The following is a 57,180-nucleotide window of genomic DNA, read 5'->3' on the forward strand; positions in this document are numbered from 1 at the left end:
CAATGGGGGATGAGGGGCGGCCAGACTCGCAGGACGACTGGCGCCGCGAGCTGGCGGACGCGTCTTCGTGACGCGGAAGTGGCCCGGCGCGCTGCGGCCAGGCGAAAAAAACGCGGCGCTGCCTCGAAAGGCCAAGACGCCGCGCTAAAACAACACGTGAACCCGGAGTCATCAGCCGGCACTGATGCCTTCTACCTGGCCCACGCGATTCCAACATTCGTGCCTCATACTGCTCACGTACGGCCTGGGCCGTGAACCCGTGCGGGGTCTCTAGTCCCCGCGCAGGCTGCAACGTGATCAACGCAACGACCGGTCCGCCTCGACAAGCCGGCGGGCAGATCGCCCTTATCAGCGGCGATCCTGGCGGATAGCCGCGTGATGCAGGGAGTTTAGGACCTTGGGCAGGTTTCCAGTAATTCTTTGTTGATAGTCTTCTATACATATCCGGTATAGGAAAGCCCCTTCATGCGCACCCTCTAAAATGCCGCCAAAGGACCCGCCCATGCCGATCATGCCCGTTCCCCTCACGCACCGCCTGCGGAAATTGCTGGCGCTGTTTCCTCCCAACTGGTGCCTGGCCATCCTGGTGGCGCTGGACGGATACGCCTTCATGCACCCCGTGCTGCGCGAAGTGCGCGCGCGCGAATATTCGTTCTGGCTCGCCGTCGACAACTGGCATGAGGTCGTGCGGGTCGTCGGTCTGCTGGAGATCCCCCGCCTGGTCCTGGGGGTCGGTCTGCAGGTCATCGCGCTGGGCCTGATCCTGAAGGCCCGCATCGCCTGGGCGTTCTCGCTCGTGCTGCTGATCGGCATCGGCACGTTCGCGATACTGGACGACCACGGCCGCGCCGGCCTGGGCATTTATACGCTGGTCCTCGTCATTGCGCTGGTCGCGTATTGGCGGCGCTTCGACCGCGCCAGCGTCACGGCCGGTTCGCTGTTCGCCGTGGTCAGCATGCTGTCTCTGCTGATCTACGCGGTCTTCGGCACGCTCTACCTGGGCAGTGAATTCAACCCTCCGATCCAGGATGCCGGCACGGCCTTCTATTTCTCCATCGTGTCCATGTCCACCGTGGGCTATGGCGATATCACGCCCCACACGGGCACCGCCCGCCTGTTCACGGCGTCGATTATCATCCTGGGCATCACCATATTCGCCACCTCCATCAGCGCGATCGCCGGGCCTGTCATCGGCGGCAATCTGAAACGGCTGGTCAAAGGCAGGTTTTCCACCGCCATGCGCAAGAACCACATCATCATCGCGGGCGCGACGCCCCTGGCGCTGAGCGTCTACGAAGGGCTGCGCCGCCGCGGCGACGAAGTCACCGTCATCGTGCCCACCGGCGTGCCGCAGGAATACCCCGCGGCTGCCGACCTGATCGAGGGCGACCCATCCAGCGTGGAAGTGCTGCGCAACGCGGGCGTCGCCCGCGCGCGCTATGTGCTGGCGCTGCGCGACGACGACGCCGAGAACGCGTTCATCGTGCTGGCCGCGAAGGAAGCGACGGGCGACACGGGCGCCAAGACAGTAGCGCTGGTCAACACGAGCAAACACCTGGAAAAGATCCGTCGCGTGCAACCCGACCTGGTGTTCTCGGTGCAGTTGCTGGGCGCGGAACTGCTGGCGCGCACGATCAGCGGCGAGCCCATGGACAGCCAGAGCATCACCGACCTGTTCTTCACCAAGGCCGCTCCTGGCGGCAAGGCAGCCTGAGTCCCTCTAGGCGGCGGCGTCCGGCTGCGCGCCCCCGGCGTACCAGCGCACGAACTCCACGGAAGGCATGGGCCGCGCGAAGAAATAACCCTGGACGAAGGCGACTCCGCGCGCCTTCAGGTAGTCGAACTGGTACTGGACCTCCACGCCTTCGGCGACCACCGCCAGCCCCAGGCGGCTCGCCAGGGTAATGATCGCGTCCAGCACCGGCGCCTCTCCTCCCGCCGGTTCGATGGCCTGCACGAAACCCTTGTCGATTTTCAGGTAGTCGACCGGGAATTTCTGCAGATACGAGAGCGAGCAGTGGCCCGTCCCAAAGTCGTCGATGGCGACCCGCAGGCCCTCGGCGCGCAAGGCGTCGATATTGCGCCGCGCCTGGCCGTTGTCCGAGATCAGGCTGTGCTCCGTGATCTCGAGCACGACCAGCGGGCGGCGCGCCGCAACGTTCGCGACGAACGCCTGGATGTCGGCCACCAGCCCGGCGCTGGACAGATGCTCGGCCGCCACGTTCACGCCAATATGGAAGTCCGCAGGCGTGGCCCAGGTCCGCGCATCGCGCTCGATCAGCATCAGCAGGTGGCGGGTTAGGGCGATGATCATGCCGTCCGCTTCGGCCGCCGCGATGAAGACATCCGGGCGCACCGGGCCCGAGCCCGGGCGTTCCCACCGCATCAGCGCCTCGACGCCTTCGCACCGGCCGCTCGCCAGGCTGTATATCGGTTGATAGTGCACATGGAACTCGCCCGCCCGCATGGCCCGGCGCAACTGCTCCTTGAACGATTGCCGATTGGCTTGCAGCCGGTAGGCGCCCAGGGCAAGGCCCGCACCGATCAGCAGCGCTACCGGCAAATACGTCAGCATGGACTGCGACCATGCCTGCACGAGCGCCTCGGCCGGGGCCATGACGTTGACGGTCAGGGCCGCTCCGCCGGGTTCGTCGGCGGTTTCCTGGTACAGAGGCACCACGTGGCTCGCCGGGCGGCCCCAGGACTCGCTGCGGATCGGGGCGCCCTTGCCCACGATGAGTTCCAGCTGAAAGTCGCCCATGGTGGCGACCGCATCCAGCAGGTCCTGCACGTAGCGGCCGTCCACCTCGACAATGCCGCCGTATCCGTCCGGCCGGGACTTGCCCAGCAGGACGGCCGGACGGTCGGGCGCCAGGGGCGTACCCGCGACCGTGCGCGGCCAGCTGTCCGGCGAGATGCGCACGGGCCATCTGCTGAAATCGTCGATCGAGGCGTCCACCTCGCCCAGAGCGGACGAGCAATAGACGCGGCTGTTGCGCGCCAGGGCCAGGGACCGGAAGTAAGGATTGAGCGCGCCCCAGCGTTGCAGGTCGGGCAGCAGGTCGGGGCATGCCCCGGGCGCCAGCGCCGCCACCCGCTCCAGCATGTCCCGGGACTGGGCGAAAATCCTCTCCGCCTGGACCCGCACGATGCGGGCCGCGATCCCGGCTTCCTGCCGCTGGGCATTGTTCGCGTACAGCCACGTCCACCCGGCGCAGACGAGAAGGGGAAGCACCAAGGCCAGCGCCACTGGCAGATAACGCCAGGACGGTGCGCCGACCGTCATTCCCGAAGTAGGCATATCGCCTCGCCGCATAGTTGTCCGTGACTGTCGCAGGCCCAGCCTGGATAGGACACTATGACGCACGCAACGTCAAGAAGGATGAACCGGGCCGGCCGCGGCGGGTGGCGGCCCCGCCGGCGCGGCCGGCGGGCGCAACAGCTCGCAGATCAGCGCCACGTGCGCCAGGCGGCGCTCCGGCAGGTCGATGCGTTCGCCCGCGCCGAGCAGCGCGGACATGACGAGCGTGTGGACGATGGGCGAGAGCAGCAGCCATGGATGGTGCCGCGCCACGCATTCGCCGCAAAGGCCGCGGTCGCGCGCGCGCTCCAGCAGCCTCGCGATGTCGGCCTGGTGGGCCGCCGCCGTGTCGTTGCGCCAGCGCGCGGCCAGATGCGGCACGCGGCCGCTTTCCGCCAGCAACAGGCGCAGGGTGCTGACCATGGCGGGATTGCCCAGGCTGACGTAGAGATGATTGACGATGCGCTCGGCCAGATGGCGCGGCGTCGCGGCTCCGTCCACGACGGCCTCGACGTCCAGCCTCGAAGGACTCAGGTGGCGCGCCAGCAGGGCCTCGAAGACGGCCTCCTTGCTATCGAAATGCGCGTACAGCCCCCCCTTGGACAGCCCGGCGCGCAACGCGATGTCGTCCATCCTGGCGCCGGCGTAGCCGGCTTGCGAGAACTCCTGCAGCGCGGCGTCGAGGATCTGCCCGACCCGCACGGCCTGCGGAAGACGACGGCGCTGCGTGTTCATCCTGCTGTTCCCTCCATGCATGCGATTCATTAAAAACCGACTGGTCAGTCGCTAGCTTGATCCAGGTCAAGGAATGCGCGGGCAAGGCTCGGCACAATACTGGCATGACCTCGGTGTCGGGTCCGTCCCGGAGGCGGCGCCACAAGCCCGCCAATCCCGGAACGGTCCCCGGCGCCCCCTGCGCTGGAGAGACCTCGCATGACACGCCGCCCGCTTCCGGCCACGATCGCCACGCGCCTCGTCCCTGCGGCCCTGCTGACACTGCTGGCCAGCGGCTGCGTTTCGCTGGCGCCCGACTACGAGCGCCCCGCCCTGCCCGTGCCCGCAACGTATGCCGCCGGCCCCGAAACCCCGGCCGCCGCGGCCGCCGCCGATATCGCCTGGCAGGCCTATTTCCCCGACCCGGTGCTGCAAGGGCTCATCGCCACCGCCCTGGACAACAACCGCGACCTGCGCAATGCGCTGCTGCGCGTGGAAGAAGCGCGCGCGCTGTATGGCATTCAGCGCGCAGACCAGTACCCCACGATCGGCGCGCAGGCCGACGGCGCCCGCTCGCGCGTGCCGGGCGACCTGAATCTCACCGGACAGCCGCAGATCTCCAGCCAATACCAGGTCGGGCTGGGCATGGCCAGCTGGGAACTCGACTTCTGGGGCCGCGTGCGCAACCTGAAGGACGCCGCGCTGCAGAACTACCTGGCTTCCGACGCGGCCGCCAGGGCGGCGACGCTGAGCCTGATCGCGGAAGTGGCGGACAGCTACCTGTCGCTGCGCGAACTGGACGAACGTCTGGCGCTGACCCGCGAGACCATCGCCTCGCGCGAGGAGTCCCTGCGCATCTTTCGCCGCCGCTACGAAGTGGGCTCCATCTCCAAGCTGGACCTCACCCAGGTCGAAACGCTGTGGCAGCAGGCCAAGGCGCTGGGCGCGGACCTGGAACAGGCCCGCGCCGAACAGGCCCATGCGCTGGCGCTGCTGCTGGGCGCGCCGCTGGACCTGCCCTCGCTGCCGGCCCGCCTGGACGACAGCGCCGTCATGCGGGATCTGCCCCCGGGCCTGCCGTCCGAGTTGCTGGTCAACCGCCCCGACATCGTCGCGGCCGAACACCGGTTGAAGGCCTCGAACGCCAATATCGGCGCGGCCCGCGCCGCGTTCCTGCCCAGCATCACCCTGACCGGCGCGTTCGGCACCGCCAGCGCCGAGCTGGACGGCCTGTTCGCCGGCGGCAGCCGCGCGTGGAATTTCGCGCCCAGCATCAGCCTGCCGATCTTCGACGCAGGACGCCGCAGCGCGACGGTGGACCTGGCCGAGGCGCGTCGCGACCAGGCGGTGGCCAGCTATGAACAGACGATACAGACGGCCTTCAAGGACGTGTCCGACGCCCTGTCCGCCCGCCGCTGGCTGGCAGAGCAAGTCGAGGTGCTCCGCGCCACGGTGGACGCGCAGAGCGAGCGCGCCCGCCTGGCCCAATTACGCTACGACCACGGCGCGTCGCCCTACCTGGAAGTGCTGGATGCCCAGCGCGACCTGCTTGCCGCCCAGCAAAAGCTTGCGCAGACACGCCGCGCGCTCCTATCCAGCAGGGTGAGGCTGTATGCCGCGCTGGGCGGAGGCACGCAAGCCGCCGCCCCGGCCCAGGCGGCCTCCGGCCTGCGCAACGCCGGCTCCAGATAACCGCGAACCTAGGACTCCCCCATGCGCCTGCCCTCCCGAAAACTGGTCCCCGTCCTGATCGTCCTGGCCGTCGCCGCCGCCGGCTACTATGGCTGGCGGATGCTCTCGGACACCGGTCCGGGCGAGGGTTTCATCAGCGGCAACGGCCGTATCGAAGCCACGGAAATCGACGTCGCCGCCAAATTGGCCGGCCGCGTGCAGGAAGTGCTCGCCGTCGAGGGCGATTTCGTCAGCGCGGGGCAGCCCCTGGCGCGCATGCAGGTGGACACGCTCCAGGCGCAGCGCGAAGAGGCCCGCGCCCAGCACCAGCAGGCCGTCAATGCCGCGGCCAGCGCCCGCGCGCAGGTCGTGCAACGCGAAAGCGACAAGCTGGCCGCCGAGGCCGTCGTGGTGCAGCGGGAAAGCGAGCTGGACGCTTCGCGGCGCCGCCTGGCGCGTTCTGAGGCCCTGTCCAAGGAAGGCGCGTCGTCCATCCAGGAGCTGGACGACGACCGCGCGCGCGTGCGCAGCGCGCAGGCCGCCGTGCATGCCTCGCGCGCCCAGGTGAACGCGGCCCAGGCCGCCATCGACGCCGCGCGCGCCGCCCAGGTCGGCGCCGAATCCGCCGTCACCGCGGCGCAGGCCACCATCGCGCGCATCGAGGCCGACATCGCCGACAGCGAACTGCGCGCCCCCCGCGATGGCCGCGTGCAGTATCGCGTCGCGCAACCGGGGGAGGTCCTGGGCGCGGGCGGCAAGGTGCTGAACATGGTGGACCTGTCCGACGTGTACATGACGTTCTTCCTGCCGGAGCAGGCCGCGGGCCGCGTGGCCATGGGCCAGGACGTGCGCATCATCCTCGACGCCGCGCCGCAGTACGTCATTCCCGCCAAGGTGTCCTTCGTGGCCAGCACCGCGCAATTCACGCCCAAGACGGTGGAAACGGCCAGCGAACGGCAGAAGCTGATGTTCCGCGTCAAGGCCCAGATCAGCCCCGAGCTGCTGCAGCGGCACCTGAAGCAGGTCAAGACCGGCCTGCCGGGCGTGGCCTGGCTCAAGCTGGACGCCGACGCCCAATGGCCCGCCAATCTGGAAGTCAGGGTGCCGTGATGGCCCGCGCGGACACCGCCCCCGTCGTCACGCTGTCGGGCGTGAGCCTGCGCTACGGCGTAACGGTCGCGCTGGACGGCATCACGCTCGACGTTCCCGCCGGCCGCATGGTGGGGCTGATCGGCCCCGACGGCGTGGGCAAGTCCAGCCTGCTGGCCCTGGTGGCCGGCGCCCGCAAGGTGCAGGAAGGCAGGATCGAGGTTCTGGGCGGCGACATGGCCAGCCGCCGGCACCGCGACGCGGTGTGCCCGCGCATCGCCTACATGCCGCAGGGCCTGGGCAAGAACCTGTACCCCACGCTGTCGGTCGAGGAGAACCTGCAGTTCTTCGGACGCCTGTTCGGCCATGACGAGGCCGAACGCCGCCGCCGCATCGACAGCCTGACGCGCAGCACGGGCATGTCGGCGTTCCTGTCGCGGCCCGCCGGCAAGCTTTCCGGCGGCATGAAGCAGAAGCTCGGCCTGTGCTGCGCCCTGATCCACGATCCCGACCTGCTCATCCTCGACGAGCCCACTACCGGCGTCGACCCGCTCGCGCGCGCGCAGTTCTGGGATCTGATCAACCAGATACGCCGCGAACGCCGCGGCATGAGCGTCATCGTGGCCACGGCCTATATGGACGAGGCGCAGCGCTTCGACTGGCTCATCGCCATGGACGAAGGCCGGGTGCTGGCCACCGGCACCCCCGCGGAACTCGAACGGCGCACGGGAGCGGACTCGCTGGAGGCGGCGTTCATCGCGCTGCTGCCCGAGGCCAAGCGGCGCGGCCACAAGCCCGTGGAGATCGTGCCGCTGGAGGTGGGCGACGACGCCGAAATCGCCATCGAGGCGCGCGACCTCACCATGAGATTCGGCGATTTCGTCGCGGTGGACCACGTCAATTTCCGCATCCGCAAAGGCGAGATATTCGGGTTCCTGGGCTCCAACGGCTGCGGCAAGTCCACCACCATGAAAATGCTGACCGGCCTGCTGCCGGCCAGCGAGGGCCAGGCCTGGCTGTTCGGCGCGGAGGTCGATCCGAAGAACATCGATACCCGCCGCCGCGTGGGATACATGTCACAGTCGTTCTCGCTGTATGGCGAACTGACCGTAAGGCAGAACCTGGTACTGCATGCGCGCCTCTTCCACGTGCCGGAATCCGAGATTCCGGCGCGCGTGGACGAGATGGTCTCCCGCTTCGACCTGGGCGAGGTGCTGGACACCTTGCCCGAGAACCTGCCCATGGGCGTGCGCCAGCGCCTGTCGCTGGCGGTGGCCATGGTGCACCGGCCCGAGTTGCTGATCCTGGACGAACCCACGTCGGGCGTGGACCCCGTCGCGCGCGATGCGTTCTGGCGGCTGCTCATCGCGCTGGCGCGCCAGGACCAGGTCACCATTTTCATCTCCACGCACTTCATGAACGAGGCGCAGCGCTGCGACCGCATGTCGCTGATGCACGCGGGCAAGGTCCTGGTCAGCGCCTCGCCCGACGAGATCACCCGCATGCGCGGCGCGAAGACCCTGGAAGAGGCGTTCATCGCCTACCTGATCGACGCCGGCGCGGGCACCGCGCCGGACGAAGAGGCCGGCGGCGAAGCCGCCCCCGCGGATACCGGCGGCTCCGGGCCGTCCGAACGCCATGGTTTCAGCCTGCAGCGCATGTTGAGCTATATGTGGCGCGAATCGCTGGAGCTGCGCCGCGACCCGGTGCGCGCGACGCTGGCGCTTGCCGGATCGCTCCTGCTGATGTTCGTGATGGGATTCGGCATCAGCATGGATGTGGAGGATCTGCGCTACGCGGTCATGGACCGCGACCAGACCGGGCTGAGCCAGAACTACAGCCTGAATCTCGCCGGATCGCGCTACTTCATCGAACATCCGCCCATCCGGGATTACGCCGACATGGACGCGCGCATGCGCAGCGGGGAATTGTCGCTGGCCATCGAAATCCCGCAGGGCTTCGCCCGCGACGTGCAGCGCGGCGCCAGCGCGCAGATCGGCGTCTGGATCGACGGCGCGATGCCCCAACGCGCCGAAACCATCCGCGGCTACGTGATGGGCATGCACCAGGGCTGGCTGATGCAACAGGCGCGCGAACGGCTGGGCGCCAGCGCCACGCTGCCGGTCGGCATCGAAACGCGCTTCCGCTACAACCCCGACGTGCGCAGCCTGCCCGCCATGGTGCCCGCCGTGATTCCCCTGCTGCTGCTCATGATGCCCGCGATGCTGACCGCGCTGGCGGTGGTGCGTGAAAAGGAGCTGGGATCCATCATCAATCTGTATGTCACGCCGGTGACGCGGCTGGAGTTCCTGCTCGGCAAGCAGGCGCCCTACGTGGCGCTGGCCATGCTGAACTTCCTCCTGATGACCCTGCTGGCCGTGACCTTGTTCGGCGTCCCGATCACTGGGAGCTTTCCCACGCTGCTCGTGGCCGCGCTGATCTACAACGTGGTGGCTACCGCGATCGGGCTGCTTGCCTCCACCTTTACCCGCAGCCAGATCGCGGCGCTGTTCTTCACCATGATCGGCACGCTGGTGCCCGCGGTGCAGTTCGCGGGGCTGCTGAACCCCGTCTCGTCGCTGGAGGGCGCCGGGCGGCTGATCGGCCAGATCTATCCCGCCACTCACATGCTCACCATCAGCCGCGGGATATTCAGCAAGGCCCTGGATTTCTCGAACCTGCAAGGCTCGTTCTGGCCCTTGCTGGCCGCGATCCCCATCGTTCTCGGCGCCTCGGCGCTCCTGCTGAAGAAACAGGAGAGCTGACATGCGGCACCTGGCGAACATCTACCGGCTGGGCGTGAAGGAGCTGTGGAGCCTGGCGCGCGATCCGATGATGCTGATCCTGATCTTCGTGTCGTTCACGCTGATGATCTACACGGCGGCCACCGCCGTGCCCGAAACGTTGCACAACGCGCCCATCGCCGTAGTGGACGAAGACGTCTCGCCCCTGTCGGCGCGCATCGTCTCGGCCTTCTATCCGCCGCACTTCACGCCCCCGAACCTGATCACTTCCGCCGAAGCCGACGCCGGCATGGACGCGGGGCGCTACACCTTCTCGGTGGGCATCCCCCCCGATTTCCAGCGCGACGTGCTGGCGGGCCGGCCGGCGGAAATCCAGCTGAACGTGGACGCGACCCGAATGAGCCAGGCATTCACGGGCAGCAGCTACATCCAGCAGATCATCACCGACGAGATCAACGAATTCGCCAGACGCTACCGCGCGCCGACCGAGCTGCCGGTCGAGCTCGCCGTGCGCATGCGCTTCAATCCCAACCTGACGCAGGCATGGTTCGGCGCGCTGATGGAGATCATCAACAACGTCACGATGCTATCCATCATCCTGACGGGCGCGGCGCTGATCCGCGAGCGCGAACATGGCACGATCGAACACCTGCTGGTCATGCCGGTGACGCCCACCGAAATCATGGTCGCCAAGGTCTGGTCGATGGGGCTGGTCGTGTTGGCGTCGGCCGGGCTATCGTTGACTTTCGTGGTGCGCGGCCTATTGCATGTCCCGATCGAAGGATCGGTGGCGCTTTTCCTCGCCGGCGCGGCGTTGCACCTGTTCGCAACGACGTCGATGGGCATCTTCATGGCCACGCTCGCGCGCAGTATGCCGCAGTTCGGCATGCTGCTGGTGCTCGTGCTGCTGCCCCTGCAGATGCTGTCGGGCGGCACCACGCCGCGCGAAAGCATGCCGCAGTTCGTGCAGGACATCATGCTGGCCGCTCCTACCACTCATTTCGTGGAACTCGGCCAGGCCATTCTCTACCGCGGCGCGGGAATCGGTGTCGTATGGCAACCGTTCCTGGCGCTGGCGCTGATAGGTTCGATCCTGTTCGCGTTCTCCCTGGCCCGCTTTCGCAAGACCCTCAGCCAGATGGCGTGAGGCCGTGCATTCGTTGCCCCTTACTACTCTTTAAAAGGACGGATGATGAAGAAAACTACTGCCTCCATGCCCCAGGGCCTCGCGGGCGCCAACGCCGCCTATTGCCAGCGCATGGCCGAGCTTGCGCAAGAAAGCCAGCAGCGCTGGATCGAGCTGGGCCGGCGCCTGGCGGACGATGGCGCCGCGCGGTATCTGTCCACGCTGGGGCCCCTGAAACAATCCGGCTCCTGGCAGGACATCGCGCCCGCGCTGGGCGAAGCCACCCGCAAGCAGTGGCAATGCCAGCTCGAAGCCAGCCAGGCCATCACGCACGCGCTGCTGGAAGAACAGGCCGCGCTGGCCGCCGGCATCAGCGAAGCCATGACGGGCTGGCTGAAGCAGGCCGCGGGCGGCGGCATCGGCCTGGACGCCACTCCCATGGCGCAGATCTGGACCACCCTGTCCAACCAGATGGCGTCCGCATGCTCGGCCATGCGCGAGGCCAGCCAGCCCGGCGGCCGCCACGGCGGCTGAACTTGCGGCCCGCCTCAGGCCTGCGGCGGGCCGAGTTCCTCCAGCAGGAAATCCACGAATGCCCGCAGCTTCGCCACCATGTAGCGGCGCGAGGGATACACCACGTACACATAGGTTTCCACCGGGGCCCAGTCGGCCAGGACGGCTTGCAGGGCCCCGCTGTCCAGGTCGCCCTGCACGTAGATCCGGGGCACCAGGCTGATGCCGAAGCCCGCGCGCAGCGCGTCGCACACGGCCAGGCTGGAACCGACCTTGTAGCGTCCCCGCACCGGCACGCGCTGGACCTGGCCGTCGCGCTGGAAAGTCCATTCGTCCGCATGCCCCGACAGCGTGAATCTCACGCATTCCATGCCGCGCAGCGCGGCGGGCTCCGCTGGCACGCCGTGCCGCTGGAAATAGGCGGGCGCGGCGCAGAGCACGTGCTCCAGCGTCATCAATTTGCGGGCCACCAGGCTGGAATCCTCCAGCCGGTCGCTGCCCCGTATCGCCAGGTCGTAGCCCTCCTTGACGATATCGACGCGGTGGTCCTCCAGGTTCAGGTCCAGGGACAGCCCGGGGTGGCGTTCCAGGAAGCGCGGAATGGCGGCCGACAGCCGGGTCAGGCTGAGCGACATCGGCGCGCTCACGCGCAAGGTGCCGGTCGGCGCCTGGTGCAGCGGGCCCAGCGACATCTCGGCGTCGTGCAGCTCGTCCAGGATGCGGCCGACCTGTTCGTAGTAGCGCGTGCCCGCTTCCGTCAGGCTCATGCGCCGCGTCGTGCGGTTGAGCAGGCGCGCGGCCAGATGGGCCTCCAGTTCGGCGATGTTCTTGCTGACCGCGGCGGGCGACAACCCCATATGCCGCGACGCCGCCGCAAAGCCGCCCTGCTCGACGACCTGCCGGAAAACCTTGAGCGCGGTGAGATGGTCCATGGATTATTTACCGTGAGCGAATTATCTTGCCATCGGAATGCATATTATCGCTTTGAATAGATTCAATTAGCCTGTCATCCATGGAGTGGCCGGCATCGTCCGGCAACCGAAACCCGTTTCCAAAGGCAGGCAAGCCATGAGCCATCCCCTCACCGACGCCCTCGCGGCGCGCAATTCCGCCAACTTTTTCGACCCGGACCTCCCCGTGGACGACGCCCGCATCCGCGCCCTGATCGGCTGGGCCACGCGGGCGCCCACCGCGTTCAATCTGCAGAACTGGCGCTTCATTGCCGTGCGCACCCCGCAAGGCAAGCAGCGCCTGCGGGAGCTGGCCTGGAACCAGCCCAAGGTGAGCGACGCCGCCGTTACCTTCATCGTGCTGGGCGTGCTGCCCCGGGCGGACTCGCTGCCCGAGCGCCTGCGGCCCTCGGTGGAGGCGGGGTTCATGCCGCCCGGCATGGTGCCGGCCTGGGAAGGCGCGGCCAGCCGCCTCTACACGGACGCCCCCCGGACGCAGCGCGACGAGGCGGTGCGCAGCGCCACTTTCGGCGCTTCCGCGCTGATGCTCGCGGGCCAGGCGGAAGGCCTGTCCGCCAGCCCGATGACGGGATTCGATGCGCCCGGCGTGGCGCAGGCGTTCGGCTTGCGCCAGGACGAAGTGCCGGTCATGCTGGTGGCCATGGGCTACGCCCGCGCGGGAAACTGGCCGCAGAAACCGCGCCGGCCGGTGTCCGAGGTCCTGGAACTGGCCTGAACCCCGCGCAAGGAAGCCCGCCATGAACCGCAGCGCAGACCTGCTCCTCACCGCCCTGGCTCCAGCCATCTGGGGCAGCACCTACGTGGTCACCACCCAACTCCTGCCGCAGGGATACCCGCTGACCGTGGCCATGCTGCGCGCCCTGCCGGCGGGTCTCCTGCTGCTTGCCTGCGTGCGCGCCCTGCCGCAAGGCATCTGGTGGCTGCGCGCTTTCGTCCTGGGCGCGCTGAATTTCTCCGTGTTCTGGGCCCTTCTGTTCGTGGCCGCCTACCGCCTGCCGGGCGGGGTCGCGGCGACGCTGGGCGCCATCCAGCCGCTGGTCGTGATCCTGCTTGCCCGCGCGTTGCTGGGCGCTGCCGTGCGCGGCCTGTCGGTCGTGGCGGCCGTCGCCGGCATCGCGGGGGTCGCGCTGCTGGTGCTGACGCCCAGGGCGGCGCTGGACTCCACCGGCATCGCCGCAGGGCTGGCCAGCGCCGCTTCGATGGCGCTGGGCACGGTCCTGAGCCGCCGCTGGCAGCCGCCGGTCTCGGCGCTGGCGTTCACCTCCTGGCAGTTGACGGCGGGAGGGCTGCTGCTGCTGCCGGCCGCCTGGCTGGCGGAACCCTCCCTGCCCGCGCTCACCGCGCCCAACGTGCTCGGGCTCGCGTACCTGGGCCTCATCGGCGCCGCGCTGACCTATGTGCTGTGGTTCCGCGGCATCGCCCGGCTGGAGCCCTCGGTGGTGTCGTCGCTGGGCTTTCTCAGTCCGGTCACGGCGGTGCTGCTGGGCTGGGGCCTGCTCGGGCAGAGCCTGAGCGCGGCTCAGCTTGCGGGCATGGCGATCGTGGTGGCCAGCGTGTGGCTGAGCCAGCGCGCCCAGCGTCCCGCCGCCATGGCGGCGGCTCCCAGGCCGCTGTAGCCCCTGCGGAGCAGGCGCAGCGCCCATCCGCCTGTGCTGCTTTTTTTGTAACTTGGCGGTCTCCCGGCCATCTGGGACATCGCCGCTTTTCCCTATGGCGCGGGCGAAGATTGCAGCGTTCCATCCAAATCTGATCCGCTTTTTTCTCTTGCTTCTGAATCTGTACTGATACCGGTGGAAACCCTAAGGTCATGGCGTAGGACAAACCCGTCAGGAATACCGCCATGGATAGCGACGCGCTATTGCTCGCCCGAATACAGTTCGGCTTCACCATCTCGTTTCACATCATCTTCCCCGCCATCACCATCGGGCTGGCGAGTTACCTCGCCGTGCTGGAAGGGCTGTGGCTGCGCACGCGCAACACCGTCTACCGCGACCTCTACCATTTCTGGACCAAGATCTTCGCCGTCAACTTCGGCATGGGCGTCGTGTCCGGCCTGGTGATGGCTTATCAGTTCGGCACCAACTGGAGCTTCTTTTCCGACTTCGCGGGCAGCGTGACCGGGCCCCTGCTGGCCTATGAGGTATTGACCGCCTTCTTCCTGGAGGCCGGCTTCCTGGGCGTAATGCTGTTCGGCTGGTCGCGCGTGGGGCCGGGCCTGCACTTCTTCTCGACCGTCATGGTCGCGCTCGGCACGCTGGTGTCGGCGACCTGGATCCTGGCCTCCAATAGCTGGATGCAGACGCCCGCCGGCTACGAAATCCTGGACGGACGGGTCGTGCCCACCGACTGGCTGGCGGTGATCTTCAACCCCTCGTTCCCCTACCGCCTCGCCCACATGGGCATCGCCGCTTTCCTGGCCACCGCCCTGATGGTGGGTTCGTCGGGCGCCTGGCACCTGCTGCGCGGCGACCGCAGTCCGGCCGTGAAGAAGATGTTCGCGATGGCCATGGGCATGCTGCTGCTTGTCGCGCCCCTGCAAGCGGTGGTGGGCGACTTCCATGGGCTGAACACGCTAAAGCACCAGCCGGCCAAGATCGCTGCCATCGAAGGGCATTGGAAGAACGAGCCCGGTGCCGGCGTGCCGCTGACGCTGTTCGGCATCCCCGACATGGAGCTCGAGGAAACCCGCTACGCGCTGAACGTTCCGCGCCTGGGCAGCCTGATCCTCACGCACAGCTGGGACGGCCAGTTCCCCGGCCTCAAGTCCTATCCGCCGGAAGACCGCCCCAACGCGACGGCCGTGTTCTGGTCGTTCCGCGTCATGGCCGGGCTGGGCATGCTGATGATCGCGTTGGCCGCCTGGGCGCTGTGGGCGCGCTGGCGCGGCCGGCTGTACGAGGCGCGCTGGCTGCACCGCTACGCCCTGTGGATGGGTCCGTCCGGGCTGATCGCCATCCTGGCGGGCTGGTACGTCACGGAGATCGGACGCCAGCCATGGGTGGTGTATGGCGTGATGCGCACGGCCGACGCGGCCACGCCCCACGGCCTGGGCGAGCTGACGCTGACCCTGGCGCTCTTCGTGGCGGTGTACCTGCTGGTGTTCGGGGCGGGCGTGTCGTACATGCTGCGGCTGATCCGCATGGGGCCCAGCCCCGCCCCCGGCCATTCGCCGCTGTCGGGCGGGCCGGGAGAACCGCGCCAGCCGTCCCGGCCGCTGTCGGCCGCCTCCACCCTGGCGGGCATGCGGCCCGCGCAACGCAAGCATTCGGGAGTCTGACGCCATGGGCATCGACCTTGCACTGGCATGGGCCGTCATCATCCTCTTCGGCGTCATGATGTACGTGATCATGGACGGCTTCGATCTGGGCATCGGCATTCTCTTCCCGCTGATCTCCGACCGCGCGGAACGCGACGTGATGGTCAACACGGTGGCCCCCGTGTGGGACGGCAACGAAACCTGGCTGGTGCTGGGCGGGGCCGGCCTGATGGCGGCCTTCCCGCTGGCCTACTCCGTGATCCTGCACGCGCTGCATCTGCCGCTGGTCTTCATGCTGCTGGGCCTGATCTTCCGCGGCGTGGCGTTCGAATTCCGCTTCAAGGCGGACGAGCGCCATCGCCCCATGTGGGACCGCGCCTTCGTCGCCGGCTCCGTCTGCGCCACCTTCTTCCAGGGCGTCACGCTGGGCGCGTACATCGAAGGCATCCGGGTAGCGGGCCGCGCCTATGACGGCGGGCCCTGGGACTGGATCAGCCCCTTCTCCCTGTTCACGGGCGCGGGACTGGTCGTGGCCTACGCCCTGCTGGGCTGCACCTGGCTCATCATGAAGACCGAAGGGCGCCTGCACCGCCAGATGTGCGCCATCGCGCGTCCGCTCACGCTGGCGCTGCTGGCGGTGATCGCCGCGCTCAGCCTCTGGACGCCGCTCGCTCAGCCGCAGATCGCGCAGCGTTGGTTCAGCCTGCCCAATATGTTCTGGTTCCTTCCCGTGCCCGTGCTGGTGGCGGCCGCCGGCTTCGATCTGATGCGCCGCGTGCGCGGCATGCCGGGCGCCGGCCCCTTCGTCCTCTCGCTGGCTCTCGTGTTCCTGGGCTACAGCGGGCTGGGCATCAGCATCTGGCCCGCCATCATTCCGCCCGACGTATCCATCTGGACCGCATCGGCGCCGCCGCAAAGCCAGGGCTTCGCGCTGGTGGGCGCCCTGGCGATCATTCCGGTCATTCTCATGTACACGGCCTGGTCATACTACGTGTTCCGGGGCAAGGTGCGCACCGGCGAGGAGTTCCACTGATGAACGGTTCCGCTTCCCCCCTGCCCTCGTGGCGCAGCCGGCTGCTCTGGCTGGCGATAATCTGGGCATGCAGCGTGGCGGCGCTGGGCGCGGCCGCCTATGCGCTGCGCCTGATCATGAGATCCATCGGCATGTCCGCCTGAACCGCTCACAAGAACGGACCCTCCCATGAAGCGCTATGAACGGCTGACAGAAGAAATCACCGCCTCGATCCGCTCGGGCCTGCTGCAAGCGGGCGACCGCCTGCCTTCGGTCCGGCAGACCAGCGCCAGCCGCGGCGTGAGCCCGTCGACGGTATTCAAGGCCTACTACCTGCTGGAAGCGCGCGGGCTGATCCGCGCCCGCGACCGCTCCGGCTACTACGTGCAGCGCGCGCCGCATGCCTCCTTGCCGGAGCCGGACGGCCTGTCGAACGCCAGCGCCGGCCGCCATCCGGTGGACGTCAGCGACAACGTGCTGCAGGTGCTCAATGCCACTCTGCGGCGCGACATGCTGCCATTCGGATCCGCCTTTCCCAGCCCCTCGCTGCTGCCTTATGGCCGGCTGGCGAAGTTCATGGCGGCCACGGTCCAGCGCCTGGATCCTTGGGGCTCGATCGACGACCTGAGCCCGGGCGACCCGGCGCTGCGGCGCGCCATCGCGCTGCGCTACCTGGCCGACGGCCTGTCCGTGCCGGTGGACGACATCATCATCACGAACGGCGCGCTGGACGCGCTGAATCTCAGCCTGGCGGCCGTGACCCGGCCTGGCGACGCGGTGATCGTGGAATCCCCCACGTTCTACGCGGCCCTGCAATCGCTGGAGCGCAACCGCCTGCACGCCATCGAAGTGGCCACTCACCCGCGTGAGGGCATAGACCTGCAGGCGCTGGAAGAAGCCATCCTGCGCCACAGGCCGAAAGCCTGCTGGCTCATGACCACGTTCCAGAATCCCTTGGGCAGCCTGATGCCGGACGACAAGAAGGAGGCCTTGGTGCGGCTCCTGTCGCAGCATGGCGTGGCGCTGATCGAGGACGACGTCTACGGCGAACTGTATTTCGGCGAAAACCGGCCCCGCCCCGCCAAGGCCTACGACCGGGAAGGCATCGTGATGCACTGCTCGTCGTTCTCCAAGACCCTGGCGCCCGGGTACCGCGTGGGCTGGGTCGCGGCCGGCCGCTATACGCGCCAGATCATGCGCAATAAGCTCACCACCAGCCTGGCCACTGCGGCGCCCACGCAGGCGGCCATCGCCGCCTATCTGGAAAAAGGCGGCTTCGACCGGCACCTGCGGCAGTTCCGCCAAACCCTGGCCCTGCAGCAGGGCGAGCTGCTCCAGGCCGTCGCCCGCTACTTCCCGAAGGGCACGCGGGCCACCCGGCCTGCGGGAGGGTATTTTGTGTGGGTGGAACTGCCCGCACACATCGACACGCTGAAGGTGCACCGCGCCGCGCTCGGGCACGGCATCAGCATCGCGCCGGGCCCGCTGTTTTCGGCCTCCGGCGCATTCGGCAATTTCCTGCGCCTGAACGGCGGACATCCCTGGAGCCCGGACATGGAGCAGGGCATGGCGACGCTGGGCAAGCTGCTGGCCGGCGGCTGAACCGCGGGCGGCGCTCAGCGTTGTCTCGCGGCCTTCAGCTCGCGGCGCAGGGACTCCGCGTCCGGCCGCAGGGGCAGCGCCAGCCGGCCCTGGCGGTCGATCGCGCCCCAGTCGCCGCCCACCACCATCGAATGCTCGCCTTCCGGCACGATGACGCAGCGGGTGCAGACGGCCGCCAGGCCGCCGCTGAAGGGTTCTGCCCAGGCATAGGACGTGGCCAGCGCAAGGTTCAATCGCCTGTCGTAGTACGCCATGCCTTCCGGACGGCGTCCGCGCGCAAGGCCTTCCTCGAATTCGTCCGGGCCGTTGTCGTACGTCAGGACGGACACCGAGCGGCCATCCGGCCGCACCCAGCGCCAACCGCTGGGAAGGCCGGCGGGCGCCAGCCCGTCGCCGCCGAACTGCATCCGGCGCAGGTATTCGGGATTGAAGACGATGGCGCCGCCCTCTTCACGGGCGCAATGCTCCACGCGCTCGAACACGCCGTCGGCGGTCTTGTCCGCGTAGAAGCACCATAGATCGAAGGCGGAGGCGTTGCCTGTCGCCAGGGCCAGCGTCGTGAGAAGGGCGGAGATCAGCATGCGGCCATTCTAAGACAGGCCGGCGCCCGCCTCTCAGTTCGCCGTGGCGCCCGAATCCTTCACGGCCTTGGCCCAGGCCGCGATTTCCTTCTGGATGAAAGAGCCGAAGGCGGTGGTGTTCAGGTTGGATGCCTGGGCGCCCTCCTCCATCAGCCGCTGCTTGACGGCCGGGGCGGCCAGCGCGCCGCTGAAGGCGTCGTTCAGCCGGGCGACGACCGCGTCGGGCGTGCCCGCGGGCGCGACGATGCCGTGCCACGACACCGCCTGGAAGCCCGGCAGCCCCGATTCCGCCATGGTGGGGATGTCGGGCATGGCCGGCGAGCGCTGCGGCGAGGTCACCGCCAGCGCGCGCAGCGTGCCTGCCTTCACGTGAGGCAGCACGCCGGGAATGGTGGTGAACATGAAATCGATCTGGCCGCCGATCAGGTCGGTGATGGCCGGGCTGCCGCCCTTGTACGGCACGTGCGTGAATTCCAGCTTGGCCGCGCTCTTGAACATCTCGCCGGCCAGATGGCCGGGCGTGCCCGCGCCCGCCGAGCCCATGTTGGTCCGGTCTCCCTGGGACCGTATGTATGTGATCAGCTCCTGCACGTTTCCGGCCTGCACCTGCTTGCCGATCACCAGCACGTTGGGTACGGTGGCCAGCAGCGTGACGGGGGTGAAGTCCTTCACCGCATCGTACGAAATGCGCGAGTACAGGGAGGGGTTGATACCGTGGGTGCTGGCGGTGGCCAGCAGCAGCGTGTAGCCGTCGGGCGCGGACGTCGCCACCTGCTTGGCCGCGATGGTGCCGTTGGCGCCCCCCTTGTTGTCGATGACGATGGTCTGGCCCAGCGTCTTGGCGGCCTCGGCGGCGACGGTGCGCGCCAGGATGTCCGAGGTGCCACCGGCCGAGTGCGGCACGACCAGCGTAATGGGCTTCGCGGGAAAGGATTGCGCCTGGGCGGCCGGCAGCGCCGGCAGCAGACAGGCGGCCAGCGCGGCGCGCGCCAGCAAGGGAGTGCGGAACATTGAAGTCTCCAGGTTTGTTGTCGCTTGCGGCGCCGTGCAAGGCGGCGCCCGCCTCAGGCCGGCATGCGGCCGTTCAATCCGAGCCCAGTTGCAGCTTGTTGGGCTGGCGTTTCTCGATGGACCACTTCAGCAGCGCGGCGGAGCGATAGATGCCGTGGGCGAACTTGCCGTAGGGCAAGGTCAGGAACAGCGCCATCACCACGCCCAGGTGAATCGCCAGCAGCAGCGCCATCGCGCCGCCGTCGCGGCCGGCCAGCAGCGCCAGGCCGGTGGCGCTGGTCAGGAACAGCAGCGCGATGAAGCCCCGATCCATCGGCTTCTGCGCGGCATCGCCCTGCAGCGGGTGGCGCTTTACGTTCAGCCACAGCAGCCCGGCCGGGCCGATCAGCAGCCCGATGCCGCCCGCGGTGCCCAGCAGCACCGGCGCGCTGAGGAAGGGATACGGCGCCTGCTGTCCCAGCAGGTAGTGGTACAGCGTGGCCACGCTGGTGGCCGCGAAGCACAGCATGAAGCCGTAGAAGGTGAAGTGGTGGAAGCGCCGACGCCAGAGCGTGAAGGCGTCGTCCGCGTTATTGCAGCCCTTGCCGTGCCCGCCATCCAGATAGCGCAGGCGCAGCGCGTCGTGCGCGGCCTCGGCCACCGCCGCGCCGGACGCCGCCCCCGGGCTGACGTTGCGCCAGAAACGCGCCACGCCGACGCCCAGGGCCAGCACGGCAAAGCCGAACACCACGCCGAACATCAGCGCCAGCGTGTTGTGCGGGAACACGGCGTAGAAGTTGCCGCCCATCGGCTCGTGGAACAGCCCGCCCGCCATCACCACCGCCAGGACCAGGAACAGCGCCAGTCCGGCCGCGGTGGCCAGGGACAGGGCCAGGCCATTGCGCTTGTACAGCGCCCCCAGGGCGGCAGGCCAGGCGTAGTCGGTATAGGTCTGTACCCGCACACGGGCCATGGCCTGCGGCACGTTCACCGCGAACTCGTGCGGCGGCGCGTACTGGCAGGCATGCAGACAGGCGCCGCAGTTGTGGCAGAGGTTGGCCAGGTAATTGATGTCGGCCTTGCCGAATTCCAGCCGCCGGGTCATGGCGGGGAAGACCGCGCAGAACCCTTCGCAGTACCGGCAGGCATTGCAGATCTGCATGACGCGCGCGACTTCGGATTCGTCGTCCGTCAAGGCGCCGGCCTGCGGCTTGGCGTTCCTGCCGTGCCATTGGATGGTCTGCTCGGCCATGGCCGGCTTCGATTCGGAAAAGGACTGCGCCTCGCGGGCCAGGGCTTCAAGCGGCTTCATGGAATGCTCCCGCGGAGTGCTGGCGGCGCGCGGCGGCAGCCGCCCGGGTGCCGGCGATGCGGCCGAAGGCCGTGCCGATGGACATGCCCACCCCGGCCGTATAGCCCTTGCCCAGCACGTTGCCGGCCATCATTTCGCCGGCGACGAACAGGTTGTCGCTGGGCACGTCGTTGAAACGGACCGCGGCGGTATCGTCCACCTTCAGGCCCAGATAGGTAAAGGTGATGCCGGGTCGCAAGGCGTAGCCGTAGAAAGGCGCGGTGTCGATTGGGCGCGCCCAGTGCGTCTTCGCGGGCGTCAGCCCTTCGGTATGGCAATCGTCCAGCGCGGTATGGTCGAACTTGCCCACGCGACAGGACGCGTTGTACTGCTGGATGGTCTGCTCGAAAGCGGCCGGATCCAGGCCCAGCTTCTCCGCCAGTTCCGGCAAGGTATCGGCCTTCACGCCCGGGAACACCGGCGGCATGAAGCGGCCGACCGCCTTGGCATCGATGATGGAATAGGCGATCTGCCCCGGCTGCATGGCGGTCAGGCGTCCCCAGATGGCGTAGCGCTTGGGCCAGAAATCCTCGCCCTCATCGTAGAAGCGCTGGGCGTCCCGATTGACCACCACGCCCAGCGACACGCAATCGATGCGCGTGCAGATGCCGCCGTCGTACAAGGGCGCGCGGGCGTCGATGGCCACGCAATGGGATTGGGACGGGTCGCCGATGCCGTCCGCGCCGGCGTCGAGCATGAACTTCAGGAGCACGCCCATGTTGAAGCGCGTGCCCCGGATCAGGAAGTTGTCGGCCGGCCACTCGCCGCGCTCGTTCTGGCCCCAGGCCTCCCTCAGCCATTCACGGTTGGACTCGAAGCCCCCCGCGGCCAGCACACAGGCGCGCGCCTCGATACGCTCGCCGCCGATGCGGGCCGCCACGAAGCGCCCGCCGTCCAGCTCCAGCGAATCGACCGGGGCGTTGTAGCGGACCTGCACGCCCAGCGCCTCGGCGCTGCGGTAATAGGCATTGACCAGCGCCTTGCCTCCCCCCATGAAGAAGGCGTTGGTGCGGGCCACGTGCAACGCGCCGGACAGCGGCGGCTGGAAGTTCACGCCATGGCGGCGCATCCAGTCGCGACAGGTGGAGGATTCCCGGATGACCAGGCGCGCCAGGTGCTCGTTGGTCAGCCCGCCCGTCACCTTCAGCAGGTCCTGCCAGTATTCCTCTTCGGGGTAGGCGTCGACCAGCACGTCCTGCGGCGCGTCGTGCATGCAGCGCAGATTGCGCGTGTGCTGCGAATTGCCGCCGCGCCATTCGCGCGGCGCCGCTTCCAGCAGCAGCACGCTGGCGCCGGCTTCGCGCGCCATCAGGGCCGCGCACAACGCCGCGTTGCCCCCTCCTATCACCAAGACGTCGACCATGCCATTGTTCCCAATTCAAGGAACGGACTGTATCGGGCCCGGCGGCCCGCCGATATCAGCCAGGCGTCAACAGGTCTTCATGAATCGTGAAGAGCCACGACCGCCCATTTGCCTTCGCGCACCAGCGCGCGCGAAACCTCGGCCAGCACCAGGCGGGCCGCCAGCGCGGCCGGCGACAGTTCGTCCTCCGACAGGCTGGCCAGCAGATTGGGGCGGAACAGGTGCGCATCGTCGATCCTCGCCATGTGCAACTGGCCGGGCGCGATGCGCGCCATGGCGGAACTGGGCTGGATGGTGGCGCCCTGCCCCAACTGCACTACGTCCATCAGCACCGGCAGGCCGTCCACCTCCACGGCCACCAGGGGCGTCCGCCCCGACTGCAGGAAGGCGTTGTTCAGCAGCGCCCGCAGACCGTGGCGACCGCTGGGCAGCACCAGCGGCAGATGCGCGATGGCGTCGATATGTGTCGTTTCGCCCGCGGGCAGGCCGGGCATGTCCGGTCGGGCCAGCAGGAACAGCGGTTCGTCCAGCAGCGGCACGACGCTCCAGCGGCGCGCGGATTCCGCCTGGAACACGATCGCCAGGTCCAGCTGGCGGCCGTTGAGCATGTCGCTGAGGTGGCCGGACAGGGCTTCCACGAGGTGCAAGCGGATGTCCGGGTAGCGTTCGCGCATGGCCTGCACGAACGGCGCCCCCAGGATCGCGGCCGTGGTGGACGGCAGGCCCACGCTGACATGCCCGGCCAGGCGCGCCTGCTGCGCCGCCTGCACGGCGTCGTCGGCGTGGCGCAGCGCCAATTGCGCCTGCCGGAAGAACGCCAGGCCCGCATCCGTCGGCACCACGCCGCTGGCGCTGCGCTGCAGGAGCCGGGTGGAGAGTTCGCCCTCCAGCCGGCTGATCTGCTGGCTGAGCGCGGAGGTCACCATGCCGATGGACTGCGCCGCGCGGCCGATGCTGCCCGCCTCGACGACGCGGACAAAATAGCGGAGCTGGCGCAGTTCCATGGATGCGGGACCTGTTCTGACGGGTAGCGGCTGGGCCTAGCCCGGGATGGCCAGGCCCTTGACCACGGCCGGCCGCGCGACGAACGCCTCCAGCACGCGGGCGACGTTCTTGAACCGTGAGAATCCCACCAGCTCGCCCGCGCCATAAAAGCCCACCAGGTTGCGTACCCAGGGCAGGATGGCGATGTCGGCGATGGTGTATTGGTCGCCCATCACCCAGTCGCGCCCCTCCAGCCGCTGGTCCAGCACGCCCAGGAGGCGCTTGGATTCGTCCACGTAGCGGTCGCGCGGGCGCTTGTCCTCGTAATCCTTGCCGGCGAACTTATGGAAGAAGCCGAGTTGGCCGAACATCGGACCGATGCCGCCCATCTGGAACATCACCCACTGCAGCGTTTCGTACCGGCCGGCCGTGTCCGCCGGGATGAACTGCCCGGCCTTGCCGGCCAGGTAAACCAGGATGGCCCCGGACTCGAACAGGCCCAGCGGCTTGCCGTCGGGCCCGTTGGGGTCCAGGATGGCCGGAATCTTGTTGTTGGGGCTGAGCGACAGGAATTCCGGCGAGAACTGGTCCTTGGAATCGAAGCTGACGCGGTGCGCCTCGTACGGCAGGCCGGTCTCTTCCAGCATGATGGATGCCTTCACGCCATTGGGCGTGGGCAGCGAATACAGCTGGATGCGGTCGGGATGCCGGGCGGGCCATTTCTGGGTAATGGCAAAGGAACTGAGGTCGGCCATGCGGAATTCTCCGAGGGAGGCGGGGGAAGTGGCGGTAATCCTAGCGCAAAACCCTGTCCGCGGGCGACCGGGAAGCGGGCCCCTAGCGCAGATCCTCGGGGTTCATGGAAGCATCCCGGACGAACCTGTCGCCGGGTTCAGGCTGAAGCGCGGCCTCGATCTCCGGCGGAAATGCCGGAATCGTGCTCGTCCGCATGACCGCCCAGCGCAGCGCCGCATGCACATAATTGAATGGCGCCATGAGCAGATACATGAAGGCGGGGCTTTGCGCGTCGTTGGCGAAAATGCGCTCTTTGCAGAACGCGAAACTCTCGCGCCTGCCGTCCACCGGCATGCAGAACAACACCGCAGCCAGCACGGCCTGCGGCCCCTCCTCCATGTAACGGCGCAGGAATTCCCAGTGGGAATGCGCGTTTTCGATGCGGCTGGTGACGATGCAGAATGCAAACGTTTCCTTGACCGTGACCCCGTCGTCTTCCAGGATCAGGCCCCGGATGTCCCAATTGAGCCAGCCGAAGGCCCCCCTTCCCCGGCCCAGGGTGAAAAAGATCTTGTCCCAGGGCGCCGTCAGAACGCTCCCGTCCAGCCGGAACACGTGTACCAGCCGATGCTTGCGGTCCAGCACGATGGGATAGTGGGTCCAGCGGAACATCTCCTTGCATGCCACCCAGGCGCTCGCGGCAGCCAGCGCCGCGCTCATCCCCATGCTGATGAAGACGGCCTCCCAGAGCCCGTTCTCATTGGGCAGCTCGCCCACCACCAGAATCCAGGCCAGCATCAGGATGCCGCCCACGCCGAAGGCCACGCCTATCGATCCCAACATGGCCACGAAACCCCGCCAGCCATACCACCGGTCCACCGAAACCAGGCAATTGGAATTCATTTTCACGACACAGAGCTGAGCCAGCAACGGAACGTCCAGACGTTTTTTCTGAAGCAGGCGGTGTATGCGGTCGAACTCATCCAGCGGCCGACCGTTGGGGAACCTGGACATAAAGCCGGTGTAATCCATCAACGCTCCGAAACGCCGGGCGCGGCGCGCCCATGCTGACGACTGAATTGCGCCATGCCCGCCCGGCTCGCCGACACCGCTGCGGCGCCGAGCCCGCCCCCGATCTGACCCAATACGACGTCACGCGTACGGCGAGACCGCTTCAGATCGCCGATATGCCCGCGCAATGTCTGGAGGGTAGTTTTCATCATCAGAACCTGAAATAGCGCAACCCCATGACCGGCGCTTGTTCCGCGCCTGCTACTTCCAACTTTGCCGCTGTTGATGCCGCTCGGCCGCACGCTGGTACTTGGCGTCGTCCTGGGCGAACTCGCCCATGAACGTCGGCTCCGGCAGGCGGTACGGATCGTCGGGGTCAATGGCGCAGCCCGCTTCCACTTCCGGTGGCCAAACCGGCTTGCGGCAGCTCTTGAAGGTCAGCCAACGGCTCAACGTAAGCAGGCCGTAGATCGGGAACAGCAGGAATCTGAACTTGTACAGGCCGGTGCCCAACGCATGGCAAACCCACATGTAGCAATTGAGCCACGTCCCCTGCGGCGACAGGGTGATGACGCGATCCTGAGGGTGGTCGAAGGCATTCTCCGGCCCTTCCTCCATATATCGGCGGATTAGCTCCCATTCTCCGCGAACGCGGTTTTCGTGCCACCAATAATGGCCCACGGTAAATGTCTGCGTCACCTGATCGTCTTTTAGGACATGGCAACGCAGATCGCGAAGCTCCCTGTTCTGGCTACCGCGCCCAATGTGAAAAAAAACGGAGGCGTCGCCCCAAGGGACGGTAACCGTGCCGCCAGCCCCTTCATGCACGAAAAAATGCACCTGCCGTGTCTTGCGGTTAAAGCGCACCGGATAGTACGTATAGGCGAACAGATCGTTGCGCAGATGGATACGCCAGAAAAAATATGCAAGCCCGGAAGTCAGGACGGTGAGGAAGGCCGTTGCCAGAACATACTCATTGAGGGTGTAGCCCCCCGCGGCATATCGTCCGTAGGACACAATGGCGAGGATCGCATTGAACAGCACGAAGCCGATGGCCGCCACACCAGACACCAACGTGGCGGCCATGCCCTTGACCTTGAACGTGCGGTTCACGAACTCCAGGAACGTCGAATTGAATCGAATCATTCCCAGCTCGTCGTCAGGCACGACAGGCTGAGCGGCCTTGTACGCCAGGTGCTGTTGCCGTTCTTCTGGCTCCAATGGGCGATTGAGCCTGAACGTCGGATACCACCCTGTCAGCATGTCAGCTTGCCTTTCCAAAGGTTCCCATGTCGTCGACCGCTCCCATCAGACTCGTCGCAAAGTAACGACTGTGCCACAACTGCGTCTGCCACCGATCTTCCTGCACTATTTCTGGAGGTTCATTTCCATCGTCAGTATCTGAAATAGCGCAAGCCGTAGTCCCGGCCATCACCCGGCTTTCGCTTCCTTTTGGATATCGCGCGCAGATTCAGCTTGCTAGGGTTATTCCACCCGAAACCCCGAAAAACCACTTCAGCGAATCGGGCGAACCCTTCCGTCTTGCGTCCGGCAAGCCATGTAAAAAAAACGCTGACACCCAACAGGCCGGGTAGCATGTAGCCAAAGTAACCGGCATACGCCGAAGCTTGTCCACTCCAGCTAAAGTTACCCCGGTTCACTGCCTGGATTAGATCGAAGATTAGTATGACGATGAACGTGAAACCCATAATTGCAGCCCAAACGCGAAAGGTCGAAAAATAATGCGACCATCGCCCCTCAAAGCAGTGGGGATAGACCGCGACCAAACCATCCGACTCGCGACGAACTCCCAGCGCTGACCACGGACCAGTCTCCGAAGGCTCCGCCACGACCTCAACCTCGTCTCCGTTGCTGAAGGGAAACTTCCAGAACCAACCGCGCAACGGCTTCCCGTCCAGCACGAACTCAACATAGTCGGCCGTTTCCGTGGTGTCCAAGGTGGCGATCGAGATAGCCGCACCGCCCATCCCCGCCAAGCTTGCCGACACTGCCGCCGGCCCGACCCCACCGCCAATCTGGCTCATCACGAAGTCACGCGTACGACAAGACCGCTTCAGCTCCCCGATATGTCCACTCAACTTCCGGAAGTTTGTTTCCATCATCAATATCGGAAATAGCGCACGCCGTAGTCGCGACCGTCACCCTCTCGACGCTGACGCCTGGATGTCTGGCGCAGATTGATTCGACTGGCATTAGCCCAGCCGAACCCGTTGAAAATATTCTCCGCAATCCTCGCGAATCCTTCGGTCTTGCGTCCACCTCGCCAGGCAAGGAACCCGAAGACAAGCACAACGATCGGCAACGACTGCGTTAGATAAAACACGTAGGCCGAAAGCTGCTCCTCCACGCTGAACGTTCCCTCGAATATCGAAAAGACAGCGTCCAACACCATCAGGAACAGGAAGATCGAACCAATTACGACACCCCAGAACCTAAATGTGGAAACGTAATGCGCCCAACGTCCTTCGAAGCAGTGGGGATAGACCGCCACCAAGGCGTCGGCTTGACGCCGCGCGCCATAAGCCGTCCATCCATCTTCGGAACGCTCCGCCACCACCTCCACCTCATCTCCCTCTTGGAAAGGAAAGCTCCAAAACCAACCTCGAACGGACTCTCCATTCAGCGAGAACTCGACGAAATCAGCTTTTTCATTGCTATCAATAGAGGCTATTGAAATAGCTGCGCCACCCATGCCCGCCAAACTAGCCGACACTGCAGACGCCTCGACTCCACCTCCAATCTGGCTCATCACGAAATCACGGCTACGCCGCGACCGCGTCAGCCCCTCGATCTTCCCGCACAGTTTGTGGAGGTTCGTTTTCATCATCAGAATCTGAAATAGCGCATTCCGTAGTCGCGGCCACAGCCCGGCTTTCGCATCGAACCCTTGCACACGTGTCGACCTCGCGCACACGGCCTGAGGTCGCCGGCGTCCTGGCAAGCCATGACCGGCGCTCGTTCCGCGCCTGCTACTTCCAACTTTGCCGCTGTTGATGCCGCTCGGCCGCACGCTGGTACTTGGCGTCGTCCTGGGCGAACTCGCCCATGAACGCCGGCTCCGGCAGGCGGTAGGGATCGTCGGGTTCAGTGGCGCAGCTCGCCTCCACTTCCGGCGGCCAGACCGGCTTGCGGCAGCTCTTGAACGTCAGCCAACGACTCAATGTAAGCAGGCCGTAGATCGGGAACAGCAGGAACCTGACCTTGTACAGGCCGGTGCCCAACGCATGGCAAACCCACATGTAGCAGTTGAGCCACGACCCCTGCGGCGACAGGGTGATGACGCGATCCTGGGGGTGGTCGAAGGCATTCTCCGGCCCATCTTCCATATATCGGCGGATAAGCTCCCACTCTCCACGCACATGATTTTCGTGCCGCCAATAATGGCCCACGGTAAACGTGTGCGTCACCAGATCGTCTTTTAGAACGTGGCAGCGTAGATCGCGGAGCTCCTTGTCCTGACTACCGCGCCCAATGTGGAAGAATGTACTCGGACGTCCCCATGGAACCGTTACCGTACCGCCCGGACCATTGTGCACAAAAAAATGAATGCACTGTGCCTTTCGGTTGAATCTGACGGGATTAAATTTATAGGCACATAGATCGAACCGAAGAAAAATCATCCAGAAGAATGCCGATGCGCCAACGGCCACGCCTCCAAGAATCAAGAAGACTGCTGCCTTTTCCAGCATGCTTCCTGGGGTCCGCCAAAAATTGAAAACGAACAGCACGAACAACGCTAACAGGAATAGAGAGATTGAACTCAGAACGAGTGTGGCCGCCATCCCCTTTATTCTGAAACGCCGATCCACGAACTCTACAAAAGTGGAGTTAAACCGTATCATCGCTATCGCATCATCAGGTTCGAGCAACTGAGGGACCTCATAAGAAAGGTGCGCCTGCTTTTCTTCCTGTTCCAACGGACGATTGCACTTAAATGAGGGATACGTACCCGTCAGCATGTCAACTTGCCTTTCCAATAGATCCCATGTCGTTAATCTGAGTTTCCAAATCTGGAAACACACCAGATGAATTTCGACCAAAATGCAGCGTTTTATTGAGCCACCGTTCGATCTCGTCCGGCTTAAACCAAGACAATACGATCGTCACTATTGCGACCACGAGCAGAATAAAGATTGCGGCTGGCACGGCAACGCAGAACATCAGCATGCCGGCGGCAGCTATTGACGCTCCGCCCGCCGCCACCATCAGCCCCCCATAGGTAAGGTTGAGACTAGCGTCGTTCCAGCCTTCCGAGATTAATACGGATCCCGAGACCAACCCCGCTGCACCAGTCAGCCAGCGTCCTCCAGCAGCCAAAACCGCCGCGCGAGTTTCAGCCCGAAACATTAGGGGGCCCATCGCTTTTGCCAAATTTTGCGACAACCAAGGCAGTTTCCTGCCCAGCGCCCCGATCGTTTCGGCAGCACCACCCAGCAAGGCGGCCAAGCCAGCCCTCAGATTCCACAGCTTTAACTTTTGCGCCGTCGGCGCCGCCTTCTCATATTCGCTGATCAGACTCTTCAGACTAGCTGCGGCAAAGATCATCCCGACGACGCCAGTCCCGAACTCCAGATGGTTCAATTTTCCAACGCTCTGGTACATCAACCGGTCAAACTCGTGGGAACTCAATGCGCGGGTAATCGCCTCATTTCGTACCCCCCTGAACATCGGGTCGTTGATGTTCAATGCCTTCACCAAGCCCAATTCCTCCGTATCGGCCAATACCACCATATTGAAGGCGAACCCCTTGGCAGGGGTGCCGCCCCGGCGAAGCGCCTCGCGCGCAGGGCTACGCGCTCCTTCCGGCGGCCAGATGCCCGCCTTCGCAGCAACCGCCGCCGCGACCGCTCGGGTAGCCGCCTTGGGCGTAGCGTAGGCGCGCAGGTCCACGACCTGCAAATTCGGACTGTCCGCCTTCACCAAGGCCGACAGCAGGCTCATCTGCATCTTGTGGGACAACAGCATCGTACTCTTGGCCCCCAGAAGGTCGGCCGCCTTGCCCACCAATCCGGCCACTGGCGCCGCCATCTTTTCCATGAATTTGGCCAAGCCCGCAAACGCCCCCACCAGCTTTCCGCTGGCCCCGTTCTCGAGGGCCTTGCTGAACGCGGTGTACAGCGTGCTGGATACGCCAAGCCAATCCGGCGCGCTGCCATCCATCTTCGCGGCCGCGTTCTTCCATTGCGCCACCGCCTCATCCAGGTTCCAGGCGAAGGCCCGCATGATGATGGACTTCTCGTCCGCAGGGTCGTCGTTCATCAGGCACTTGGTCACGTAGTCGAATACCTGCGTGCGCGCCAGTGATTCCCCCAGGATTGCAGCCACCGCCTCCTGGTATTGGATCCCGTCGCCCGCGTTCTTGGGATCGAAATTGCAGATCATGTGCTGCTTGAATTCTGACGCCTCCAGCCATGCCACGTAAGCCACGTCCAGCGGCCTGATGGCCTGCTTCCCGATTACCTCCAGTTCCTGGGGATAGGTCGTGGAAAGATACTGCTCATACTCGCACTTGCCGCCGCTTGCGCGCTTCAATTGCTTTTCGTATTTTTCCCAGGCCTCGCTCCCTAGCCGCAGCACTTCCGCCTCGTCCTCCACCTGGAACCAGGCGTCGTCCCACTCTTCCACTGGCCGGATGAACTGCTGAGTGTGCGCGCGGCCGAATAGGTTCTGTATGACCGAACTCTGGATCATCGCCCGTTCCTTGCGTGCGAACTCCTCGCTGAGCACCGCGCCATTTGCCACGGCCTCCCGCAATGCCGTGATGGAGACAGCCGTCGTGTGCTTTTCCTTGCGATCAGGCTCCTCCGCCCAGGTCAGCAATTGGCCCAGCACGAGCTGGTTCAGATCTGCCGCCATTCCGATCGGATCGTCCAGGGCCACCATGGCCGGCGCGACCCTCACCATGTCTTCGGGCGTGGTCTGCCCCGCCGCGGAACGCACCGCCACCCGCAACGCGTCCACCTGCGCCTTATTGAAACCCACCAGGCTCGTCAGGCTGTGTTCGAACGGCAGGTTCCCCGGATAGACGCTCACCGTCGCCATCGTGGGCGGCTCCGCGCCGATGCCCGGAACGGAATAACCGGCGGCCAGATGGAGGTCCGCAACTTGCTCCAGCCCCTGGTACAGCCCGCAAAGATGATTCTGTGCCTGGTTCGAGTTGTTCGCCCAGGCCGCCAGGTCGACCTGGCGCATGTGTCTGGCGCGAAACGTCGGCGACTTGTGCTTTTCCCAGGTCTCCGCAGTCCACGCCACCGCCGAATATGCCATCCAGAACTCGCCGAGCTGCTCCGGGAACTGGCCGTCCGGCACGATGATGAATCTGCCCGTCTGTTCCCGCTGCATGCGCGCGCAGGGCTCGGCGTTCGCCAGCATCGGCGGCGTGCCATGCATGTCGTAGGCGACCAGATGGGCATCGTCGCTCACCACATAGCCCGTCCATTCGTCGCGCTTGGCATGATAGGTGTACAGATACCCCGCGCGCAGCATCCGCAATGTGTAATGTGCCCGCTCCGCCGGCAATGGGATGTTCGCCGCCGAGAAGCCTTCCGGCAGTTCGGGCGCGGCCACGGCGGGGTTCACTTCGTCCGCGCGGGCCACGTTGTAGCGCACGGGCAATAGGGGAAGCCCCCGCTGGTCGCAGATGGGGCATTTCTTAGAGGGATCGCAGGCCACCGCCCTTCTCCTGGTCGCCTTCCGGCGCTCGCGCAGCGTCGGACTCGCCCGTCCGCTGCCATTGATTCAAGTCCAGCCCGGCGCAGGCGCCCACATAGCTCAGCCCGCCCGCGGCGGCCGCGCGCAGGCGGCTGCCCAGTTCGGGATGCTGATGGATGCCGTCGCCAAAGCGCAACGCCTGCTCCACGAACAACAGGCAATCCGGCTCGTATTCCAAGCCCCAGACCTCATAGGCCAACGCCAGGAGGCGCAGCACCTCCTGAGGCGGAATATCCCGTCCTGGCAACCGCCGCGCCAGCTGGGACAGCGCGCGGTTCATCACGCCGACCCGCGTAAGACCGGTCCACTGCGCGTCATCCAGGCGCAGCCAGGTCCGCCTGGCGGGACCGCTGCGTTCGTGGCGATGCCATTTACCCGGCGGGGCCTGCCACGACCAGGCATCGATCGGCCCCATCAGGTCGTTCAATTGCCCGTCGTCCAGCAACCAGGGCAAATGGCGGAACACGGACGGGTCGTACCAGCGAAACAACGCTTGGCCGCCGTCCGGGCTGTTCATCAGCAACTGCGCGCTCAGGTGCTTCGCGATGCGCTCCCCTTCTGCCGGGGACGCCAGCAATGCGCTGAAGAAGACCCGGCCAGGGTTGGCCTCCTGCCAGTCCTGCGCAAGCGCCAGCGCGTCGACCCGCTCCCGAGGCTCCATCGATCGCAGATTCAGCAGACATGGCAGCAAATGCGGCTTGTCGCTCAATGCCTTGGGCACGACGGGCAATACTTGCCAATGCGCATAAGCCGATGCTTCGACCTGCACGGGGTTGATCAACGCATAATCGTGGGAAAGAAAGAACCGATGATCCATTGCACGCGGGCCTCAACCTACGGGAACAATGGCGTCGCCATCGGCGTTGCTCATCTTGAAGTCGCACAGTTTCAGGTCGCCCTTGGGCAGCGGCGCAACGGTGTCGGCCATTTCTGGCCCTACCCAACTGTGCAAGCCGGCCTTCAATTCCACCTTACCCGGCGCGTGCAACTGGATGCCGCCGCCCTCAACCCGTAAGTAGGCCCCGCCCGCCGTAGCCAGCAGGCGTTGCTTGGCCTCGACCAGCACGCTGGCGTCGGCCGAGGCCACGGTCACGGCCTTCTCGGCCGAAAGCGTCATCTTGGCGTCCTGGCTGTGCAGCCGCAGCTTGCCGCCTGCCGCGTGCAGGCGCAGGCCCTGGTCCTTGACCGCTCGGCTGCCCGACGGGGCCAGCCCGAGCGTGAACAGCACCGCGCCGCCGGCCACGCCGAGCGCGACGTTGGCGCTGCTGGCCCAGTTCACATCCGGCGCCACCTGCGCGAACGTGTTGCCCGCCATTAAGAACGCATCCGCGGCCGTGTACTGGCCGATCCCGCTGGGCGCGCTGACCTGGATATGGGGCTCGCTATACGCCGTCACCGCCACTCGGACCCCGCCCCCACCGGGTCCCTCCTGCGTCGCCTCCACCACGTCCAGGATATGCTTGAGCGCTTCCTGCGCCGGCAAGGCTTCGGGATCCCCCTCCAGCACGGCCTTTTGCTTGACTGCCGCGTCCGCCAGGTCCTGGGCGGACTCCATGGCGCTTTCGATCTGCTTGGCGGCCTCCGCGCTGTCCAGCAGCGCGCCGTCGGCGTTTTCGCGCAGATCGGCGCTGATCAGCAGCCCCGATCCCGCGCGCACCGCCACCGCTTCCTTGGTGGACAGTTCCGCGCCATGGCCCAGGTCGTCCAGCCGCTCGTTGTCGCGCTGCTGCTTGATGTGCCCCAGGTTCAAGCGCGCGTCCGCCTGCGTGGTGGACGCCGTCAGCCGGGACTGGCCCGGCGTGTCGTCCTGCACCAGCTGGTTGTAGCCGCCGGTGCCCGCGCCGCTGCTCGACAGCGCCTGCGTCTTGAAGCCGGACATCACGACGTTGTGCGCATGGCCTTCGTTGCCACCCGCGAACCACGCCGGCGCGTTGCCGGTCGCGTTGGCGCCTCCGGCCTGCACCTGGTTGTGCGAGGCGTCCTCGGCCCCTTCTCCGTTGTAGAGCGCGCCCACCACGACGGGCCGGTCGATATCGCCATGCAGGAACTCCACCAGCACCTCCTGCCCCACCCGCGGCACGAAATGGCCGCCCCAGTCGCCTCCTGCGACAGGCTCCGCCACGCGGACCCAGGTGCCCAGTTCGTCCTTGGCCGGCGCGTTCTCGTCGCCCGAGGGGTGCGCGAGGCGGCTGCTGGAGGCCTTGCCGCGCTGCCAGTGGAATTGCACCTTGATGCGATGGTCGCGATCCGTATGCACCGGATCCTCGGCCCCCACGACCAGCGCGGTCTGCGCGCCGAAGACGGTGGGACGCGGATGCAGCCGCGCGCCGTGGCCGTCTTGCGTCGCCGGGCGGAATTCGGTGTCGATGCCGATGCAGGTAAAGGTGTTCTTGTAGAAGTCCGCGTTGTCTTGCGTTTCGCTCACCGCGCGCCCCAGGTCGGCATCGAGGTTATTGCGGGCCTGGTGCGTCATCGCGATCACGACATACGCGGACGGCCCGCCCTGCCGATAGTGGCCGGTCAGCTCGAAACGCTGCCCCGGCGCCAGCGTGCGCACGGTGCCCGCCCCTTCGTAGCTCTCCTGGCGCACGCGGATGGCGGCCAGGGCATTATGCGCCAGCCGTTCGCCCTGCGCGCTGTCCTCGTACGCGTACTGTCCGGGGTAATCGTTGCTCGCCAACTCCATGCCTTGCGCCCCGCCCGCATCGGCCTGCGCGGCGACCGGCCGCGCCTGGGCGCTGCGATAGTCCCAGCTGGCCATGCGCACGGCATTGGTCTGCCAGCGCTTGCGCTGGCTCCATTGCTGGATGCTGTCTTCGGTTTCCGTTACGTCCGCCCGCGCAAAACGCACGCTGGCCTGCGCGCCCGGCTTGAACGCGCCGTTGTGGTCGGCGATGACCAGCGTGTGGCCGTCCGCCTCGTGCTCGACCCAGTAGAACAGGCCCTCTTCCGCGAGCAGGCGTTCGACGAAGGCGTAATCGGTTTCGCGGTACTGGATGGTCAGGCTGCGCTTGGGGTAGCCCGACCTGTCCTTCACGTCCCAGCGCCACTGCGGCGCAAGCGTCCCCTGGCCCTTGTAGTCGCCGAAGATGCTTTCGACGATGTCGAACACCGTCTTGTCCTGGTAGGCGAAGCTGTCGCGCCGGGCGCGCAGAAACGCCAGCCAGGGCTCCACCGTCAGGGCGTAGCGCGCCATGCCGCCGTTGGCGCCGCGGAACTCCGCCGCCGTCACATGGCCGTGCCAGAGGCGCGGCTGCTCGCGGTCCAGCGCCGTCTGCAGGCGCAGCGCCACCGGCTGCCCCAACAGCGACTTCAACGGAATGTGGGCATCGCTGGACAGCGCCGTGATTTCCAGCCGGCACGCGCCCCCGCTCAATTGTTCGTGCGCAGCCAGCGTCTCCGCCACGAGGCGGTTCTCGCCCAGCGGCGTGGTCAGGTTCAGCAGGCGGTTGGCCTGCTCGACGCCTGCGGTCGGCAGGCTGGAAAGTCCGGGAGAATCCTGGGGCATGGCAACGGCTCCCGGCTCAGGTCAGGCGGTAACGGAAATCGCCATTCTTGGCGGCCGTGACGCGGATCCGGGCGATCGCCTCGCCCTGCGCCATCCGGCTGAGCACCTGCTCGGCGATCTGCGGCAGCAGCGTTCCGTTCAGGATGTGATCGACGTTGCGCGCCCCGGTATCCACCTCGGTGCAGCGCGCCAGCACGGCCTCGACCAGCGCTTCGTCCCAGTCGAACACCGCGCGGTGGTTGGCCTGCACCCGTTCGGCAATGCGGCCCAGCTTCAGGCCGATGATGCGCGCCAGGGCGTCGTCGTCCACCGGGTAGTAGGGGATGGTCTTCATGCGGCCCAGGAAGGCGGGCTTGAAGGCCTTGTACAGCTGCGGCGCGAGCAGCTCCTGCAAGGCCTCGGGGTCGGGCCGTTCCTCGGCGCTCTTGTTCAGGCAGGCCTGCATGATGGCCGGCGACCCGACATTGGAGGTCAGGATGATCAGCGTATTGCGGAAGTCGATCTCGCGCCCTTCGGCATCGTCCATCACGCCCTTGTCGAACACCTGGAAGAACAGTTCAAGCACGTCCGGATGGGCTTTTTCGATTTCGTCCAGCAACACAACGCTGTAGGGCTGGCGGCGCACCGCCTCGGTCAGCACACCGCCTTCGCCGTAGCCCACATAGCCCGGCGGCGAGCCCTTCAGGCCCGATACGCTGTGGGCTTCCTGATATTCGCTCATGTTGATGGTGACCAGCTTGCGCTCGCCGCCGTACAGCACGTCCGCCACGGCCAGCGCGGTCTCGGTCTTGCCCACGCCCGAGGGGCCGATGAACAGGAACACGCCCTTGGGCTTGTTCGGATCCTCCAGGCCCGCGCGCGCCGTGCGCACGCGCTCGGCGATGGCATGCAGCGCGTGGTCCTGGCCGATGACGCGCTCGGCCAGCAGGGGCTGCAGTTCCAGCACCGTGCGGATTTCGTCGTTGACCATGCGGCCCAGCGGAATGCCGGTCCAGGCGGACACGATCTCGGCGATGACCTGCGCGTCCACGAAGGCCGGCACCAGCGGCGCCTCGCCCTGCAAGGCGCGCAGCTGCTGCTGCAGTTCAGCCAGTTGAGCCTGCCCGGGCGTGGCGGCGGGCTCGGCCGCCTTGCCCGAGCGGCGCTTGCCGGTGGACTCGGGCGCAGCATCTGCGCCCGCGGCCTCCAGTTCCTCGCGCAGCGCGTGGATCTGCCGGACCAGTTCGCTTTCCTGCGCCAGCCGAGCTTCCGCATCCGTCAGCGCGGCGCGCGTGGCGTCCATTTCCTGGTCCAGTTCGCGCAGGCGCACGGACTGCGCCGCTCCCGCCGCCGCTTCGCGGCGCAGCGCGGCGCGCTCGGTTTCCAGGCGCGCCAGACGATGACGCGCATCGTCGATCAGCGCCGGTGTGGCGCTGCGGCCCAGGGCCACGCGCGCGCAGGCGGTATCGAGCACGCTGACGGCCTTGTCCGGCAGCTGGCGGCCGCTGATGTAGCGGTGCGACAGGCGCGCCGCCGCCACGATGGCCTCGTCCAGGACGCGCACGCCAAAATGCCGTTCCATCAGCGGCGCCATGCCGCGCAGCATGCTGGCGGCCAGTTCCTCGCTGGGCTCCTCCACCTTCACCACCTGGAAACGCCGCGCCAGCGCCGCGTCCTTCTCGAAGTACTTCTTGTATTCGCTCCAGGTGGTAGCGGCGATGGTGCGCAGTTCGCCGCGCGCCAGCGCCGGCTTGAGCAGATTGGCCGCGTCGTTCTGGCCCGCCTGTCCGCCCGCGCCGATCATGGTGTGGGCCTCATCGATGAACAGGATGATGGGCGTGGAGCTTTGCTTGACCTCGTCGATGACGTTCTTCAGGCGGTTCTCGAATTCCCCCTTGACGCTCGCGCCGGCCTGCAACAGGCCCATGTCCAGCGTGCGCAGGGCCACGCCGGCAAGCGCCGGCGGCACGTCGCCCGCCACGATGCGCAGCGCCAGCCCCTCGACGACCGCCGTCTTGCCCACGCCCGCCTCGCCGGTCAGGATGGGATTGTTCTGCCGCCGGCGCGTGAGGATGTCGATCATCTGGCGGATCTCGGCGTCGCGGCCGATGACCGGGTCGATCTTGCCTTCGCGGGCCCTTTCCGTGAGGTTGGCCGTGTACTGGTCCAGCGCCGGCGTCTTGGACAGGCCGGAGGCCGGCGCGGCGCCGCTTTGCTCGGCGGCGCCCTCGGCGCCGTCGCCCAGGGAAACGGATTGGCCGGCCTCCTCCGATCCCGCCGTCAGCGCGGCGAAATCGTGCTTCAGCTCCTCCAGCCGGAACGATTCGAACAGATGCGAGCCGCGCCGCGCCAGCTGCGCCAGGTCGGGCTCCGTCAACAGCGCAAGCAGCAAATGGCCCGAGCGGATACGCGTGGTCTGCGTGTCGAGCGAGGCGATCAGCCAGGCATGCTCGAACAGGCGCGGCAAATGCGGCGAAAACACCGGCGTGCGCGTATTGCCATTCTTGAATCCCCGGATTTCCGCGTTCAGGTCGGCTTCCAGCGTGGACGCGTCGATTCCGCTGCGGCGGGCCACGATGCTGAAATCGCTGGCGGGCTTTTCCAGCAGGGCAAGGAACAGATGCTCCAGGTCCACCTCGTAGTGTCCTTGCGCCATGCACAGGCTGGCGGCGCGCTCGGCGGCCTGGCGGCAGGTCTGGTTCAGTTTCCCGATCAGGGTTTTCAAGGGTGTGGCCATGTTCTAGGTGGTTTTGTTTCTAGTGAATGGTGTGCAGTTCATAGCTGGCGTCGTCGCGATCCGACGCCACCGGTTCGGTGCAGAGGAAAGAGTTCCAGCCCAGGCGCGCGCCCTCGCCATCCCCGCCCAGGACGCTGCCGGAGACGTCGGCCTTGTCCATGACCAGCCGCACCTCGTACTCGAAGCTCATCCCGCCGAACATCGTCAGCAGCTTTGCCAGCGCCTGGGCGCGGGCCCCCCCAGGCAGGAAGTCGGTGAACGCGGCCTTGGACAGCGGGCCGATCCACAACCGGATGCGCATGTCGCGCTGCCAGATGCGGTCCCCGGCCATGGCGGAAACACCCAGCACCGCGCCCGGCATGCCGAGCTGGGTGCGGTGTTCGGGCGGCACGTGGTACCAGCGGCCGACGAACTGCTCGACCCGCATATCCACCTGGAAGTAGTCGCACAGCACCCGCTGCAGATAGGCCGCCGACACCGGTCGCTGGCGCGCCGCGGAGGCGTAATGGGCGAGCGACTCGTCGAACACCTGCCCCTGGCCCGAATGCAGCCGGTCGCGCAGGGCCGCGTGGCCCAGTCCGCCCAGCGCCAGCAGGAGCGGCAGGTAGTGATGGTCCTGCTCGGTTTCGTGGCGCAGCGGCATGCGGTATTTTTTCCATGCCGCATAGAACAGCGCCGCCGCGCGGTTCGAGAAAATATCGAAAAATGCGCGCGCGCCGCGATCGCGCTTGGCGCTTTCGCGGTGGCTCAGTATCTCGGAATAATGCAGCGGCAAGGCGCCCTGCGCGCCCAGCAGGCCAAAGAAGGCCGGCTCGATCTCGACCCGTCCCAGCTTGCCGGAGGCCAGCGCGGCCAGCCGCGATTGCGCATCGTCCAGCGCCTGCCCGTCCTTGTCGTACGCCGTCAGCCCGGCGATCTCGCTGGCGGGAAAGCCCAGCGAGGACGAATTCAGGAAGCGCAGGTGCGCCGGCACGGCATTCTTGGCGCGCGTGCCTTCCTGCCGCGCAAACCACAGCTCCAGCACCCGCACGGCCTGGAAGAACTTGAAGCGCTGCGGCTCGGCCAGCAGCGATTCGATTACGCTAGGATCGCGTCGCCGTTGCATGGAGGGCACCGTAGTATTTCTTCCGCGCCGCGGCGCGACAGCACCACCAACTGCACGAAGCTGTTGGCATGCACGTAAAGGCTGAAAAAGCGGTTGATGACCGCCACGAAGGCATGCAGGCTGGTGCCGACGAAGTTGTCTTCATTGATCGTCAGCCGGATTTCGATGCCGCGCACGAAGGTGGCGAACGGCTCGCCCGGCATCCAGTGCGTGGCAGGCTTGTAGTCCAGCCCCACCAGCCCTTCTATCTGGCGCGCCGCCACCGCGGCGTGCGACAGGTCATACAGGCGCAGCGTTTCCTTCAGGGCGGGCAGGCCGCTTTGCACCAGGGACAGATGGTTCAGCGCCAGATGCGAAATCAGGCGCCAATGCGCCGCGCGGCCCTGCTGGAAGCGGTGCGTATGCGTCGGGCGCCGCAGCATGCGGATTTCGCGCGCAACCGATCCGCCCTCCAGGAACAGGTCCCCGCCGGGCTGGCCCACGGCCAGGTGCGAGGGGAGATCCCGGTTGGTGCAGGTCAATTCCAGGCTCAGCGTCTCGGTCTGCGGCACCGAAGGATCGAAGTCGATGTCGACGATGGACATTTCCATCTCGTAGCCCGGGCTGCGCTCGGCCACCATGGAATCCCGCCGCGCCGTCCAGTAGTGGCTGGCTCCCTCCGGCGTCTCGCCGTGATGCAGGGAATAGAAGGGGCGGAATTCGACGATGGAGTCGCCCTGGGCGTTCTGGCGCACCTGGCGCACGCGGTCGATGGAATAGACCTCGTAGCCGTAGGCGCGCCGCGCGTCGGCCACCACCGGGTAGGAAGCCGCGGCGTGCGTGACGCGGATCGGGTCGGCGCGCTGGGGAAACAGGTTCACCACCGGCGTGCAGCCCAGCCGGAAGTTGTCCGCGGACGCGGACTCCAGCAGCCGCGCCGTATTGGAGTCGGCGCGCAGCCCCCTCACCGGCAGGTGCAGGGTGAATTCGCGGACCGGCCCTACCGCGCGCCGCAGCGCCGCCAGGTCGATGTCCACGAAATTGAATTTCTCGGAAAAGACGAAGTACTCCGCCAGCAGGCGGTAGGCCGGGTGCGAACTGGCGGGAAAATCGATCAGGGCGTCCTCGTCGTCCAGGCCCGCTTGCGCCAGCGGCACCTCCGGCAGCCGATGCCAGCGGCCGGGCTGCGTCTCGACATAGGCCGCGGCGGTGCGCAGGAACACGCAGTCGCGCAGCGCCGCGACGAACGACGGCTCGCCATGCAGATAGACGCGCAGCTTGTCCACGGCCAGCGTGGAGAAATTCTGCGTTTCGGCCAGGCAGGCCAGGGTCAGCGACAGGCGGCCCGTCACGCCCGGCGGCAGGGAAGTGGAGGACGGCGCGTTGGCGGTCGAGGCAAAGCCCGCCTGGCGGATCGCCACGGGCGCCAGCGTGACCTCGTAGGCCGTGCGGAAACGGCACGCCACGCCGCGCACGGCATGCGATTTCAGCTCCGTGCCGCGCGGCAGGCGCACCGGCGCGGTCAGCTGGGCGGCCACGCCGCCCATGTCGAACTGCGCCACCGAGCACGAGGGGAACGGGCGCAGGTAGTGCGGGTACATCACCTCGAACAGCGCTTCCGTGAATTCCGGGTAGTCGTCGTCGAGCTTCTTGTTGATGCGCGCGCCCAGCAGGGCGAACGACTCGATCATCCGCTCCACGTGCGGATCTTCGCAGGTCTCGCCCGACAGACCGAGCCGCGCGGCGATCTTGGGATAGCGCTGCGCGAAATCGCGCGACGAACTGCGCAGGAACCCCAGTTCGCGTTCGTAATAAGGCAGCAGTTCTTCCATCTTTCCCTTCTCCGCCGGCGGCATGGCGCCGGCGCCCGCGTTTGTTGTTCGTTCAGGCGGCGGCTGCGGTCTTGGCCCAGCCCTTGCTCACCGAGTACTGCAAAGTAGATGGCTGCAACGTTGCATCGAATGTCACCGGTTCATGCGCCGGACCCACGTCCAGCATCGCGGTGATCGCGAAATACAGCACCGACGTGGCACGGCTGTCCACTTGCAGCATGACCCGCACGTGCGTCAGCCGCGGCTCATGGCGCGCGATCGCCTGTTCCAGCGACCGGCAGATGAATTCGCGGTCGTAGTGGCTGGCCAGGCTCAGGCCGGAAAAATCCGACAACCCGTAGGTGAGGATGGACCGCTGGCAATTCGGATATCGCTTGAGCGATTCCTCGGTGAAGACCATGCGCGTATTGAGCAGGGCCTCGATGTCGCGAGCAACGGTTTCCTTGATTTCCTCTACCGACAGACGCCGCAGGGCGTGCGGTGTTTTCCCGTCGCCGTCGAACAGTTTGTCGAACAGGCTGGGTTCGAATCCTTTCATCACGGACCTCATTCAGGAAAGGCGGCGGCCCGGATCGAGCCGCGGCCTTTACCCTCTACGCGGTCACGTTCAGACCGAATACGTCTTGTCGTTCTTGGTGAGGCTCCATGCGCCCTGGGCGTTGCCGCCCTGATTGCCGCCCACCTTCTGCTGCGTGTACTTCCACTGGACCGCGGCGTACTTCAGCGAGAACGATTCGTGCGGCAGGCCTTCGCTGACGACTTCGGGGGCCACGCGCGAAATGATCACGTACTTGAGCTTGATTTCCAGGTACTTGACGCGGTTGCCCTCGCCGTCGGCGCGCAGGAAATCGATGGTGACTTCGTCGAACGTCGTGCCGCCGGAGGCGTGCTGATACAGCAGCGGGCTGACCACGTCCAGGTCCTTGGTGAAGACCATCTCGCCATGCTCGGTGCGTTCGGCGGTATGGCCGCCGGAGGTCGAGGCGGTAGCCGAGCGCGGCTGGATGATTTCATGGCGCCACGAACCGACTTCGATCCAGTCAGGGTGATCCTTGTCCTGGGACTCGCCCTTGAGCGCAGGATTGCCGAATTTGACGTAGATGTCCTTCATTAATAGCCTCTCCAGTAAAAAAAGCGTCGAATCTAACGGTCTTTACGACTTCTGGGCCTGCGCGGGAAGCTCCGCGACCAGACGCAGGGAAATCGAAAGCTCGTCGAGCTGAAAGTGAGGCCGCAAAAACGCCACGGCCCTGAACACCCCGGGACGGCCCGGTACTTCGGCGACTTGCACCGATGCCTCCCGCAAGGGGAACTGCGCCTTCTGCTCCTGGCTCGCGTTGTCGTCCAGCAGCACGTACTGCGAGACCCAGCGGTTCAGGAAGCTCTCGACGGATTGCGCGGAGGCAAAGCTGCCGATCTTGTCCCGCATCATGGCCTTCAGGTAATGGGCCACGCGCGACACCGAAAAAATGTATTGCAGCTGCGCCGACAGCACAGCGTTCGCGTTGGCGCTGTCGGTGTTGTATTTCTTGGCCTTCTGCACGGACTGCGCGCCGAAGAAGGCGGCGTAGTCGGAGTTCTTGCAGTGCACCAGCGGAATCAGGCCAAGGTCGCTCAGTTCCTTCTCGCGGCGGTCGGTGATGGCAATTTCCGTGGGACACTTCAGCGCGATCTCGCCGTCGTCCGTCTTGAAGGTGTGCGTGGGCAGGTTCTCCACCAGGCCGCCGCCCTCCACGCCGCGGATCGCCGCGCACCAGCCGAAATCGGCGAACGCGGCCGTCAAGCGCGCGCCGAAGGCCCAGGCGGCGTTGCACCACAGATACTTCGCGTGATCGGTGCCGTCCACTTCCTCGACGAAGTTGAAGCCCTCCACCGAGGTGCCCTCCTTCGGGTCATAGGGCAGGCGCCCCAGGAAGCGCGGCATGGTCAGGCCCACGTAGCGCGAATCCTCGGAATCGCGGAAGCTGCGCCACTTGGTGTATTCGACGGTATCGAAGACCTTCGCCAGATCGCGCGGGCGGCCCAGGTCGGCAAAACTGTCCAGTCCGAGCAGCTCGGGCGAGGCCGAGGCGATGAAGGGCGCGTGCGAGGCCGCGGCCACGTGCGACATCTGCTCGATGAAGTACATGTCCTCGGGCTGGCGCGTAATCTCGAAATTGCCCAGCAGCGCGCCGAAGGGCGAACCGCCGAAGGTGCCGAACTCTTCCTCGTAGACCTTCTTGAACATCAGGCTCTGGTCGAAGTCGATGGCGGTCTGGAAGTCGCGCACCAGGTCGCGCTTGGTGACGTTGAGCACCTTGATCTTCAGCATCGGGCCGGTATTGCTTTCCTGGCACAGGTAGTGCAGGCCGCGCCAGGTGCTTTCGAGCTTCTGGAATTCGGCGCCATGCATGACCTCGCTCAACTGGGCGGAGATCAGGCGGTCCAATTCGGCCACGCGGGCGTCCAGCATGGCGGACAGGTTGTCCGACACCACGACGGTGCCCTTCATGACTTCACGCGCCAGTTCTCCGATCAGATCCTTGGCGCGGTCATGCTCGGCGGTGGACTTGGCCACCCGGCTCTGCTCGACGATCTGGTCCAGCAGGCCCGAATCGGTCTCGGCGGCCGGGGCGGAAACGTTCTGCGCGGCGGCGGAATTACTCATTGCTGCCTCCCTTGCCATTCTTGCCGGCTTCGCTGGTCAGTTGCTGCAGTTTTTCCGTGCTGCTGAGCACTTCGCCCAGCAGGTCTTCGAGCTTGTCGTTGCCCGCCAGCTTGTTGCGCAGGTCGGCGAGCTTGGTGCGGATATCCAGCAGTTCTTTCAGCGGTTCGATCTGCTGCACCACGGCTTCGGGCCGGAAGTCTTCCACCGAGCGGAACTTCAGGTCCACGCCAAAGGTGCCGCCTTCGTCGGTCAGGCGGTTCTTCACGCGATAGGCGGCGCGGGGTTCCAGGCCACGCATCACGTCATCGAAATTGTCCACGTCAATATTGACGAACTTGCGGTCCTTCAGGCGGGGAAGCTCGGCTTCCGACTGCGCGCTGAAATCGCCCACCACGCCCACGACGAAGGGAAGCTCTTTCTGTTCGATCGCATCGCCCTTCTCGACGTCATAGGTCAGCTGGACGCGCGGCGGACGTACCTTCTGGAGTCTTTTCTGAACGCTTTCTTTCTTAGCCATGGGGGCTCCAAGCGAAGTGCATAGTGACGGGCTGGCAGCCCGGTCAGGGTTTGAGGAGATTGCCGAAGGGATCCGGCGCGCGGCCGGCGGGAGCGGCGGCGGATCCTGGCGGGGGGGCGGCCGGCGAACCTGCGGCGGGCGCAGCGGCGGCAGGCCTGGCCGCCTGCGCGCCGGCTGGCGTTGCGGCGGCGGCAGGCGCGGCGGCAGGCGTTGCGGCGGCCGGCGTTACCGCGGCCGGCGCCGTGCCCTGCGTATCGTTACGGCGCGGCGGGCGCGGACGCGGCGGCTTGCGGCCTTCCGGGAACAGCACGTCCTGGCCCAGGGTTTCACGCATGGCGGCCGCCAGCGCCACCGCGTCGGTGCGGGCATTGCCGGCGAGCAGCGCGTCGGCGCGCAGGTCGGCCAGCGACTGCATCGCCACGCGCAGGCCGCCTACCGCGCGCACGGTCTTGGCCGTGAAGTCCTCGGGATCGCGGTTCAGGGCCTCGTCGGCCGCAACGATAGCCTCGCCGTACTTCTGTTCGTCGAAGCGGATCTTGGCGATGTAGGACCACGGCCCGCCGCGGGACGGATTGAGCTGCGCGATCTCTTCGAATTCGGCCACGGCCTGGTCGTTGCCTTTCGTTGCCAGCGTCTCGGTGGCGTGAGTCATCGATTGCTTGTATTCGGCATCCGTGGGCGGCTTGGACGATGTTGCGCAGCCCGCGAGGACGGCCAGCATTCCGCTTATGAGGAGAACCCGGGAAATGTGCATTTTTTGGCTTGTAGGTGGGTGTAACCAAGGCCGCGTATTTCAACAACCTTTTGTTAGCACAGCACTACAGTGCATTACTTCATGTAACTCACCTCGAAATTTCGCCCATCGTGCAGCGATCTATATGTTGTCGCAGCCTTCCGGTATAAAGAGCCATGTCAAAACATCTCTATTTTTCTCGGCGCATGGCAGCGATCGCCCTGATCGCGGCAACCCCCGTCATCAGTGGCTGTGCAGCGGTTTCGGCGATCGGAGCAGTGGCAGGAATGACTGGCGGCGTAATGGATATGGCGGGCCTGAAAAAGGACCCGAATGCGCCTGTCGATGTGAAATTGGCGATACACGCCGGAGAAAATCTGAACGCGAGCAGCGGCCAGCCCATGGCTGTCGTTACGAAAATATACTATTTGAAGAACGCCGAGGCATTTCAGCGCGCGCCGCTCACGCAATTAGTTGATACTGACGGCGAAAAGTCGGCGCTGGGCGACAGCATCATCGCCTCGCGCGAGGTCACCCTGACACCGGGGCAGCGTTACGAAAACCTGGAAAAGGTGCCGAAGAACGCCGCCTATATCGCCGTTGCGGGTCTGTTTTACGCACCCGCGCCACAGCGCTGGAAGTACGTGTTCGAAGTGGAAACCGCGGAAGACACCGGCATCGTCATGGGCGCCCATGCCTGCGCGATGACGGTCGTTACCGGCAAGATCACCTTGCCGCCGGGCGTGCCCAGCTTCGACCCGGCCCGGCTGGGATCGGTGCAGTGTCCAGGCTGAACGCGCGATCCGCGCCGCCCCGCCGTCATGAACCGCCGTCTCTCTACTATGAACAAGAGCCAGAAAACGTGAGCCATTCAGCGAAGATCCTATGGGGAGAGGGGCTATTCCTGCGGCCCCAGCACTTTCAACGCCAAGACGCCTACCACGAAGCCCGCCTCGCCGAAATGAGCCGCGCGCTGCACCCCTATTCCTGGGGGCTGCGCGCCGCCCGCTTCGACGCCGCCGCGCTGGCCAACGGCATGCTGCGCGCCACCGAGCTGTCGGCGATCTTCCCCGACGGGGAAATCTACAACGCGCCCCACAACGACGACCTGCCGCCCGCCGTGGCGCTGGACGGGCTGGACGGCGCGAGCGAAGCGGTCTTTTACCTGGCGCTGCACCCCATGAAGGACATTGGCGGCAACTACCGCGATGCCCAGCAAGGCCAGGGCTTCGATGCCCGCTACGCGCACCAGGACAGCCCCGCCCCCGACCTCTACACCAACGCCAGCACAGCCGACCTCGCCTTCCTGCGCAAGAACGTGCGCCTGCTGTCCGAGCACGAGCCGCGCGACGCGCTCCTGACGATACCCGTCGCGCGCGTACGCCGCACGTCCAGCGCCGGCTACGAGCTGGATACCAGCTTCATCGCGCCCAGCCTCACGGTGCAGGCCTGCGGCGCGCTCTTCGAGCAGCTGCGCCGCCTGCTGGACGCGCTGCAGGCCAAGGTCAATGCGCTGTACGGCTTTCACCGCGAGCCCAACAAGAACATCATCGAGTTCCGCTCGGGCGACGTGGCCTCCTTCTGGCTGCTGCATACCGCCAACGAAGCCTATTCGGCGCTCTCGCACCTGTTCCACAACCCGCAGCTCCACCCGGAGCGCCTGTTCCAGGAAATGCTGCGCCTGGCCGGCGCGCTGATGACCTTCTCCAAGGTGCACACGCTGGCGGACCTGCCCGTCTACCGACACGAGCAGCCCGGCGCGGCCTTCGCGCAGCTGGACGGCATCCTGCGAGACCTGCTCGACACCGTCATCTCCACCCGCTACTTCTCCATCGTGCTGGAAGAGCTGCGTCCGTCGTTCCACGTCGGCCGCCTGGACTCCGACAAGCTGGACGAGACCACTGCGCTCTACCTGTCGGTATCGGCCGCCACGCCGGCCAGCGAACTGGCCGAGACCGTGCCGCTGCGCTTCAAGGTCGGCGCGCCCGACGACGTGGAAAAGCTGGTCCTGTCGGCCATGCCGGGCGTGCAGCTGGTGTACACGCCGCAAGTGCCGCCGGCCGTACCCGTCAAGCCGGGCGCCTGCTATTTCACCCTGCAGACGCGCGGCTCGCTCTACGACCGCATGCTGCAAGCCCGCAGCATCGCCATCTACGCGCCTTCCGGCATTCCGGAACTGAAGCTGGACCTGATCGCCGTCACCCGCTAACCGACGCCAACCGAAAGAGCCCGCCATGACTGCCGACGCGCCCTCTTTGATGCCCGGAGCCTCGCTCCCTCCCCGAGCCGCCGAGTTCTACGGCTCGCGCCCCGCGAAGTCGCTGCTGGACCTGCTGTACGACGGCTTCCTGATGCTGTTCCTGCTCAAGAGCGGCCAGGAGCCCGCCAGCGCCGCGTCATTTTCGGCGCGCGTACAGCAGTTCCTGGCGGACTTCGAACGCAGCGCCAAGAGAATGGACATCCCGGCCGAGGACGTCTACGCGACCAAATACGCCTTCTGCGCGGCAGTGGACGAAACCGTGCTGAACTCGGGCTTCTCCATCCGGGATGCATGGATGCTGCAGCCGCTGCAACTGACCCTGTTCGGAGAACAGCTGGCCGGCGAGAACTTCTTCGCCCGCCTCGAAGACCTGCGCGCCCAGGGCGCGCCGCGGCTCCAGTCGCTGGAAGTGTTCTACATGTGCCTGCTGCTGGGCTTCCAGGGCAAATACATGATCGAGGGCCAGGAGAAGCTCGGCTACCTGACGGCGCGCCTGGGCGACGAGATCGCGCTGCTGCGCGGCAAGCGCGCGGGCTTCGCGCCGCACTGGCCGCTGCCCGACAAGATCGCCCATACCCTGAAGCGCGACGTGCCGCTGTGGAGCATCGGCGCCATGTTCGCGCTGCTCGGCCTGCTGGCGTACCTGGGCATGAGCCATTTCCTGAACGCCGACATGCAAACCGCCATGGCGCCCTATCACGACATCGTCAAGCTGGGCCCGCGCGCCGCCCACCTGACCATCTCGCTTCCCTGAAGGCCCACTCACACCGCCACGTCCCATGATCGATCGCTCCTCCACGCCTGCGGGCTTCAGCAGCCTGGATGCCGCCTCGCTGTCCCAGAACGCCCGCCTGCTGCAAGTGCGCACGCCGCTGGGCGACGCGCTTACCGTCGAACGCATGCAACTGCGCGAAGGCGTGTCCGAACTGTTCGCCCTGACCCTGGACTGCCTGGCGTCGTCGGCGGAGCTGGACGTGGAGCCGCTGCTGGGCAAGGAAATCAGCGTCGGCCTGCTGCTGGCGGACGGCAGCAGGCGCCTCTGGCACGCGGTGGTGGAAGGCGTGGACTCCCTGGGCGCCGATGGCGGGCTGGCGCGCTACCGCCTGCACGCCGCGCCCTGGCTGGCCACGCTGCGCCTGCGCCGCGACAGCTTCCTCTACCAGGACAAGCCGGTCACCGACATCCTGAGCGAAGTGTTCGCCGATTATCCGCTGGCTTCCTTCGCGTTCGACATCACCGAGCCGCCGGCGCCGCGCCCGGTGCGCACCCAATACCGCGAAACCGACCTGGCTTTCGTGCTGCGCCTGATGGCCGAGGCGGGCCTGAGCTTTCGCTTCGACCATCAGCAGGGCGAACAGCAGGACGGCGCCTCAGGAGGCGCGCAGCATCGCCTGGTGGTGTTCGACGCGGGCGCCGCGCATCCCGCCAATCCCGCCGCCACGCTGCGCTTCCACCGCAGCGACGCCACGGAAACCGAAGACAGCGTCACGCGCTTCGGCGCCGCTCGCGCCATCCAGCCCAATGCCGTCACGCGCGCGGCCTGGAACGACCGCGCGCTGCTCGCGCATGGCGCGCACGCCCAGTCCGGCCTGGATGCGGGTTCGGTGCCGCCGCTGGAGGACTATGACTACGACGGCCACGGCCGCTATATGGACGACGCCGGCGCCGAGCAACGGGCCGCGCGCAGCCTGCTGGCCCACGAGGCGCGCATGGTGCGCTTCGACGGCGGCGGCACGGCGCGCCAGATGTCGCCTGGCCATGACTTCACGCTGACCCAACACGACCGCTACGCGGCAGGCTCGGGCCAGGCGGTCGACGAACTGGGCGGCAACCGGTACACGCTGCTGCACGTGCTGCACGAGGCCGCCAACAACCTGGGCAGCCAGGCGGCCCAAGTGCTGGGCGCGGCCGACCTGGAACACGGCGCCTACCGCAACACCTTCAGCGCCCAACCCGCGGCGGCCGCGCTGCTGCCCCCCTGGATCGCCAAGCCGACCGCCCCCGAAGGCCTCGTCGCCGTGGTGGTGACGGCGCAAGACGAAGCCATTTCGTCCGGGCGCGACCTGCGCATCAAGGTGCAGTTTCCGTGGCAGCGCGGACGCCGCCCCCTGCCGGGCGGCCTGCCCCACCGCAGCCACGGCGACGACGAAGGCAATGCGCCGGGCGACGACAGCTCCGGCACGTGGCTGCGCGTGGCCGGCGCCCAGGCCGGTCCCAACTGGGGCGCGCACCATCTGCCGCGCCAGGGCACCGAAGTCGTCGTGGAATTCCTGGACGGCGACATCGACCAGCCCGTGGTCGTGGCGCAGCTCTACAACGATTCCGATCTGCCGCCCTGGTCGGCCGGCGTGGACGCCGAGGCCAACCACCCCGGCACGCTAAGCGGCTGGCACAGCCGAGGCCTGGACGGCGAAGGCCACAGCCAATGGCTGTTCGACGACACTTCGGAACAGGTGCGCACGCGCCTGTCCAGCTCGGCCGCTGCCTCGCAGCTGGGCCTGGGCCATCTGGTCCAGCAGGCGGCGGACGAATCCAGCCGCGGCGATTGGCGCGGCACGGGTTTCGAGCTGCGTTCGGACGCCTGGACCGTGGTGCGCTCGGGGCAGGGCATGCTGCTGTCGGCCAATGCGCGGCCAAACGCGGCCTCCACCCAGGCCGACGCGAAAGAGGCGGTGGCCCAGATGCGCGGCGCGCAGCACGCCGCGCAGCGCATCAACACCGCCGCCGCGCAGCGCCAGGCGCGCGAACTGGCGGCCACCGGCCAGTTCGATGCGCAGATCAAGGCCTTCGACCCCACGGCCGACGGCCGCTATCCCAGCAGCGTGGGCGGCCAGCAGGCCGTCAAGGCCAGCGGCGGCGAACGCACCGGCACCGAACCGGTTGAACGCATCGACGGCGCGCGCATGCTGGTCGACGCGCCCTCCTCCCTCAACCTGTCCACGCCCGCGTCGGCCATCCTGCACGCGAGCGAGAATCTGCACGTCACCGCGCAGGAAGACGGCCACGTCGCCGCCCGCCATACCTTCGCCAGCGCTTCGGGCAAGTCGACCAGCCTGTTCGTGCAGGATGGCGGCCTGCGCGCCATCGCGGCCAACGCGCCGGTCTCCCTGCACGCGCACACCGACATGCTGGAGATGCTTGCGGGCCAGGACGTCACCATCACGTCGACCACGGATAGCATCGAAATCCTGGCGAACGAACGCATCACTTTGCAGGCCGCGAACGGCAGCATCGTGCTGGACGGCGGCGACATCCTGTTCAAGGGGCCGGGCATGTTCTCGGTCAAGGGGGCCTCGCACAGCCTGATCGGCCCCGGCAGCGATGCAGCCGCGCTGCCCGCGCTGCCGTCGACCCAGGTGGGCGACCCCATGATCGTGAGCGCCGAACTGGTGCACCGGGCCAAGGCGCAGGCGCTGGCCAGCCTGCAAGCCGGGGCGGCCCAGGCCAGCCATGCCACCGCCGGCGCAAGCGGGGCGGCAACCGGCCCGGATATCGCCGCAACGGGCGCCGCTGCGGGCGGCGCCACGGCGGCCGAGCCGGGCCTGGCCGGCCGCGCATCCGCGCTGGCGGGCCAGGCTGGCAATCTGGCCAGCAGCGCCGCGCAAACAATCAAGAGCGCGTCCTCCGCCGTCACCGGCGCCATCGACAACGCCCGGCAAACCGGCGCCGACCTGATGAATGGCGCGGTGCAGAAGGCCGGCGAACTGGCGCGCTCGGCCGCCAACGCCGTCACGCCGTCGCTAATGGGCGGGCCCGGAGCGGGCCTGGCCGGCGCGGCCGGAAACGCAGCTGGCGCCAGCGCAGGCACGGCCGTTTCCGCGGCGGCGGATACCGCCGTCGGCGCAGCCGCCGCGAACGCCTCCGGGGCCACGGCCTCAGGCATGGCGGCCAGCGCCGCCACCGCCGCCTCCTCCGCGGCGGGCACTGCCGCGGGGTCTGCCGCCCAGGGCGCGGCCTCGGGGCTGCTGAGCGCCACGGCCGCGGGCGGCGCTTCCGCCTTGTCGGGCGCGAAGGACATGCTTGCGGCCGCCGGCGACGCTGCCGGCAAGATCGGCGAATTCGTGAACCCCGCCATGGCGCAGGCCCTGACGGGAGACGGCGACCGGGGGTCGGCGATCGGCGCGGCGGTCAACGGCCTGCTGGGATCGACCCGGGCCGGACAATACGGGCTGCCGGCGGTCGCCAGCGCCATCATGCGCGCGCCCAGCCTGGACGCTTCCGCCTTGCCCGCCGTGGCAAGCGCGGTCCTGCAGTCTCCAGCCGTGAGCGGCTCGGGGCTGCCAGCGGTCGCCGCCACCGTGATGCGCACGCCGGGCTTCAGCCCGGACATGCTGCCCTCGTCCGTGACCAGGATCCTGCAGACGGCGGGCGTGCTGCCGCGCTCGGGAACGCCGCCCTTCGCGCCACCGGGCACGCCCGGAGCCGCCGCCCAAGGCGCGGCAGGCGCGCAGGATGCCGGCGAGGCCGCCGTCTCCAATGCGCTGACCACCTACCGCGGCCAGACGGGCGCGCACCTGCAGTTCGTGAACTTCACCGAAGAAGACGGGTTCTGGAACGACGGCACCGTCCTCATCAGCGAGGACCGGCAGACCGCCAAGCCCAAGATCCGCGTCAAATTCAGCAAGGCCGCCGTCCACAAGTTCAGCATCAAGGTGATCGCGGGCAAGAACAACATCGCCTACTCGCAAGCCGAAAAGGGCCGTCACGCCCCCTACCGCGACCCGAACGGCAAGACGTTCCAATACCAGACCGATCCCGACGGCACCAAGGTCGTGAACGATATCGCGCTGCCGGCCGCCGGGCTCAATACCTATACCTTCGAGGTCCGGGACGCGCGGAACCAGCGCATCGCCACCGAAACGGTGGAGACGGCCCGCCGGCTCTACATCCAGGAACTGGTGCTGCCCGGCCCCGACCCCATGGCGCGCGCGCAGGACAACAGCGCGGCGGTCGCCGAGTACCGCCGCCATGGCATCGATGTCGCGCATCTGCCGGTGCGGCAGGGCGCGGGAAATCCGAACTATGACGTAGACCAGGCCGACGCCGACCTGCTCCAGCGCCAGGCGAGAGCGATCTACGATCAATCCGAAGGGCCGGACCACGAGCCCTACACGATCGTCGTCTGCCACGTGGAACGCCTGGCCTTCAAGGCGCCCCAGCACACCATCTACCGGGACGCCTACGCGGGCCCGGGCGAACGCAAGGTCTATGTGCCGCTGGTGGGCGGCGACGGCGCCTCCCATTTCCTCTGGTACGGCATCGACAACGACCCGTGGTTCCTGAGCGCCACCTACGAATACACGGACGCCTCGGGCCAGGTCCGGCGCATCCCCATTCCGCCCGATCGCGTCTTCCCGGTGCCTCAAGACCAGGGCAAGCCCCTGGAATGCCCGGGCGTGGGCGTGATCGTCGATGGCCTGACGCCGACGCGGACGCTGGGCAAGATCCACCTCAACGTGCAATTGATGGACTCGGCAGCCACCGGCGTGGCATTTCCGGGCACCAATCTGCTATGCGTCGCGGCCCGCACCCCCTGGGATCCTGCGGACCCCGCAGGCCGCCAGCAGACGCTGGTGCATGAGATCGGCCACCTGATCTATATGGTGGCCAGCGGGCCGGCGTGGGCGCAGGCGAACGGCTACGAGGACGACGACTCGCACCTGGACGCCTCGCCCTACTTCTACTCGTCCCACGGCCGCCATTGCCACTTCGGCCTGGCCAAGCTGGCCAACGTCGAAGACTATGCCTACGAATCGGGCTCCTGCGTCATGTTCGGCATCAGCGGGGCCCCCATACGCTTCTGCCCGACCTGCGCCAAGGCCGTGCGCAAAGTGGACCTCTCCAATGGCTGGCCTTCCTTCTAACCGCGCGCCGCGCTGGCGCCCGCTGCTGGCCGCGCTATGCGCGGCCGCCGGCCTCATGCTCGCGCCCGCGCCCTCCGGCGCCTCGCCGCCCTCGCCCATGACTACCGACTGGATCGATCCCCCCGCCTTCGCGACCGCCCCCGTGGGCACGACCCGCGAACACGCCTGCATGCCTGCCAACCGGGCCGACAGCGACCCCCAGCTGCACCTGGCCGGCCCTCGGCGCGTCACCCTCCAGGCCGCCGACAAGCTGGTCGTGCCGGTCTGCGCGCGGGGCATCATCCCCGTCACCACCAACATGCCGCCACCTGCCGTCGTCGCGACGGACAAGGCCACCGGCAAGGTCTATCGCGGCATCGCCTATCAGCGCAAGCGGCCGCAACCGCGCGGCATGGATATCGATATCGCGCCAGGCTCGGTTCCACCGCGGGATATACCGATCGAGCCCGGCGTCAGCGTCGGGACGCAGTTCAGCACCGACGTGGCCGCGGCCGCCGGGCTGCCGAAGCAGGAAGCCGTCTACGAGGTTTACGTGGAAGCCAACGGCCTGCGCTCGAACGCCGTCACGATCGAGGTGCGGGCCGCGCAATAGCTGCCGCCCTTCAGCCCGGCCCGGCGCTGCCGGGCCGGAACATGCGCAGCACGCGATCCCGGATCGATCGCCCATAGGCCCAGCACCACACCGCCAGGGCCAGCATGGCGACCAGCAGATAGGCGCGGTGCTCCACGGGCACGGGATTAAGGGCCGACAAGGTCAAGAAGGGCTCGAAGCCCATGAAATCGCTGGCGGCGAGCGTGCTGAAGAACAGGGCCAGGACCGGCCCCGTGAAATGCGGGCGCTCGCCCCGCGTGTCCTTATCCGCCCATGCGAACCAATGGATGAAGCGAATCAGCTGAATCGCCACCGCGCATAGCGGGACGACGACGGCGAGCAGCAGGACGATAAGGGCGACGGCGACTTGAGGAGGAAGCATGGCGGCATTTTAGCGGCTGCCGCCTGCGGTCCCTATCGCCTCCACGGCCCTGGCGAAATCTCCCGGCTTGCGTCCCGGCCTGGCCAGCACCGCCGCGATCTCCGGATCGGCATCGAAATTCGATGCCACCGTGAAATACAGGTACATGTATTGCCGCATGTCCTGCTTATCCTCAATGCGGTACTTGATCCAGGCTGTCTTGGCCACCTTGGCTAAGACACGCGCGACTTCGTATATGTCCCGATAATTCTGCAGGGCATCCCGATGCTGTGCATACAGCCAGCGGGTGCTATCGACGATGGGAATGCGAACCTGCCCCAGCAGCTTGCGGCTGAGCGCCATTTCCATGTGCTCATCCGGATAGATGTGCAGTTCGAGATACAGCGGACCGTCTCCGGCCGGGATGGCCGAAGCAGGGAAATGCACCGGCGTTTCCTTGTCGAAAACCTGCTCGTCGTACTTGCCATCGTGCATGTGCTTGATGGCTTCTTCCCCGTCCACGCCGCTCCATCGCACCTTGAAATCGGTGCCTTTCAGCTTGTAGCAGCAGGTCACCGAGCCCTCCCCGCCCCCCACGCCAATCGAACCCGTTGAAGCCGAGTTTCCCTCGGAGTCCGTAATCTCGATACTGTCCAGGTCCCAGGGCGTGTAGTTGTACGTGATGAAGGACAAGCCTCGATAGCTGGGCTCGCCATTGCAGCCCGCCAGCATTCCCAGGCACGTCAGTGCGAGGATCAGGCGCTTATGCATTTTCCCATCGGTCCATTGCAGTCATTGGTTCGACACCCAGTCGCCGCTGTTCCAGACCGATTCCGGCGCGTCCGCGGGCTCCGGCATTTCTGTTTCCGTCGCATAGCGGGCCTCCACTCGATCCGCTGCGGTAAAGCGCAACAGCAGCACGGCGGCGTTGCCTGGGCGCGGCACCTTCAATTCGACGCTGTGCGGATAACGCGCTTCGTTGTCATTCATCGGCCCCCATACCACCTGGACGGGCTTATTCCGGCTGTCCGGCCCATAGAAGCAAGCGCCCGAAAGGGGCCCGGCGGGCGCCCCTGAGGCTCTCGCGACCCGATCGCCCGGGAACGCGCCGGACGAATCTTCCAGGCGATAGCCGATATCGGCGTCCGTGTCGTTGCGGGCTTCGCAGAGCAAAACCGGCGGCATGAGCGCGGCATGCGCCCAACGGTAGACAGGAGGGCCAACGACAAGCGCAACGCCTGCCACCGCCAAGGCCAGTACCGCCCAGCGCCAGCTGTGTTTCGGCTTCATGCCGCATTCCTCCGATCAGATCCGGCGCCCAGGGGTTCGATGTCGTTCCCCTTGGCGCTAGGGACGAACCGGCACGAAGGTGCCCAGCTTGGCGTTCAACTGGTCGATCCGGGCCGCCGACTCGGTATCGCTCTTCAGTTTCGCCTCTTCGCTCTTGAAATCGGTCTTGCCGAAGATGTCCTTATCGCGCACCCGGAAATACATAGACGTGCTGGCGAGCAGGTGGTCGGGCCAGCTGCTCAGCATGGCGTCGTGCACGAGAAAATCGAACAGCGCCATGACCTTGGGAGGCAGAGGATTCGTTCCCGTGCTCGCCTCGCGCCAGACCTCGAGCAAGCGCCGCTGCGTCGCGCGCTTGGCCTTCATGTCGGCGAAAGGATCTTTCGGCTTGTCCTCTTCCGTCAATTCGCCGCCGTGTCGCTTTATCATTTCGTTGCGCAGATTCTGGGGGTGCCGGGGGTTATCGATGCCCAGCTCCCAGCTATCCATGACGCTCGCATGGCTGGGAAAGGCGCGCCGGTATTCCTCCTTGCGCCGCTCGGTCTCGGCATCCTGCCGTTCCGCCTTTTCGAGTTCACGGTATTCTTCTTCGAGGCGCTGCCATAGCGGCTTGAAGCGCTGCGGCGGCAGTTCGCCGCGGCTGGCGACCGCGCGGTTCCAGCGCTCTTCCCTTAGCGCTCTCAGTTCATCCAGGCGAGCCGTGTTCTCCGGTTTCTTCCTATCCTCCTCAGACAGGGCCAGGACGCGGCGGTACTCTTCGTCGTAGGCCTGCTCAGGCGTGAAGAAATCCCGATCCTGTATCCATTTTTCGGCCGGATCCGACAATTCCGCCTTGAAGACCGGATCCTGGTAGCGCACCGCGAGCCAGCGCAGGAAGACCTCCATGTGCGGCATGAAGTCGACGCCAGGCTGGTACTTCACGACGCCGCGATAGGCCTCGACGAGATCGGTGATGTAATAGCTTTGCCCTCCGTCCCTGATCTGGGAGCCTAACGAAAACTTGTCGTAAGTCTGCGGACGCTTGGCACGCAACTGCTCCATGCTGTAGATGCCCACGCCATTCGACAATGCGGCATTCAGCATGTCCCGTAGCGGCACCCGCGACAGTTCCGTGCGCGAGCCCAGCGAACCCTCGGGGCTGACGCCCATCACGTCGCCGCTGGATCCCGGGTACAGGTATTGTTCCCCCCGGGTCTTCTCCAGGCTGTCCAGGCGCTGATTCGCACGCAGTTCGTGCGCGGCGGCGAAATGCATGCATTTCGCCACGGCGCCAGGCACGGTCAGCGTACGGTCCTTGTGCGTTTGCTTGATAAGGTCCGTAAATGGCAAGAACCCGAGGAAGGTGCTTTCGTCCATGATGGACGACACCGAATCCAGCAGGCCCAGGAAGCGTATCTGGATCTCGGCGCCGCGCGCGCCGTTCTGCCCCGGAAACACCAGGTCCTTGTCGTGGCGGCGGCGGTACTTCTTGACGACGTCGTTGACGAACTGACGGGCCATGACGCCGCCCCGGTCGCCGCCGAACACCGAAATTTCGATCCGCCGCACATTGTTCATATCGGCGCTTACCGCTTCGTGGGCCGCTTTGAGCTGGCGCAGCGCCGCGTCCACGCGCCTGTCCACGCCCGTGCCCATGAGATAGGCCACGGTCTCGTTGTCGCGTATGATGGGAACGCCTTCCAGCGCGGTGGATTTGACGATTTCCTTGCCCGCCGTCCACGCGGCCTTCAGCGGATTATTCTTGAAGCCGCGCCAGAATCCCCGGACGGTCCCTTTTGCGCGGTTGGCCATGCGTTCCGGGTCCCACGCATTCCAGATCCGCACAACCTTGTCGGGCAGGGTCTTGACGTCTTTCACGACGTCCTTGTAGGCCTTTACCATAGGCTGGAAAGAACCTTCCTTGATCGCTTTCTGCACCGCGCCTTGCGCTCGTTTCAAGGCGTCATGCTCAGGGATCTCATCGACCCGCGTAATATTCTTGGCCGCGTTTTTGGCGTTCTTGACCGTCTCGCTAAGTACCTTCTTGCCGG

48 protein-coding genes (2 of these 48 only partly in view) are annotated in these 57,180 nt (G+C 66.5%); 19 read left to right on the top strand and 29 right to left on the bottom strand.

Annotation, left to right across the window (positions count from 1 at the left end; all coding sequences use genetic code 11):
* Positions 1-71, top strand: the 3' portion of a protein-coding gene (locus ACN6PJ_RS04505; protein WP_427994701.1) for a response regulator transcription factor. 739 nt of this gene lie to the left of the window's left edge; 71 of the gene's 810 nt are visible here — the last part of the coding sequence; its start codon lies beyond the left edge, outside the window; its stop codon occupies positions 69-71.
* A 431-nt stretch (positions 72-502) separates the two neighbouring features.
* Positions 503-1,714 carry a voltage-gated potassium channel protein gene (gene kch, locus ACN6PJ_RS04510; RefSeq protein WP_427994702.1) on the top strand — a complete coding sequence of 404 codons (1,212 nt, stop codon included), beginning with the start codon at positions 503-505 and terminating at the stop codon, positions 1,712-1,714.
* A gap of 6 nt (positions 1,715-1,720) precedes the next feature.
* On the opposite strand, the gene ACN6PJ_RS04515 is transcribed toward kch, so the two are convergent.
* Together ACN6PJ_RS04515 and ACN6PJ_RS04520 are read right to left on the bottom strand one after the other, a co-directional pair.
* On the bottom strand, positions 1,721-3,301 hold the full coding sequence (locus ACN6PJ_RS04515; RefSeq protein WP_427994703.1) for an EAL domain-containing protein: 1,581 nt from the start codon (positions 3,299-3,301) through the stop codon (positions 1,721-1,723).
* A gap of 72 nt (positions 3,302-3,373) precedes the next feature.
* A complete protein-coding gene (locus ACN6PJ_RS04520) occupies positions 3,374-4,036 on the bottom strand; it encodes a TetR/AcrR family transcriptional regulator (RefSeq protein ID WP_427994704.1) in 663 nt (220 codons plus the stop codon).
* Between the two features lie 198 nt (positions 4,037-4,234).
* Between ACN6PJ_RS04520 and ACN6PJ_RS04525 the strand changes: the two genes are divergently transcribed.
* Genes ACN6PJ_RS04525 through ACN6PJ_RS04545 form a run of 5 tightly spaced genes read left to right on the top strand, consistent with a single transcriptional unit; the run spans position 4,235 to position 11,179 of the window.
* A complete protein-coding gene (locus tag ACN6PJ_RS04525; protein ID WP_427994705.1) occupies positions 4,235-5,707 on the top strand; it encodes an efflux transporter outer membrane subunit in 1,473 nt (490 codons plus the stop codon).
* A 21-nt stretch (positions 5,708-5,728) separates the two neighbouring features.
* Positions 5,729-6,796 carry an HlyD family secretion protein gene (locus ACN6PJ_RS04530; protein WP_427994706.1) on the top strand — a complete coding sequence of 356 codons (1,068 nt, stop codon included), beginning with the start codon at positions 5,729-5,731 and terminating at the stop codon, positions 6,794-6,796.
* The gene (rbbA, locus tag ACN6PJ_RS04535) at positions 6,796-9,540 is read left to right on the top strand and encodes a ribosome-associated ATPase/putative transporter RbbA (protein ID WP_427994707.1); all 2,745 of its coding nucleotides are present in this window, start codon (positions 6,796-6,798) and stop codon (positions 9,538-9,540) included. Before ACN6PJ_RS04530 ends, rbbA begins: the two co-directional genes overlap by 1 nt.
* A gap of 1 nt (position 9,541) precedes the next feature.
* Positions 9,542-10,666 carry an ABC transporter permease gene (locus tag ACN6PJ_RS04540; protein WP_427994708.1) on the top strand — a complete coding sequence of 375 codons (1,125 nt, stop codon included), beginning with the start codon at positions 9,542-9,544 and terminating at the stop codon, positions 10,664-10,666.
* Positions 10,667-10,708: 42 nt separating this feature from the next.
* A complete protein-coding gene (locus tag ACN6PJ_RS04545) occupies positions 10,709-11,179 on the top strand; it encodes a hypothetical protein (protein ID WP_427994709.1) in 471 nt (156 codons plus the stop codon).
* 14 nt (positions 11,180-11,193) lie between these two features.
* Here the strand turns inward: ACN6PJ_RS04545 and ACN6PJ_RS04550 are convergent, their stop codons facing one another.
* Positions 11,194-12,090: a LysR family transcriptional regulator gene (locus tag ACN6PJ_RS04550; protein ID WP_427994710.1), complete on the bottom strand. Its 897-nt coding sequence runs from the start codon at positions 12,088-12,090 to the stop codon at positions 11,194-11,196.
* Between the two features lie 136 nt (positions 12,091-12,226).
* On the opposite strand from ACN6PJ_RS04550, the gene ACN6PJ_RS04555 reads away from it, so the two are divergent.
* From ACN6PJ_RS04555 to ACN6PJ_RS04580, 6 genes are all read left to right on the top strand, one after another.
* Complete coding sequence (locus tag ACN6PJ_RS04555; RefSeq protein ID WP_427994711.1) at positions 12,227-12,844, top strand: nitroreductase family protein; 618 nt, start codon at positions 12,227-12,229, stop codon at positions 12,842-12,844.
* Between the two features lie 22 nt (positions 12,845-12,866).
* Positions 12,867-13,745, top strand: a complete 879-nt coding sequence (locus ACN6PJ_RS04560) for an EamA family transporter (protein ID WP_427994712.1) — start codon at positions 12,867-12,869, stop codon at positions 13,743-13,745.
* A gap of 224 nt (positions 13,746-13,969) precedes the next feature.
* Entirely contained in the window at positions 13,970-15,406 is a 1,437-nt protein-coding gene (locus ACN6PJ_RS04565) for a cytochrome ubiquinol oxidase subunit I (RefSeq protein ID WP_427994713.1), read from the top strand.
* Positions 15,407-15,410: 4 nt separating this feature from the next.
* The gene (cydB, locus tag ACN6PJ_RS04570; RefSeq protein WP_427994714.1) at positions 15,411-16,418 is read left to right on the top strand and encodes a cytochrome d ubiquinol oxidase subunit II; all 1,008 of its coding nucleotides are present in this window, start codon (positions 15,411-15,413) and stop codon (positions 16,416-16,418) included.
* Positions 16,418-16,561, top strand: a complete 144-nt coding sequence (locus ACN6PJ_RS04575) for a DUF2474 family protein (RefSeq protein WP_427994715.1) — start codon at positions 16,418-16,420, stop codon at positions 16,559-16,561. The genes cydB and ACN6PJ_RS04575 overlap by 1 nt, the downstream gene beginning before the upstream one ends.
* Before the next feature lie 25 nt (positions 16,562-16,586).
* Complete coding sequence (locus tag ACN6PJ_RS04580; protein ID WP_427994716.1) at positions 16,587-17,999, top strand: PLP-dependent aminotransferase family protein; 1,413 nt, start codon at positions 16,587-16,589, stop codon at positions 17,997-17,999.
* Between the two features lie 14 nt (positions 18,000-18,013).
* On the opposite strand, the gene ACN6PJ_RS04585 is transcribed toward ACN6PJ_RS04580, so the two are convergent.
* From ACN6PJ_RS04585 to ACN6PJ_RS04615, 7 genes are all read right to left on the bottom strand, one after another.
* Positions 18,014-18,580 (bottom strand): hypothetical protein, encoded by a 567-nt coding sequence (locus ACN6PJ_RS04585; protein ID WP_427994717.1) that lies wholly within the window; start codon positions 18,578-18,580, stop codon positions 18,014-18,016.
* Positions 18,581-18,613: 33 nt separating this feature from the next.
* Positions 18,614-19,591: a Bug family tripartite tricarboxylate transporter substrate binding protein gene (locus ACN6PJ_RS04590; protein ID WP_427994718.1), complete on the bottom strand. Its 978-nt coding sequence runs from the start codon at positions 19,589-19,591 to the stop codon at positions 18,614-18,616.
* Between the two features lie 73 nt (positions 19,592-19,664).
* Positions 19,665-20,882 carry a tricarballylate utilization 4Fe-4S protein TcuB gene (gene tcuB, locus ACN6PJ_RS04595; protein WP_427994719.1) on the bottom strand — a complete coding sequence of 406 codons (1,218 nt, stop codon included), beginning with the start codon at positions 20,880-20,882 and terminating at the stop codon, positions 19,665-19,667.
* Positions 20,869-22,284 (bottom strand): FAD-dependent tricarballylate dehydrogenase TcuA, encoded by a 1,416-nt coding sequence (gene tcuA, locus ACN6PJ_RS04600; RefSeq protein ID WP_427994720.1) that lies wholly within the window; start codon positions 22,282-22,284, stop codon positions 20,869-20,871. The genes tcuB and tcuA overlap by 14 nt, the downstream gene beginning before the upstream one ends.
* A gap of 77 nt (positions 22,285-22,361) precedes the next feature.
* Positions 22,362-23,288 carry a LysR family transcriptional regulator gene (locus tag ACN6PJ_RS04605; protein ID WP_427994721.1) on the bottom strand — a complete coding sequence of 309 codons (927 nt, stop codon included), beginning with the start codon at positions 23,286-23,288 and terminating at the stop codon, positions 22,362-22,364.
* Between the two features lie 36 nt (positions 23,289-23,324).
* Positions 23,325-24,023 carry a glutathione binding-like protein gene (locus ACN6PJ_RS04610; RefSeq protein ID WP_427994722.1) on the bottom strand — a complete coding sequence of 233 codons (699 nt, stop codon included), beginning with the start codon at positions 24,021-24,023 and terminating at the stop codon, positions 23,325-23,327.
* 82 nt (positions 24,024-24,105) lie between these two features.
* Positions 24,106-25,017, bottom strand: coding sequence for a DUF6708 domain-containing protein (locus tag ACN6PJ_RS04615; protein ID WP_427994723.1), 912 nt, complete (start codon positions 25,015-25,017; stop codon positions 24,106-24,108).
* Between the two features lie 50 nt (positions 25,018-25,067).
* Between ACN6PJ_RS04615 and ACN6PJ_RS04620 the strand changes: the two genes are divergently transcribed.
* The gene (locus ACN6PJ_RS04620; RefSeq protein ID WP_427994724.1) at positions 25,068-25,241 is read left to right on the top strand and encodes a hypothetical protein; all 174 of its coding nucleotides are present in this window, start codon (positions 25,068-25,070) and stop codon (positions 25,239-25,241) included.
* Positions 25,242-25,275: 34 nt separating this feature from the next.
* Here the strand turns inward: ACN6PJ_RS04620 and ACN6PJ_RS04625 are convergent, their stop codons facing one another.
* The 15 genes from ACN6PJ_RS04625 to ACN6PJ_RS04695 form a co-directional block, all read right to left on the bottom strand.
* Complete coding sequence (locus ACN6PJ_RS04625; RefSeq protein ID WP_427994725.1) at positions 25,276-26,277, bottom strand: DUF6708 domain-containing protein; 1,002 nt, start codon at positions 26,275-26,277, stop codon at positions 25,276-25,278.
* Positions 26,278-26,408: 131 nt separating this feature from the next.
* On the bottom strand, positions 26,409-27,137 hold the full coding sequence (locus ACN6PJ_RS04630) for a putative type VI secretion system effector (protein WP_427994726.1): 729 nt from the start codon (positions 27,135-27,137) through the stop codon (positions 26,409-26,411).
* Positions 27,137-27,862, bottom strand: a complete 726-nt coding sequence (locus ACN6PJ_RS04635) for a putative type VI secretion system effector (RefSeq protein WP_427994727.1) — start codon at positions 27,860-27,862, stop codon at positions 27,137-27,139. Before ACN6PJ_RS04635 ends, ACN6PJ_RS04630 begins: the two co-directional genes overlap by 1 nt.
* 142 nt (positions 27,863-28,004) lie before the next feature.
* Positions 28,005-28,994, bottom strand: coding sequence for a DUF6708 domain-containing protein (locus ACN6PJ_RS04640; RefSeq protein WP_427994728.1), 990 nt, complete (start codon positions 28,992-28,994; stop codon positions 28,005-28,007).
* Between the two features lies 1 nt (position 28,995).
* Complete coding sequence (locus ACN6PJ_RS04645; protein ID WP_427994729.1) at positions 28,996-31,707, bottom strand: T6SS effector BTH_I2691 family protein; 2,712 nt, start codon at positions 31,705-31,707, stop codon at positions 28,996-28,998.
* Positions 31,688-32,563: a DUF4123 domain-containing protein gene (locus ACN6PJ_RS04650; RefSeq protein WP_427994730.1), complete on the bottom strand. Its 876-nt coding sequence runs from the start codon at positions 32,561-32,563 to the stop codon at positions 31,688-31,690. The genes ACN6PJ_RS04645 and ACN6PJ_RS04650 overlap by 20 nt, the downstream gene beginning before the upstream one ends.
* A gap of 12 nt (positions 32,564-32,575) precedes the next feature.
* Positions 32,576-35,254: a type VI secretion system Vgr family protein gene (locus tag ACN6PJ_RS04655; RefSeq protein ID WP_427994731.1), complete on the bottom strand. Its 2,679-nt coding sequence runs from the start codon at positions 35,252-35,254 to the stop codon at positions 32,576-32,578.
* A gap of 16 nt (positions 35,255-35,270) precedes the next feature.
* A complete protein-coding gene (gene tssH, locus ACN6PJ_RS04660) occupies positions 35,271-37,970 on the bottom strand; it encodes a type VI secretion system ATPase TssH (protein WP_427994732.1) in 2,700 nt (899 codons plus the stop codon).
* A 19-nt stretch (positions 37,971-37,989) separates the two neighbouring features.
* Positions 37,990-39,084, bottom strand: coding sequence for a type VI secretion system baseplate subunit TssG (tssG, locus tag ACN6PJ_RS04665; protein WP_427994733.1), 1,095 nt, complete (start codon positions 39,082-39,084; stop codon positions 37,990-37,992).
* Positions 39,048-40,886: a type VI secretion system baseplate subunit TssF gene (tssF, locus tag ACN6PJ_RS04670; RefSeq protein ID WP_427994734.1), complete on the bottom strand. Its 1,839-nt coding sequence runs from the start codon at positions 40,884-40,886 to the stop codon at positions 39,048-39,050. Before tssF ends, tssG begins: the two co-directional genes overlap by 37 nt.
* 52 nt (positions 40,887-40,938) lie before the next feature.
* Positions 40,939-41,424 carry a type VI secretion system baseplate subunit TssE gene (gene tssE, locus ACN6PJ_RS04675; RefSeq protein ID WP_043546372.1) on the bottom strand — a complete coding sequence of 162 codons (486 nt, stop codon included), beginning with the start codon at positions 41,422-41,424 and terminating at the stop codon, positions 40,939-40,941.
* Between the two features lie 69 nt (positions 41,425-41,493).
* Positions 41,494-41,997, bottom strand: a complete 504-nt coding sequence (locus tag ACN6PJ_RS04680) for an Hcp family type VI secretion system effector (protein ID WP_006395404.1) — start codon at positions 41,995-41,997, stop codon at positions 41,494-41,496.
* 42 nt (positions 41,998-42,039) lie between these two features.
* On the bottom strand, positions 42,040-43,533 hold the full coding sequence (tssC, locus tag ACN6PJ_RS04685; protein ID WP_427994735.1) for a type VI secretion system contractile sheath large subunit: 1,494 nt from the start codon (positions 43,531-43,533) through the stop codon (positions 42,040-42,042).
* Positions 43,526-44,050, bottom strand: a complete 525-nt coding sequence (gene tssB, locus ACN6PJ_RS04690; protein WP_013396290.1) for a type VI secretion system contractile sheath small subunit — start codon at positions 44,048-44,050, stop codon at positions 43,526-43,528. Before tssB ends, tssC begins: the two co-directional genes overlap by 8 nt.
* A 43-nt stretch (positions 44,051-44,093) precedes the next feature.
* Positions 44,094-44,771 carry a hypothetical protein gene (locus tag ACN6PJ_RS04695; RefSeq protein WP_427994736.1) on the bottom strand — a complete coding sequence of 226 codons (678 nt, stop codon included), beginning with the start codon at positions 44,769-44,771 and terminating at the stop codon, positions 44,094-44,096.
* A 188-nt stretch (positions 44,772-44,959) separates the two neighbouring features.
* On the opposite strand from ACN6PJ_RS04695, the gene tssJ reads away from it, so the two are divergent.
* From tssJ to ACN6PJ_RS04720, 5 genes are all read left to right on the top strand, one after another.
* Positions 44,960-45,577: a type VI secretion system lipoprotein TssJ gene (gene tssJ, locus ACN6PJ_RS04700; protein ID WP_427994737.1), complete on the top strand. Its 618-nt coding sequence runs from the start codon at positions 44,960-44,962 to the stop codon at positions 45,575-45,577.
* A 68-nt stretch (positions 45,578-45,645) separates the two neighbouring features.
* Complete coding sequence (gene tssK, locus ACN6PJ_RS04705) at positions 45,646-46,992, top strand: type VI secretion system baseplate subunit TssK (RefSeq protein ID WP_427994738.1); 1,347 nt, start codon at positions 45,646-45,648, stop codon at positions 46,990-46,992.
* 49 nt (positions 46,993-47,041) lie between these two features.
* Complete coding sequence (gene icmH, locus ACN6PJ_RS04710; RefSeq protein ID WP_427994884.1) at positions 47,042-47,797, top strand: type IVB secretion system protein IcmH/DotU; 756 nt, start codon at positions 47,042-47,044, stop codon at positions 47,795-47,797.
* Between the two features lie 25 nt (positions 47,798-47,822).
* Positions 47,823-52,907, top strand: coding sequence for a type VI secretion system Vgr family protein (locus ACN6PJ_RS04715; protein WP_427994739.1), 5,085 nt, complete (start codon positions 47,823-47,825; stop codon positions 52,905-52,907).
* Entirely contained in the window at positions 52,888-53,499 is a 612-nt protein-coding gene (locus tag ACN6PJ_RS04720; protein ID WP_427994740.1) for a hypothetical protein, read from the top strand. Before ACN6PJ_RS04715 ends, ACN6PJ_RS04720 begins: the two co-directional genes overlap by 20 nt.
* Before the next feature lie 10 nt (positions 53,500-53,509).
* Here ACN6PJ_RS04720 and ACN6PJ_RS04725 read toward each other — a convergent pair whose 3' ends face one another.
* The 4 genes in view from ACN6PJ_RS04725 to ACN6PJ_RS04740 are tightly spaced (at most 57 nt apart) and all read right to left on the bottom strand, a layout consistent with a single transcriptional unit that may run on beyond the window.
* Positions 53,510-53,881, bottom strand: a complete 372-nt coding sequence (locus tag ACN6PJ_RS04725; RefSeq protein ID WP_427994741.1) for a hypothetical protein — start codon at positions 53,879-53,881, stop codon at positions 53,510-53,512.
* Between the two features lie 9 nt (positions 53,882-53,890).
* On the bottom strand, positions 53,891-54,631 hold the full coding sequence (locus ACN6PJ_RS04730) for a hypothetical protein (protein WP_427994742.1): 741 nt from the start codon (positions 54,629-54,631) through the stop codon (positions 53,891-53,893).
* Positions 54,632-54,652: 21 nt separating this feature from the next.
* On the bottom strand, positions 54,653-55,150 hold the full coding sequence (locus ACN6PJ_RS04735) for a hypothetical protein (protein WP_427994743.1): 498 nt from the start codon (positions 55,148-55,150) through the stop codon (positions 54,653-54,655).
* 57 nt (positions 55,151-55,207) lie between these two features.
* On the bottom strand, positions 55,208-57,180 hold the 3' portion of the coding sequence (locus tag ACN6PJ_RS04740) for a hypothetical protein (RefSeq protein ID WP_427994744.1). It continues 349 nt past the right edge of the window; only the last 1,973 of its 2,322 coding nucleotides appear in the window; its start codon lies beyond the right edge, outside the window; it ends in the stop codon at positions 55,208-55,210.

Source organism: Achromobacter sp., from assembly GCF_050285585.1.
In the GTDB taxonomy this organism is placed as follows: domain Bacteria; phylum Pseudomonadota; class Gammaproteobacteria; order Burkholderiales; family Burkholderiaceae_B; genus Achromobacter.

What these genes read in the sequence shown, in the direction of transcription:
- kch (WP_427994702.1), top strand. Translation starts at nt 503, where the DNA reads ATGCCGATCATGCCCGTTCCCCTCACGCACCGCCTGCGGAAATTGCTG.
- ACN6PJ_RS04515 (WP_427994703.1), bottom strand. Translation starts at nt 3,301, where the DNA reads ATGCCTACTTCGGGAATGACGGTCGGCGCACCGTCCTGGCGTTATCTG.
- ACN6PJ_RS04520 (WP_427994704.1), bottom strand. Translation starts at nt 4,036, where the DNA reads ATGAACACGCAGCGCCGTCGTCTTCCGCAGGCCGTGCGGGTCGGGCAG.
- ACN6PJ_RS04525 (WP_427994705.1), top strand. Translation starts at nt 4,235, where the DNA reads ATGACACGCCGCCCGCTTCCGGCCACGATCGCCACGCGCCTCGTCCCT.
- ACN6PJ_RS04530 (WP_427994706.1), top strand. Translation starts at nt 5,729, where the DNA reads ATGCGCCTGCCCTCCCGAAAACTGGTCCCCGTCCTGATCGTCCTGGCC.
- rbbA (WP_427994707.1), top strand. Translation starts at nt 6,796, where the DNA reads ATGGCCCGCGCGGACACCGCCCCCGTCGTCACGCTGTCGGGCGTGAGC.
- ACN6PJ_RS04540 (WP_427994708.1), top strand. Translation starts at nt 9,542, where the DNA reads ATGCGGCACCTGGCGAACATCTACCGGCTGGGCGTGAAGGAGCTGTGG.
- ACN6PJ_RS04545 (WP_427994709.1), top strand. Translation starts at nt 10,709, where the DNA reads ATGATGAAGAAAACTACTGCCTCCATGCCCCAGGGCCTCGCGGGCGCC.
- ACN6PJ_RS04550 (WP_427994710.1), bottom strand. Translation starts at nt 12,090, where the DNA reads ATGGACCATCTCACCGCGCTCAAGGTTTTCCGGCAGGTCGTCGAGCAG.
- ACN6PJ_RS04555 (WP_427994711.1), top strand. Translation starts at nt 12,227, where the DNA reads ATGAGCCATCCCCTCACCGACGCCCTCGCGGCGCGCAATTCCGCCAAC.
- ACN6PJ_RS04560 (WP_427994712.1), top strand. Translation starts at nt 12,867, where the DNA reads ATGAACCGCAGCGCAGACCTGCTCCTCACCGCCCTGGCTCCAGCCATC.
- ACN6PJ_RS04565 (WP_427994713.1), top strand. Translation starts at nt 13,970, where the DNA reads ATGGATAGCGACGCGCTATTGCTCGCCCGAATACAGTTCGGCTTCACC.
- cydB (WP_427994714.1), top strand. Translation starts at nt 15,411, where the DNA reads ATGGGCATCGACCTTGCACTGGCATGGGCCGTCATCATCCTCTTCGGC.
- ACN6PJ_RS04575 (WP_427994715.1), top strand. Translation starts at nt 16,418, where the DNA reads ATGAACGGTTCCGCTTCCCCCCTGCCCTCGTGGCGCAGCCGGCTGCTC.
- ACN6PJ_RS04580 (WP_427994716.1), top strand. Translation starts at nt 16,587, where the DNA reads ATGAAGCGCTATGAACGGCTGACAGAAGAAATCACCGCCTCGATCCGC.
- ACN6PJ_RS04585 (WP_427994717.1), bottom strand. Translation starts at nt 18,580, where the DNA reads ATGCTGATCTCCGCCCTTCTCACGACGCTGGCCCTGGCGACAGGCAAC.
- ACN6PJ_RS04590 (WP_427994718.1), bottom strand. Translation starts at nt 19,591, where the DNA reads ATGTTCCGCACTCCCTTGCTGGCGCGCGCCGCGCTGGCCGCCTGTCTG.
- tcuB (WP_427994719.1), bottom strand. Translation starts at nt 20,882, where the DNA reads ATGAAGCCGCTTGAAGCCCTGGCCCGCGAGGCGCAGTCCTTTTCCGAA.
- tcuA (WP_427994720.1), bottom strand. Translation starts at nt 22,284, where the DNA reads ATGGTCGACGTCTTGGTGATAGGAGGGGGCAACGCGGCGTTGTGCGCG.
- ACN6PJ_RS04605 (WP_427994721.1), bottom strand. Translation starts at nt 23,288, where the DNA reads ATGGAACTGCGCCAGCTCCGCTATTTTGTCCGCGTCGTCGAGGCGGGC.
- ACN6PJ_RS04610 (WP_427994722.1), bottom strand. Translation starts at nt 24,023, where the DNA reads ATGGCCGACCTCAGTTCCTTTGCCATTACCCAGAAATGGCCCGCCCGG.
- ACN6PJ_RS04615 (WP_427994723.1), bottom strand. Translation starts at nt 25,017, where the DNA reads ATGTCCAGGTTCCCCAACGGTCGGCCGCTGGATGAGTTCGACCGCATA.
- ACN6PJ_RS04620 (WP_427994724.1), top strand. Translation starts at nt 25,068, where the DNA reads ATGCTGACGACTGAATTGCGCCATGCCCGCCCGGCTCGCCGACACCGC.
- ACN6PJ_RS04625 (WP_427994725.1), bottom strand. Translation starts at nt 26,277, where the DNA reads ATGCTGACAGGGTGGTATCCGACGTTCAGGCTCAATCGCCCATTGGAG.
- ACN6PJ_RS04630 (WP_427994726.1), bottom strand. Translation starts at nt 27,137, where the DNA reads ATGATGGAAACAAACTTCCGGAAGTTGAGTGGACATATCGGGGAGCTG.
- ACN6PJ_RS04635 (WP_427994727.1), bottom strand. Translation starts at nt 27,862, where the DNA reads ATGATGAAAACGAACCTCCACAAACTGTGCGGGAAGATCGAGGGGCTG.
- ACN6PJ_RS04640 (WP_427994728.1), bottom strand. Translation starts at nt 28,994, where the DNA reads ATGCTGACGGGTACGTATCCCTCATTTAAGTGCAATCGTCCGTTGGAA.
- ACN6PJ_RS04650 (WP_427994730.1), bottom strand. Translation starts at nt 32,563, where the DNA reads ATGGATCATCGGTTCTTTCTTTCCCACGATTATGCGTTGATCAACCCC.
- ACN6PJ_RS04655 (WP_427994731.1), bottom strand. Translation starts at nt 35,254, where the DNA reads ATGCCCCAGGATTCTCCCGGACTTTCCAGCCTGCCGACCGCAGGCGTC.
- tssH (WP_427994732.1), bottom strand. Translation starts at nt 37,970, where the DNA reads ATGGCCACACCCTTGAAAACCCTGATCGGGAAACTGAACCAGACCTGC.
- tssF (WP_427994734.1), bottom strand. Translation starts at nt 40,886, where the DNA reads ATGGAAGAACTGCTGCCTTATTACGAACGCGAACTGGGGTTCCTGCGC.
- tssE (WP_043546372.1), bottom strand. Translation starts at nt 41,424, where the DNA reads ATGAAAGGATTCGAACCCAGCCTGTTCGACAAACTGTTCGACGGCGAC.
- ACN6PJ_RS04680 (WP_006395404.1), bottom strand. Translation starts at nt 41,997, where the DNA reads ATGAAGGACATCTACGTCAAATTCGGCAATCCTGCGCTCAAGGGCGAG.
- tssC (WP_427994735.1), bottom strand. Translation starts at nt 43,533, where the DNA reads ATGAGTAATTCCGCCGCCGCGCAGAACGTTTCCGCCCCGGCCGCCGAG.
- tssB (WP_013396290.1), bottom strand. Translation starts at nt 44,050, where the DNA reads ATGGCTAAGAAAGAAAGCGTTCAGAAAAGACTCCAGAAGGTACGTCCG.
- ACN6PJ_RS04695 (WP_427994736.1), bottom strand. Translation starts at nt 44,771, where the DNA reads ATGCTGGCCGTCCTCGCGGGCTGCGCAACATCGTCCAAGCCGCCCACG.
- tssJ (WP_427994737.1), top strand. Translation starts at nt 44,960, where the DNA reads ATGTCAAAACATCTCTATTTTTCTCGGCGCATGGCAGCGATCGCCCTG.
- icmH (WP_427994884.1), top strand. Translation starts at nt 47,042, where the DNA reads ATGCCCGGAGCCTCGCTCCCTCCCCGAGCCGCCGAGTTCTACGGCTCG.
- ACN6PJ_RS04715 (WP_427994739.1), top strand. Translation starts at nt 47,823, where the DNA reads ATGATCGATCGCTCCTCCACGCCTGCGGGCTTCAGCAGCCTGGATGCC.
- ACN6PJ_RS04720 (WP_427994740.1), top strand. Translation starts at nt 52,888, where the DNA reads ATGGCTGGCCTTCCTTCTAACCGCGCGCCGCGCTGGCGCCCGCTGCTG.
- ACN6PJ_RS04725 (WP_427994741.1), bottom strand. Translation starts at nt 53,881, where the DNA reads ATGCTTCCTCCTCAAGTCGCCGTCGCCCTTATCGTCCTGCTGCTCGCC.
- ACN6PJ_RS04730 (WP_427994742.1), bottom strand. Translation starts at nt 54,631, where the DNA reads ATGCATAAGCGCCTGATCCTCGCACTGACGTGCCTGGGAATGCTGGCG.
- ACN6PJ_RS04735 (WP_427994743.1), bottom strand. Translation starts at nt 55,150, where the DNA reads ATGAAGCCGAAACACAGCTGGCGCTGGGCGGTACTGGCCTTGGCGGTG.